The sequence below is a fragment of the Oryzibacillus soli genome (genome assembly GCF_051594765.1).
In the GTDB taxonomy this organism is placed as follows: Bacteria; Bacillota; Bacilli; order Paenibacillales; family NBRC-103111; genus Paenibacillus_AR.
The window spans coordinates 1-57,671 of record NZ_JBPPGJ010000011.1 but is presented as its reverse complement, the minus strand read 5'-3'; the positions used below and the strand labels follow the sequence as shown (position 1 = coordinate 57,671).

The 57,671-nt window shown below is 60.4% G+C and carries 38 protein-coding genes and 2 pseudogenes (1 of these 40 running past the window's edge); 27 read left to right on the top strand and 13 right to left on the bottom strand.

Annotation, left to right across the window (positions count from 1 at the left end; genetic code table 11):
* From ACSEXW_RS16120 to ACSEXW_RS16070, 11 genes are all read left to right on the top strand, one after another.
* Nucleotides 1–477 carry the final stretch of an ABC transporter ATP-binding protein gene (locus ACSEXW_RS16120; protein WP_438447195.1) on the top strand. The gene continues 1,431 nt to the left of window position 1, outside the view, so only the last 477 of its 1,908 coding nucleotides appear in the window; its start codon lies off the left edge, out of view; its stop codon occupies nt 475–477.
* Nucleotides 478–480: 3 nt separating this feature from the next.
* A complete protein-coding gene (locus tag ACSEXW_RS16115) occupies nt 481–1,368 on the top strand; it encodes a metal-dependent hydrolase (RefSeq protein WP_438447194.1) in 888 nt (295 codons plus the stop codon).
* A 195-nt stretch (nt 1,369–1,563) separates the two neighbouring features.
* On the top strand, nt 1,564–3,822 hold the full coding sequence (locus ACSEXW_RS16110; protein WP_438447193.1) for a helix-turn-helix domain-containing protein: 2,259 nt from the start codon (nt 1,564–1,566) through the stop codon (nt 3,820–3,822).
* A gap of 323 nt (nt 3,823–4,145) precedes the next feature.
* Complete coding sequence (locus tag ACSEXW_RS16105) at nt 4,146–5,012, top strand: ABC transporter permease (RefSeq protein ID WP_438447192.1); 867 nt, start codon at nt 4,146–4,148, stop codon at nt 5,010–5,012.
* A 24-nt stretch (nt 5,013–5,036) separates the two neighbouring features.
* The gene (locus ACSEXW_RS16100) at nt 5,037–5,921 is read left to right on the top strand and encodes a carbohydrate ABC transporter permease (protein ID WP_438447191.1); all 885 of its coding nucleotides are present in this window, start codon (nt 5,037–5,039) and stop codon (nt 5,919–5,921) included.
* A gap of 48 nt (nt 5,922–5,969) precedes the next feature.
* Nucleotides 5,970–7,574 carry an extracellular solute-binding protein gene (locus ACSEXW_RS16095; protein WP_438447190.1) on the top strand — a complete coding sequence of 535 codons (1,605 nt, stop codon included), beginning with the start codon at nt 5,970–5,972 and terminating at the stop codon, nt 7,572–7,574.
* Nucleotides 7,575–7,652: 78 nt separating this feature from the next.
* On the top strand, nt 7,653–8,741 hold the full coding sequence (locus tag ACSEXW_RS16090) for a peptidylprolyl isomerase (RefSeq protein WP_438447189.1): 1,089 nt from the start codon (nt 7,653–7,655) through the stop codon (nt 8,739–8,741).
* A 79-nt stretch (nt 8,742–8,820) separates the two neighbouring features.
* Nucleotides 8,821–13,761, top strand: coding sequence for an Ig-like domain-containing protein (locus ACSEXW_RS16085; protein ID WP_438447188.1), 4,941 nt, complete (start codon nt 8,821–8,823; stop codon nt 13,759–13,761).
* Between the two features lie 14 nt (nt 13,762–13,775).
* Complete coding sequence (locus ACSEXW_RS16080) at nt 13,776–15,431, top strand: glycoside hydrolase family 5 protein (protein WP_438447187.1); 1,656 nt, start codon at nt 13,776–13,778, stop codon at nt 15,429–15,431.
* A gap of 192 nt (nt 15,432–15,623) precedes the next feature.
* Nucleotides 15,624–15,851 (top strand): hypothetical protein, encoded by a 228-nt coding sequence (locus tag ACSEXW_RS16075; protein WP_438447186.1) that lies wholly within the window; start codon nt 15,624–15,626, stop codon nt 15,849–15,851.
* 134 nt (nt 15,852–15,985) lie between these two features.
* Nucleotides 15,986–17,326 (top strand): APC family permease, encoded by a 1,341-nt coding sequence (locus ACSEXW_RS16070; RefSeq protein WP_438447185.1) that lies wholly within the window; start codon nt 15,986–15,988, stop codon nt 17,324–17,326.
* A gap of 843 nt (nt 17,327–18,169) precedes the next feature.
* On the opposite strand, the gene ACSEXW_RS16065 is transcribed toward ACSEXW_RS16070, so the two are convergent.
* Nucleotides 18,170–20,455 carry an LTA synthase family protein gene (locus tag ACSEXW_RS16065; RefSeq protein WP_438447184.1) on the bottom strand — a complete coding sequence of 762 codons (2,286 nt, stop codon included), beginning with the start codon at nt 20,453–20,455 and terminating at the stop codon, nt 18,170–18,172.
* Between the two features lie 563 nt (nt 20,456–21,018).
* Nucleotides 21,019–23,376, bottom strand: a complete 2,358-nt coding sequence (locus ACSEXW_RS16060) for an ATP-binding response regulator (protein ID WP_438447183.1) — start codon at nt 23,374–23,376, stop codon at nt 21,019–21,021.
* Between the two features lie 144 nt (nt 23,377–23,520).
* Here ACSEXW_RS16060 and ACSEXW_RS16055 point away from each other — a divergent pair, with 144 nt between their 5' ends.
* From ACSEXW_RS16055 to ACSEXW_RS16040, 4 genes are all read left to right on the top strand, one after another.
* Complete coding sequence (locus tag ACSEXW_RS16055) at nt 23,521–27,363, top strand: RCC1 domain-containing protein (RefSeq protein ID WP_438447182.1); 3,843 nt, start codon at nt 23,521–23,523, stop codon at nt 27,361–27,363.
* A 168-nt stretch (nt 27,364–27,531) separates the two neighbouring features.
* On the top strand, nt 27,532–28,503 hold the full coding sequence (locus tag ACSEXW_RS16050) for an AAA family ATPase (protein WP_438447181.1): 972 nt from the start codon (nt 27,532–27,534) through the stop codon (nt 28,501–28,503).
* Nucleotides 28,504–28,508: 5 nt separating this feature from the next.
* The gene (locus ACSEXW_RS16045; protein ID WP_438447180.1) at nt 28,509–29,609 is read left to right on the top strand and encodes a DUF58 domain-containing protein; all 1,101 of its coding nucleotides are present in this window, start codon (nt 28,509–28,511) and stop codon (nt 29,607–29,609) included.
* Nucleotides 29,596–30,921, top strand: a complete 1,326-nt coding sequence (locus ACSEXW_RS16040) for a DUF4129 domain-containing protein (RefSeq protein ID WP_438447179.1) — start codon at nt 29,596–29,598, stop codon at nt 30,919–30,921. The genes ACSEXW_RS16045 and ACSEXW_RS16040 overlap by 14 nt, the downstream gene beginning before the upstream one ends.
* 76 nt (nt 30,922–30,997) lie before the next feature.
* Here ACSEXW_RS16040 and ACSEXW_RS16035 read toward each other — a convergent pair whose 3' ends face one another.
* Nucleotides 30,998–31,345, bottom strand: a complete 348-nt coding sequence (locus ACSEXW_RS16035) for a cupin domain-containing protein (RefSeq protein ID WP_438447178.1) — start codon at nt 31,343–31,345, stop codon at nt 30,998–31,000.
* A 182-nt stretch (nt 31,346–31,527) separates the two neighbouring features.
* Here ACSEXW_RS16035 and ACSEXW_RS16030 point away from each other — a divergent pair, with 182 nt between their 5' ends.
* The 6 genes from ACSEXW_RS16030 to ACSEXW_RS16005 all read left to right on the top strand — a co-directional run bounded on the left by ACSEXW_RS16030 (nt 31,528) and on the right by ACSEXW_RS16005 (nt 37,489).
* On the top strand, nt 31,528–32,904 hold the full coding sequence (locus ACSEXW_RS16030) for a sensor histidine kinase (protein ID WP_438447177.1): 1,377 nt from the start codon (nt 31,528–31,530) through the stop codon (nt 32,902–32,904).
* Nucleotides 32,876–33,547 carry a response regulator gene (locus tag ACSEXW_RS16025; RefSeq protein ID WP_438447176.1) on the top strand — a complete coding sequence of 224 codons (672 nt, stop codon included), beginning with the start codon at nt 32,876–32,878 and terminating at the stop codon, nt 33,545–33,547. The genes ACSEXW_RS16030 and ACSEXW_RS16025 overlap by 29 nt, the downstream gene beginning before the upstream one ends.
* A gap of 45 nt (nt 33,548–33,592) precedes the next feature.
* Nucleotides 33,593–34,042, top strand: a complete 450-nt coding sequence (locus tag ACSEXW_RS16020) for a GNAT family N-acetyltransferase (protein WP_438447175.1) — start codon at nt 33,593–33,595, stop codon at nt 34,040–34,042.
* Entirely contained in the window at nt 34,039–34,887 is an 849-nt protein-coding gene (locus ACSEXW_RS16015; RefSeq protein ID WP_438447174.1) for an HAD hydrolase family protein, read from the top strand. The genes ACSEXW_RS16020 and ACSEXW_RS16015 overlap by 4 nt, the downstream gene beginning before the upstream one ends.
* A gap of 184 nt (nt 34,888–35,071) precedes the next feature.
* A complete protein-coding gene (locus ACSEXW_RS16010; protein ID WP_438447173.1) occupies nt 35,072–36,739 on the top strand; it encodes a DUF2339 domain-containing protein in 1,668 nt (555 codons plus the stop codon).
* A gap of 171 nt (nt 36,740–36,910) precedes the next feature.
* A complete protein-coding gene (locus tag ACSEXW_RS16005; RefSeq protein ID WP_438447172.1) occupies nt 36,911–37,489 on the top strand; it encodes a GNAT family N-acetyltransferase in 579 nt (192 codons plus the stop codon).
* Here the strand turns inward: ACSEXW_RS16005 and ACSEXW_RS16000 are convergent.
* From ACSEXW_RS16000 to ACSEXW_RS15975, 6 genes are all read right to left on the bottom strand, one after another.
* Nucleotides 37,459–38,034, bottom strand: a complete 576-nt coding sequence (locus ACSEXW_RS16000; protein WP_438447171.1) for a DinB family protein — start codon at nt 38,032–38,034, stop codon at nt 37,459–37,461. The two genes, ACSEXW_RS16005 and ACSEXW_RS16000, sit on opposite strands and share 31 nt — an antisense overlap.
* 66 nt (nt 38,035–38,100) lie before the next feature.
* The gene (locus ACSEXW_RS15995; RefSeq protein WP_438447170.1) at nt 38,101–39,051 is read right to left on the bottom strand and encodes a helix-turn-helix transcriptional regulator; all 951 of its coding nucleotides are present in this window, start codon (nt 39,049–39,051) and stop codon (nt 38,101–38,103) included.
* A 76-nt stretch (nt 39,052–39,127) separates the two neighbouring features.
* Entirely contained in the window at nt 39,128–39,727 is a 600-nt protein-coding gene (locus ACSEXW_RS15990; RefSeq protein WP_438447169.1) for a DUF998 domain-containing protein, read from the bottom strand.
* A gap of 190 nt (nt 39,728–39,917) precedes the next feature.
* Nucleotides 39,918–40,151: a cysteine-rich CWC family protein gene (locus ACSEXW_RS15985; RefSeq protein WP_438447168.1), complete on the bottom strand. Its 234-nt coding sequence runs from the start codon at nt 40,149–40,151 to the stop codon at nt 39,918–39,920.
* Complete coding sequence (sigJ, locus tag ACSEXW_RS15980; protein WP_438447167.1) at nt 40,148–41,113, bottom strand: RNA polymerase sigma factor SigJ; 966 nt, start codon at nt 41,111–41,113, stop codon at nt 40,148–40,150. Before sigJ ends, ACSEXW_RS15985 begins: the two co-directional genes overlap by 4 nt.
* On the bottom strand, nt 41,080–42,273 hold the full coding sequence (locus ACSEXW_RS15975; RefSeq protein ID WP_438447166.1) for an NAD(P)/FAD-dependent oxidoreductase: 1,194 nt from the start codon (nt 42,271–42,273) through the stop codon (nt 41,080–41,082). Before ACSEXW_RS15975 ends, sigJ begins: the two co-directional genes overlap by 34 nt.
* A 149-nt stretch (nt 42,274–42,422) precedes the next feature.
* Here ACSEXW_RS15975 and tgl point away from each other — a divergent pair, with 149 nt between their 5' ends.
* The gene (tgl, locus tag ACSEXW_RS15970) at nt 42,423–43,286 is read left to right on the top strand and encodes a spore coat transglutaminase TGL (RefSeq protein ID WP_438447335.1); all 864 of its coding nucleotides are present in this window, start codon (nt 42,423–42,425) and stop codon (nt 43,284–43,286) included.
* A gap of 68 nt (nt 43,287–43,354) precedes the next feature.
* On the opposite strand, the gene ACSEXW_RS15965 is transcribed toward tgl, so the two are convergent.
* Nucleotides 43,355–46,867, bottom strand: a complete 3,513-nt coding sequence (locus ACSEXW_RS15965) for an S-layer homology domain-containing protein (protein WP_438447165.1) — start codon at nt 46,865–46,867, stop codon at nt 43,355–43,357.
* A 110-nt stretch (nt 46,868–46,977) separates the two neighbouring features.
* Entirely contained in the window at nt 46,978–47,469 is a 492-nt protein-coding gene (locus tag ACSEXW_RS15960) for a DnaJ family domain-containing protein (protein ID WP_438447164.1), read from the bottom strand.
* 164 nt (nt 47,470–47,633) lie between these two features.
* On the opposite strand from ACSEXW_RS15960, the gene ACSEXW_RS15955 reads away from it, so the two are divergent.
* The 5 genes and pseudogenes from ACSEXW_RS15955 (at nt 47,634) to ACSEXW_RS15935 (ending at nt 56,344) form a co-directional block, all read left to right on the top strand.
* Complete coding sequence (locus tag ACSEXW_RS15955) at nt 47,634–50,030, top strand: helix-turn-helix domain-containing protein (protein WP_438447163.1); 2,397 nt, start codon at nt 47,634–47,636, stop codon at nt 50,028–50,030.
* On the top strand, nt 50,002–51,573 hold the full coding sequence (locus tag ACSEXW_RS15950) for an extracellular solute-binding protein (RefSeq protein ID WP_438447162.1): 1,572 nt from the start codon (nt 50,002–50,004) through the stop codon (nt 51,571–51,573). The genes ACSEXW_RS15955 and ACSEXW_RS15950 overlap by 29 nt, the downstream gene beginning before the upstream one ends.
* A 151-nt stretch (nt 51,574–51,724) precedes the next feature.
* A pseudogene (locus ACSEXW_RS15945) lies at nt 51,725–54,421 on the top strand (pectinesterase family protein); the annotation flags it as partial.
* A 102-nt stretch (nt 54,422–54,523) separates the two neighbouring features.
* Nucleotides 54,524–55,999: pseudogene (locus ACSEXW_RS15940) on the top strand (pectate lyase family protein); the annotation flags it as partial.
* Nucleotides 55,982–56,344, top strand: coding sequence for a fibronectin type III domain-containing protein (locus ACSEXW_RS15935; RefSeq protein WP_438447334.1), 363 nt, complete (start codon nt 55,982–55,984; stop codon nt 56,342–56,344). The pseudogene ACSEXW_RS15940 and the gene ACSEXW_RS15935, both read left to right, overlap by 18 nt.
* Nucleotides 56,345–56,465: 121 nt before the next feature.
* Here the strand turns inward: ACSEXW_RS15935 and pflA are convergent, their stop codons facing one another.
* Nucleotides 56,466–57,239: a pyruvate formate-lyase-activating protein gene (pflA, locus tag ACSEXW_RS15930; protein WP_438447161.1), complete on the bottom strand. Its 774-nt coding sequence runs from the start codon at nt 57,237–57,239 to the stop codon at nt 56,466–56,468.
* Between the two features lie 95 nt (nt 57,240–57,334).
* Nucleotides 57,335–57,671, bottom strand: a 337-nt coding sequence (locus ACSEXW_RS15925; protein WP_438447160.1) for a glycine radical domain-containing protein, incomplete at its 5' end; no start/stop codon positions are given.

Here is a 57,671-nt window from a genome sequence, read left to right as displayed (position 1 = left end):
GACAATATCGCTTACGGACGCAAGGGGGCCACGGAGGAGGAGATTATCCGCGCCGCCCGGGCCGCTCACGCGGACCGGTTCATCCGGACCCTGCCGGACGGATACGACACCGTGCTGAACGAGGAGGCGTCCAACATCTCGCAGGGCCAGCGCCAGCTCCTGACCATCGCGCGGGCCATTCTGGCGGATCCGTCCATCCTGATCCTGGACGAAGCGACCAGCAGCGTCGACACCCGGACCGAGGTATACATCCAGAAGGCCATGCACAACCTGATGCAGGGACGGACCAGCTTCGTCATCGCCCACCGGCTGTCCACCATCCGGGACGCGGACCTGATCCTGGTCATGAACCACGGCAGCGTCATCGAGAAGGGCACACACCAAGAGCTGCTGGCAGCCGGCGGCTTCTACGCGGACCTGTACAACAGCCAATTTACCGCTTCCCAAGCGGTAGAGGCCGGGGGTCAAGCCGTATAACCTATGGATACGATCACCCATACTCTATTCGGCTTGACGCTGTACGGCTCGGTAGATAAGCGGGGCTGGGAGAAGCCGGCGAAGCGGGCGCTGCTGTTCACCGCCGTGCTGGGCTCCCAGGCGCCGGACATCGATGTGGTGTCCTCGCTGTGGGATACGGCGGGACGGTATCAGATGTGGCACCGAGGCTTCACCCATTCCGTGTTCCTGGTGCCGGTCTGGGCCGCGCTCCTCTTCCTCCTGGCCCGTCTGCTGTGGAAGCGCCAGGCAGGGGGGCGGCTCTTCGGCATGGGGCTCCTGGCCGTGTTCATCCATGACACGAGCGACCTCTTCAACGCATGGGGCACCGGATACTTCGAGCCCTGGTCCCCCATGCGGGTCACCTTCGGGACGATACCCATCGTCGACCCCCTCTTCTGGCTCATCATGCTGGCCGGTTGGCTGTGGGTCCGGTACCGGCTCCTGCCGAAGGGATGGCCGGGGCATCTCGCGTACCGGGCCGTCTGGGCGCTGATGGCGCTGCATGTGGGGCTGCAGTCCGCCCAAGGCTATCTGCTCTATCGGGAGGCTCATTCCCATTATGAGCAGGTGGCGCTGTCTGCGGATTTTGTCCCGGGGCAGTTCACGGTCATCGGCAAACAAGGCTCCGAGGTGGTGCTGGAGAAGGGAAATGTGTTCACCGGCCTGACGGAGCGGATCCGGCTGGAGTCCCGGGAGGATGCGGACCTGGAGCGGCTGTTCGCGGCCAACCCCAAGGCGAAGACGCTGATGGAATGGTCCCCCTTTGTCGTGGTGGTGGACGACGGCCAGCGGTTGGGCGTCTACGATCCCCGTTTCTACCGGAACGGGCAATCCTTCCTGTTCGAATATATCGAGAATAGCGCGCCATAGGCGCCTGGTCATAACGAAGGAGCGATGCGCGGCCTGTCCCCGCTTCGCTCCTTCGTTTTTGGCGTTCCTGGCGGCACCCGGTATTGCAACTTGCGGTCGTAGGCTTATAATCAAATGAAAAGGGACGATTTTACCATAGTACTACCAGGAATCCCAGAAAACCCGGGAAATTCAATGGATGGTCGGGGGGATCGAATGTACTTATTTGCGAAGAAATCGGATCAAACCTGGACGGCGAAGAGCTTCATGGTCATCACGCTACTGATCGTCATGACGATTTGCTTCTTGTCCTTCCTGCTGTATGTTCTGTTCGAGCGGATTATGCTGCAGCAGAATTATGACGTCACGATGGACGGACTGAAGCAGACTGGGCAGGAGGTTTCGGTCATGGCGGTAACGGCGTCCACCTTTGCCAAGCAGCTCTACATCGATCCTGAAATTCAGAACCTGCTGAGCAACGAGCTGGATATTCCCGAGAGGACAAAGGCGCTCAACCGGATGGATGCTTACCGGGCCACCTCCCCGTTTATCGATTCGATCTATGTCTACAAAGGCAGCACCTCGTCGTTCTATGTGAGCTCGGATGTCAGCGTCGGAAGCGAGATCCAGAGAGCGGAATCCTTCTACGACCGAGGCATCGTCGACATTGTCCGGAATGCGGCCCTCTATCACACCCTGGAGCCGATTCCGCGTCACTTGGAGATCAAGACCCCGGGAGGAGTGACGGAGCAGCTGTCACTCGATTATTACACGTTTCTGATCTATGACACCTTAGCCAAAAGTCAGGACCGGAACGTAATCGTGGTCAACATATCCGAAACCCAGCTGCACAAAACCATCGACAGCACGATGGCCAACGCGAGCACCAATACCTTCATCCTGAATCAAGAGGGGATCCTTGCATCCAACAGCTGGAAGTACCCGATGCTGAGCGATTTGCAGGAAAAGCCCTACGTCAGACGCATCCTGTCCGATTCGGAGCAATCCGGTTATTTCGTGGGCAGCGTGGATGGGGTCCGATCGTTCGTCTCCTATTCCGAGCCCGATTATCTCGGTTGGCGGTATGTCCGGGTGATGCCGTACCGGGAGCTGACCCGATCGATTGACCATATGCGGAAGGATACGGTCCTGATCGCCGCCGCCATCTTGGTGATGGGGGTCGCCATCTCCTTCATGCTGTCGAAGCGGTTGTTCTCTCCGGCCGACAAGATGCTCGCACGGTTAAGATCTCTCGAATCGGAAGGGCGGAATCTGCGCCCCAAGCGGAGACAGGATTTCCTGCGGAATCTGATGCTGGGTTGGGAGCGCTTTCACTCTCGGCAGATTCGGGACAAGTGCGCGGAATTCGAGGTAACGCTGGAACCGGAGAAGAATACAGGCCTGTTCCTGATGCAGATCGATGATTATGAGAGCTTCGTTGGGAGATACAGCAACTCGGACCGGGAGCTCCTGAAGTTCGGGATTGCCAATATCGCGGAGGAAATATGCGGTGCCTCTTACCGGGCTGCCGCTGCCGATCTGGGGGAGGATGGCGTAGCCGTATTGGTTCAGCCGCTGGATCGTGAGCTGCCGCCGGAGGAGCAGATCTCCGATTCGGCCAGGCTGACGGCGGAACGGATCCAGCAAGCGGTGCATGATTGCCTGCGCGTGTCCGTATCGGTGTTCCTGTGCAAGCCGCAGCTGCCCATGGCTGAGGCCCATCAGCTGTATGGCAAAGCGGTGGAAGCATCCTACCATCGGCTGTTTGCCGGAGCCGGATGTGTGCTGGATGCGGAGAAGCTGGAACAATCCAAGAGATCAACCACCTACCAATACCCCCTGCACAAGGAGAAGCAGCTGCTGGAGGAGCTGAAGCTCGGCCGGACCGACCAGGCCAAGCGCATCTTCGAAGAGATGCTCCGGGGAACGGAGCATTACCCGATGATGTCGTACCGGATGACGCTGTCGCACCTGTCCTTCGAAATTCACAATGCCATCCAGACCATTCAGGTACACAACGATATCGAATTGGAATCGTCCATGAACAGCTTGGCGGAAGCGGCGAACCGGGCACAGTCCCTGGATCGGGTGCTGGCGGAGTACTTCGCCTGGTTCGATGAGCTGGCCGTCCGCATGGAAGAGAAGAAGAGCGGGAAGCAGGAGGAAACCGTACAGCGGATTATGGATATGATCGATGCCCGGTATATGGACCAAGGGCTCTCGCTGGATTGCATCGCGGAGGAATTGGGGCTGTCCGCCGACCATATCGGCAGATTGTTCAAGAAGCAGACCCTTAGAACCATCCTGAGCTATATTACCGAGGTGAGAATGGGCAAGGCTCAGGAGCTGCTGCGGAAGACCGATCTGCCGGTCGGCGAGATTGCAGAACGATCGGGATTCTCCAACAGTCCGTACTTCTACAAGGCCTTCAAGAAATATCACGGCGTATCGCCGGCGGAATTCCGCAAGATATAGATGGACCCTAAGACCCTCTCCCTAAACCGGCTTGAGACCAGCTCTAGCCGGTTTTGTTGCGTATATGGGGCGGCACCAACCTTTTCCGACGGGACTCTCTTTTTCCGATATCATCGCCAAAAGTGAGAAATGCGGATTATTTGCCGTTGATCGGCCGCTTCCCGCAATCCTATGATGGACCTATCCACCGCAAGGAAACGGGAAGAGGAGGCGATATCGGGATGTCCGATATAGTGGCAGAGATCAGAGAACGGCCATCGTCCGCAGTACACCGAAAGAAGAGATTTTGGCACGATCTGATCAAACATAAAGTTTTGTTGCTTATGATTTTGCCGGTGTTGATATTTTTTACGCTCTTCAGTTATGTGCCCATGGTCGGCATTTATTATGCCTTTACCAAATTCGATTTTAACAAGGGCTTGCTCCACAGTCCGTTCGTGGGCTTCGAAAACTTCAAGTTCCTGTACAAATCCGGCATCCTGTTCAAAATGACGAAGAACACGATTCTATACAATGTGGCTTTTATCTTTATCGGTCATTTTCTGAAGATGACCATGGCGATTATGCTGTCGCAGGTTCCCGGCAAGCTGTTTCGCAAGACAAGCCAATCGATGATGTTTTTGCCACACTTTATCTCCTGGGTATTGGTGGGGGCCATGGTCTATCAATTGTTCAATACCGACCACGGCTTCTTGAATTCGATCCTGAAGGCATTCGGATTCGAGCCGTACAGCTTCTACAACCAGGTGGCGCCATGGAAATATATATTGGTCCTGGCGGATGTATGGAAGGGGGTCGGCTTCGGAACGGTGGTTTATCTGGCGGCTCTTCTCGGCATCAATGAAGAATATTACGAAGCGGCGCGCATCGACGGCGCCAGCATCTACCAGCAGATACGCTATATCACCATCCCGCTGCTTATGCCGACCTTCGTTCTTCTGATCCTGTTCTCGCTCGGCCATATCTTGAAAGGCCAGTTCGATATGTTCTTCCAGATCGTCGGGACCAACGGCATCTTATACGATTCCACGATTATCATCGATACCTACGTCTATCGCACCCTGACCGTCAATTTCGATATCGGCATGGGTACCGCAGCAGGATTGTACCAGTCGTTCTTCGGCTTCGTCCTGATCATGACGGTCAACTACATCATAAGGAAAACCTGTGATGATTACGCTTTGTTCTAATGACCTGGAAGGAGACCAAAACCGATGAGAAGAGATCCGGGGACCTTGTCCTTTAATGCGATCGGGTATACCGTCATTATTTCTTTCACGTTATTCTGTCTGATTCCGTTCTGGCTGATTCTGGCCGGTTCGTTCTCTCGGGAAACGGACGTTATCGCCAAGGGCTTTCAACTATTCCCGGTGCATCTGTCCTTGGATGCATACCGCTCCGTGTTTACCGACCCGGAACAAATCTACCGCGCTTACGGCGTGACCGTCGGGCTGACGGTAACCGCCACGCTGATCGGCCTATGGCTGACCTCCATGGGGGGATATGTTCTCTCCCGGCAGGACTTCAGGTTCCGCGGTTCGCTGGCCTTCTTCATCTACTTCACGACTCTGTTCGGCGGCGGACTGATTCCATGGTACATCCTGATGGTGAAGTACCTTCATCTGAAGGATACCTATACCGTCTTGGTGGTGGTGCACTTGATCAGCGCATGGAACTTGATTCTGATGAAAAACTTCATGCGATCCATACCCGATTCCCTGATCGAATCGGCCAAAATCGACGGGGCCGGAGATTTCAAGATTTATTGGAGAATCATGCTTCCGCTGTCTACGCCGGGACTGGCGACCATCGGCCTGTTTATCGCGCTCGGCTGCTGGAACGAATGGTTCGTCGCCAATCTGTTCATCAACGATCCGAACAAGTACCCGCTGCAATATTTGCTGTATAAGATCCTGTCCGATGCGAGTATTCTCCAAAGCACTATAGCGGCCCAAATCATGTCGGTGGGGATGACGCCGCCAACGGAGACGCTCAAGATGGCCATTGCGGTGGTCGCCACAGGTCCGGTTATTCTGTTGTATCCGTTCGTGCAGCGTTATTTTGTCAAAGGCCTGACGATCGGCGCGGTAAAAGGTTAGTCCCGGCTTAACCGGCTAACATAGAGAAGAATACAAGGAGGAGTCATCATGCAATCCAAGAAGCGTCTCATATCCGGTATGGCAGCCACTGCGCTTATGACGGCGGCGGTTCTGTCCGGCTGCGGAGGCGAGGATTCAAGCTCGGCAGGCAGCGAAGCGAGCAAAGCGCCGGTCCAATCGCCCGGGACATCTGCTGCAGCATCCGCTGCGGCGTCCAACACGCCGGATATCTCCAAGAAGGTGGAGCTGAACTGGTATTTGCTCGGAGCGGTGAGCCCCGATACCGAGAAAGTGATGGCCGAAGCAAACAAGATTTTGGAGAAGGAACTGAATGCCACCATCAAGCTGAACTTTACGACCTGGACCGACTGGCAGACGAAGTACAATCTGCTTCTGTCGTCAGGCGAGCCTGTGGATATGATATTCGCTTCCTCCTGGGCGGATTATTTCAAGTACGCCAAGCAGGGCGCGTTTATGGATTTGACGAATATGCTGCCCAAGTTCGCCCCCGAAACCTGGAAGACGGTGCCGAAGCAGGATTGGAGCGATGTGACGGTCGGCGGCAAAATCTACGCGGTCCCCAGCACCTTCGCGGAATACGCTCCGGACGGATGGGTATACCGCGAGGATTGGCGCAAGCAGTTCAATCTGCCGGAAATCAAGGATTTGGCCTCGCTTGAAGCCTATATAGCAGGCGTCAAGAAGAATGTGCCGAATGTGACGCCCATCGGCGGCAACACGAGCAATGAATTAAACGTGCTCTACAAGTACCTAAACGATTTTCAGCCCATCGGAGGGGACAGCAGCCTGATTGGGGCCTCGTCCTATGGCAAACCGCGTGATATCGTCATTTATCCGTTCACCAAGGAATATTCGGACTTTGTGCACATGACCAAGAGATGGGCAGACCAAGGCTTCTGGTCCAAAGACGCTTTAGCCTCCAAAGAAAACCCAGGCAATATGATCAAAGCGGGAACCGGCGCCATCCAATGGACCAATCTGGCCGGTGCGAGCACCTTCATCGCCGGCGTGCAGAAGGATACCAAGGGCGCCATCGAGCTCGGCTACTTCCCGTTCACGCGCTTCCACCATTATGCCATGCCGAACCTGTCGATCAATAACGGCATGGCGGTTCCGAGAAGCGCCAAAAACCCGGAGCGGTCCTTGATGGCTCTGGAGAAAATCCGCAATGACCAAAAGCTCTACCGCCTCATGACCTATGGTATCGAGGGGTACCATTACAGCTTCGCCGAAAATGGAAAGAATATCGTGAGCCCGGCCCAAGGCCAGGACCCGAATAAGGTCAAAGGCTACAGCATTGCCGATTGGGGCTGGCGCAACGAGAAGAATATGCTCTTCCCGCAAGGCGGCTGGGATCTGTATGACAAGCTGCTCGTGGAAATGAAAGGGTATTCGAAGCCGAATCTATTCGCACCGATAACCTTGGATTACGAGCCGGTCAAGAGCGAGCTCGCCGCAGTCAACGAAGTGAAGAAGCAGTATGAAGGGCAGCTGAGAGCCGGTCTTGTGAAGGATGTAGACGAAACCTTGAAGACATATCAGGATAAGCTGAAGACGGCCGGCATCGATAAAGTGGCGGATTACGTGAAGAAGCAGGCCAACGCCTACTTTGACGAGAAGGGCATCAAGTAATCGGCAGGTTAGGACAACAGGGAGCTGTACGAATGCGGCTCCCTTTATCATTTTGCTGGAGGAAGGCGGGGGAGGGTCTTGAAGCTGGTGCAGTTGGCAATTGCGGCTCTTGCGGGAATGGTCATTGCCGCCATATCCATCTGGTCCTCACGGGCCGGTGCCGTGCCGGAGGAGGAGCCGGTTGCAGTGGTGAACGACAGCCCGGTCACGGCGGTGGAATTCATGCGCGAGGCGGAACGGCAAAGGGCTTCCGTGATCGACTACTTCTACCGGACATATGGCGCGAAGATGGGGCATCATTTCTGGGAATCGGCATTCAACGGGGAAAATCCGGAAACCGCCTTGAAGGAGCGGACGCTGAAGGAAATTGTCAGAACGAAGGTGGAGCTGGAGCTCTTCCAGGAGCACGGGCTGATCCATGGGACCTCCGATGCTGATCTGATCCGGGAGCTGGAGAAGGAGAATGAGCGTAGACGTGCCGCAATCCGGGCGAATCAGCCGGTTTATGGCCCAGTTCACTTGGATGAAGCTGCGTTTCGGGATATTTTCATCAGCAAAACGAGGGGGGAGTTAAAGGAAAAGCTGTCCAGGAATGAGCTGGTGGCCAACGATGACACCTTAATGCGCCATTATGAAGCGATCAAGGATCCGATGCTGATCAGCGAAGGAACCGTCCGGTTCGATAAGCTGACTGTCTCCTATAAGGACACCGGCTCCGGGGATGGGGATGGCCGGTCGAAGGACCGGGTTAGAGCGGAGATGGCTGACGCCAAGCGGCTCGCGGACCAGGGAATGGAGCTGGCAGAGGCGGCGAAGGAGCTGTGGGTGGGAGTCGGAGCATCGGTGGCCGGATACACGGAGGAGGAGTTGAACAACAGGACGGCCGGGGCCTATTACAAATTTCAGCCGGCTCTATATGCCCTGCTCACCGGAGGTCTTCCCGACGGCCGAGTCAGTCCCGTTATCGATGAAGCGGCACAAGGGAGCTATGTTCTGGTCCGGATAACCGACAGAGAAGCGGGCGGGTACAGAAGCTTCGAGGAGAGCAGGAGCCAAGTAGAGAGCAGCTATAGGGACACGGCCTATTCCGCTTATCTGAACAGGCTTGTGGAGGCGGCGCGTGTCGATCTTCATCCCCAGGCTTGGAAGGCGCTAAGGCTGCTGTAATTCATGATCTCGAAAACGGTTACAACCTTTGGGCCGGGCCGTTTTTCGGATACAACATCAATACGGAGGGGGATTTGTTGTGGGAAGAGCAAGAAGGTACAGGTGGACCAGTATCCTGCTGGTTCTGGCTATCACGGTGTCATTCTTCATGCCTGTAACTGGGCAAGCCGTCGTTCATGCGGCGGGGAACGTGTATTACGTGGACGCGCTGGACGGGAACGACGGGAACTCCGGTACCGCACCGGGCTCCGCATGGCAAACCCTGGATAAAGTGAATGCCACCGTGTTCCAGCCGGGGGACACGCTTCTGTTCAAGGCAGGCGGCGTATGGACCGGTTCTCTCTCGCCCAAAGGCTCGGGGGCGGAGGGAAGCCCCATCAAGATCGACAGGTATGGGGAAGGCAGCAAGCCGTTGATCGCCGGAGCGGGTGCGGCGGCGGCCGTCTACTTTTACAATCAGGAGCAGTGGGAGGTCCGGAATCTGGAGATTACCAATGACGCTCCGAGCGCTGCGGTGCGAAGAGGGATTCATGTGGACGGCAGCAGCGGCACGTGGACGAATCCGAGAGTCTATAAGCACTTCGTGTTCGAGAATCTGGACATCCACCATGTGAAGGGCGCGGTTGCCACGGATTACGCCCATAACGGAGGCATTATCGTATGGGGCACAGCCTGGGATTACCATGTCTCGGATGTGGTCATCAACAATAATAAGATCTATACGGTCGACAGCGTAGGCATTTATCTGAACGGCGCCCAGACCCGCTATTCCAGCGGCCTGAAGGTGACGAACAATCTGATCTACGATGTGGCGGCGGACGGGGCATTCGTTCTGAATACGACGAACGGGCTGATAGAGAACAACGTCGTCCACGATACGCATGTGCGGGCCAGCGGCTATCATGTGCCGTTGTGGGTTTATGCGGGCAAGGACAATGTCATTCAGTTCAACGAGGTCTACAATACGGCTCCCGGCGGCGATGCGATGGCGTATGATGCGGATTATAACAGCGAGGGAACCGTCATCCAATATAATTACAGCCATAACAATGCCGGCGGCGGCTTCCTGGTGGTCAACGACGGCACGAACGCCGTGAACCCGAACAAACCCAACTTCAACCGCAATTCGGTCGTCCGCTATAACATCAGCCAGAATGACAGCGGTGCCGCTTTTACGATCAGCGGAACACCGGACACCACGTATATCTATAACAACACCGTTTATTTGCCCCGTTCCTCCAATGCCAAGGTTGTGGATTTCTTGAACTGGGGCGGTTATGCCCAGAACACGTATTTCTACAACAATCTGATCTACAATCTGGGAACGGGCGGGTATAACTTCGCGGGCAGCACGAACAATGTGTTCGAGAATAACGTATTCTTCGGGACTCACCCGAGCAGCGAGCCGGAAGACCCCTACAAGATCACGGCAGACCCGCAGCTGGCTTCTCCCGGGTCGGGGGGCATAGGCAAGGATACGCTTGCCGGCTATCAGCTGCTGAACACCTCCCCGGCCATCGGGGCGGGCAAGCCGATCACTGGCAACGGCGGCCGGGATTACTTCGGAAACCCGGTTCCCTCGAATGCCGCACCGAACATCGGCGCTTACCAGGGCCCGGGGCTGGATCCGAACAACCTTCCCCCGCTGCCGCAGCCTCCGTCGGAGGAAAACCTGCTGAAGAACCCCGGCTTTGAAGCGGGGGACTTCACCGATTGGCCGACTCATTACAACGGAGCAACGATTGAAGGCACGGATCCGCATACCGGCCTTTACGCCGCCAAGCTGACAGGAAGCTATGCAGGCGCGGAGCAAATCGTCGGCGGGCTCTACCCGAACACCATGTACAAATTGTATGCATGGGGCAAAAGCGTAAATGGCGGAGATGCGGTCTTCGGAGTGAAAAATTATGGCGGAGCCGCTAAGGACGTCCATGTGACGACAACCGGCTACACCCGGAAGGAGATTACCTTCACGACGGGAAGCACCAGCACAAGCGCCATCATCTACCTGTATAAGAACGGCGGCAGCGGGGATGTGATCTTCGACGATCTGGAGCTGGTCCAGTACGGCGCGGCCCCTCTCCCTACCGACCCGCCTGTGGTGTATCCGGAGGGCTCGAATGACGAGTTTGACTCGGCGTCCTTGAAGGATCAATGGCGTTGGGTCCGGGAAAACGCGGCCAATTGGTCTCTGAGTGCCAATCCGGGGTTCATGAGAATCGTCAGCGAGCATGGGGACATTGCAGGCGGTACGGGCGATGCGAAGAACATCCTGCTCACAGGCGCTCCTTCCGGAGACTGGGCCATCGAGACGAAGCTGGACGGGAAGCCGGTTTCCAGATGGTCGCAGGGCGGATTAATCCTATACGTGAACGACAATACGTATATCCGGATGACCCGGCTGTACGGGGAGGGGAACCAGTTCCAGTTCGACGTCAAGTATAACGGCGTCCGCACCCATTATGAGGTTCCCGACACGATAGCATCGGCAGTCGCTTATCTGCGGCTTGTGAAATACGGGTCGACCTATGCCGGGTACTATTCGGCGGACGGAGTCACGTATACCCAGGTCGGGTTCTCCCTATCCGCCAACCTTGCGGATCCGAAAATCGGCTTGATCGTTTGTGCGGGAACGGGACTTACGGCGAATTTCGATTCCTTCCATATCGTGAAGGACGGCATTGCGCCGCCTCCTTCACCGACCCCAACGCCGACCCCGACGCCCACTCCAACCCCGACTCCGGTGCCGGTCAGCGGGGTAACGCTCAATAAGACGGCGCTGAGCTTGAAGGCCGGCGAGACGTCAGAGCTCACAGCCTCCGTGCAGCCCGCCAATGCGGCCAATAAGAATGTCGCCTGGAGCTCGGACAATCCGGCGGTAGCGACAGTGGATGCCAGCGGAACCGTCACGGCGGTCAGCGCTGGAACGGCTGCGGTTACCGTCACGACGGCGGATGGAGGCAAGAAGGCGGTCTGTACCGTTCAGGTGATTTCGCCCGTCAATCTGTTGACCAATCCCGGCTTTGAGACGGGGGATTTCACCGGATGGCCGACGCACTTCACGCAGTCCGCCATTGTGAACGCCAACGCCTATTCGGGAATGTACGCGGCCCAATTGACGACCGCTTACGGAGGCATCGAGCAGAAGGTGAACGGGCTTTCCCCGAATACGACCTATACGCTGTCCGCTTGGTCCAAGGGGGAAAACGCACAATTCGGCGTCCGGAATTACGGCAGCTACCAGCGGCAGTTGACGGTGAACACGGCGGACTATACGAGGAAGGAAATCACCTTCACCACCGGAAGCAACAATACGAGCGTTACGGTATTCATGTACAAACTCGCGGTGGCCGGCGAGGCTTATTTCGACGACTTCGAGCTGGTTCAGACCGGACCGGCACCGTCGCCAACCCCGACGCCGACGCCAACAGTAACTCCAACGCCAACGCCAACGCCGACCCCGACAGGGGGGCCAACTCCTCCACCGACCTCCACCGTCCTCGTTGAGAACGACTTCGAAGACGGAGATGCCGCCGGCTGGACCGCCTTCAGCGGCACATGGAGCATCGCAGCGGACGGAAGCAAGGTCTACAGACAATCCTCGACCTCCGGGGAAGCGATCGCCTATGCGGGAGAGGACTCCTGGACCGATTATTCGTATGAGGCTCAGGTCAAGCTGGGCACGGTGAGCGGGAATGCAGGGCTAATATTCCGGTACGCGGATGCCTCCAACTTCTATATGTTCAGGCTGAACGACAGCAGCGATAAAGCGGAGCTGTACAAACGGGTGGACGGCACCTTTACAATGGTTGCAAGCAGCGCGCAGTCCATCGCGACGGGGCAGTGGTATACCCTGAAGATCATGGTTGGGGGCAATCATGTGACAGGGTACGTAGACGGTGTGGAGAAGATCAATTGGACGAATCCGGCGACGCAGCTGACCTCCGGCAAGATCGGGCTGCGAACCCATACGTCCTTCGCAAGCTTCGACCATATACGGGCTGCCGCTTCATCGCCGGCTCCGACCCCGACGCCTGCGGATACCACCCCGCCTGTGCTTACGGTTCCCGCCGACAAGACGGTGGAGGCTGCCGGGGTCAAGACGGCCGTGGCTATCGGGGATGCCGCCGCTGCCGATGAATCGCCGGTGACGATCACGAACGACGCCCCGCCGGATTACCCGCTCGGCACCACGGCTGTCACCTGGACGGCGACAGACAGGAGCGGAAACAAAAGCACGGCAGTGCAGCTCATCACAGTGGCGGATACCACCCCGCCCGTCCTTACGGTTCCCGCCAATGTAACCGTGAAGGCATCGGCGAGGCGGAGCCCCGTACCGCTGGAAGGAGCTGCCGCTATCGATCTGGTGGACGGAACGGTCGCCGTTACCAGCAACGCACTGCCGGATTATCCGGTTGGCAGTACCGTGGTGACGTTCCATGCGACGGACAGCAGCGGGAACGCTGCGACAGCCACGGTGACGGTAACCGTAAGCAATGCTTCTCCGGTACTGGGGCCGATCGAGGATCAGAGATCGATAGAAGGGAAGCTGCTGGAATTTGTTGCCGTGGCATCCGATCCGAATGAGGATCCTGTTGTGATCAGCATGGAGAATCTTCCTGCCGGAGCCGTATTCGACCGTGCAGCCGGAAGATTCTCCTGGACACCCGGGTACACCCAGTCCGGCTCGTATACCGTAGTGGTCCGCGCAAGCGACGGGCAAGGGACGGACAGCAAAAACGTGGTCATTACGATATCGAATGTAACGGCGGCGGATTTGATTAAGGAGTGTATCGGTTCCGTCCTCCAGACAGACCCGGATATCAAGGGGGCTCTGATCGTGAAGCTGGAGGAGGCAGCAGCCTCTTGGGCTCGAGGGAACGCCAACGCGGCGATCAATAAGCTCCATGCTTTTGTCAACAGTGTGGAGGCCCAGAGAGGGAAGAAGCTTACCCAAGAGAAGGCGGCTGCGCTGATTCGTGCCGCCGAAGCAATCGAATATGTAATCGGCTTGGATTAGGGATGGGGGAGAACATGCAGCAAACCTATGGAATCGAGCGGGAGCGGGAGGTTACCGAATTCGTCCGGGCGGACGGACGCAGGCTGGTGAACGGAGAGGGCCGTGAAATTCTGCTTCGGGGCGTCGGCTTCGGCAACTGGCTGCTGCCGGAGGGCTATATGTGGATGTTCCCGAAGGAGGGGGACCGCCCCCGGCGGATAGAGGCGATGATCGAAGGCTTGATCGGTTGGGAGAAGGCCGGAAGGTTCTGGGAGCTCTATTATGAGCGCTATATTTCGGAGGCGGACATCGAGCGGATTGCGGCGGAGGGCTTCAACTCCGTACGGGTTCCGATCAACGCGCGATTCCTGATGGAGGATATGGAGGAGCCCCTGAAGCTCATGGATCGCCATCTCGCTTATATCGACCGGATGATCGGCTGGTGCAGGGATCACCGCTTATATGTCATTCTGGATTTGCATGGTGCGCCGGGGGGCCAGACGGGGACCAACATCGACGATTCGGAACGGGATCATCCCGACCTGTACGCGGATGAGAAGTATGAGCGGCTGACGGTCCGGCTCTGGCGTGCGCTTGCCGAGCGGTACAGAGAGGAGTGGATCGTTGCGGGCTACGATCTGCTGAACGAGCCGCTGCCGGATTGGTTCGCAGCCTATAACGGCCGGCTGATGCCGTTGTACAAGGAGATCGTTGCAGCCATTCGGGAAGTGGATACCCGGCATATGATCATTCTGGAAGGCGCCCATTGGGCGACGGATTGGTCGGTGTTCACGGAGAGGATCGACGACAATCTGATGCTGCAATTCCACAAGTATTGGAGCAATCCGGATACGGAAAGCCTGCAGCCTTATCTGGAGAAGCGGGATGAATGGAACGTGCCGATCTTTATGGGCGAGGGCGGGGAAAACTGCAACGATTGGTATGCCGGGGCGTTCCAATTGTTCGAGGATCATAGGATCTCGTGGAATTTCTGGCCGTGGAAAAAACTTGATACCCGGAATTCCCCCTGCTCGATCCGCATGCCGGATGATTGGCAGAGGTTGGTCCGGTATCTGGAGGGCGGGGACCGTCCGGACCAAGCGGATGCTGAACGCATTCTGAAGCAATTCGTGAATGCCCTGCCCTTGGAACGCTGCGAGTATCATCCGGGGGTGGTCCGGTCGCTGTTCCGGAGGGTGCCGTTCCGGGTTCCGGCCATCTTCTACGGGTATAAGGGAGAAGGGATCAGCTATGTGCTTGGCGCCGCGGAGCCCAAGGAGAATCCCTGGGGGTTCCGCATCCGGGATGGCGCGGACATCCGAGCCGCAGAGGCAGGGGAGAAGAGACCGGCTGTCTGGCATGGACGCGGCGATTCCGACCGGATGCTGATCGTTCAGCTGGCGGAGGGAGCCTGGTTCGACTATGCGTTCACGCTGCCTACGAGCCGGTTGCCTCATAAGCTGATCCTCCGGATGCGGGCGTGTTCCGTCGAAGGGCCGGCTGAAGTCCGGGTTGTAGTGAACGGATGGGAAGCCGGGAGCGTGGAGCTATCCGGCGGTGCGGACCAGTGGCAGGAAGCGGAGCTTGTCCTTGCGGCTTCTTATGAAGCGGGACCGTTGAAGGTTCGGATCGGGACGAAACGGCAGGCCGTCCGTTTGGAATGGGTGGAAGTCGTCTTCTCAGACGTGTAGTACAAATCGCGCAAGGATCACCCCTCGCATGGAGGTATTCGGCCGGATTATGGATCCGGTCGGGTGCCTCTTTGCGGTTCGGGCGGGGCATAGACGTTAGGGCTATCGGTCCCCTATGGATGGGAAATTGGCACGGGAATTGCATAAATATTCCGCTCAGGCGCATGGTAAAACCATATGAAGGAGTGGATCGTGTTGGTCACGTTGGTGTACCTGCTGCTTAGTCTCCTGCTGATCCTAATGATCGCCGGTCTGGATGTGTTCGCCGGCAAGACGACTTTTGTGGAAGCCCTGAAAGTCTTCTACACCAGCACGGAGCATTACCATTCGCCGATCTATCTGGTTATCTGGGTCTTCGCCCTCTTGTGGTCGCTGGCGACGGATATCCGGCACCGCCGGCACCGGGTCAACGGGGAATAGAACACAAAATGTCCATAATTGTCCAGGTGGTTAATTACTAGATTTGTCACGAATGGCCCGTTAGGAGTGGCGGGTTGTCCATTATAATGGAGGACGAATGTACACCACGAGGAGACAATGAGGGGGCATAGATTATGGAAGGACAATTAAAAAAGGAGCTTGGCATCTCGGTTGCCATGTCATTGGTCATCGGAACGGTCATCGGTTCCGGAATCTTCATGAAGCCGGGGCGGGTCATTCTGGCTGCAGGCGATTCGAACATGGCCATGCTGGCCTGGATCCTGGGCGGAATTCTGACGATCGCCGGCGGCCTGACCATCGCGGAGATCAGCGTGCAGTTTCCCAAGACCGGCGGTCTGGTGGTCTATCTGGAGGAAGTGTTCGGCAGGGTATGGGGCTACCTGGCCGGATGGGTGCAGACCATCATCTACGGGCCAGCTATTATCGGAGCCCTGGGCTTGTATTTCGGTTCCTTGCTGACCAGCTTCTTCGGACTGGATGAGGGGCTGAAGCTGTGGTTCGGTATTGGGACGGTGCTGTTCCTGTTCACGGTCAATAGTCTTGGCACCAAGTACGGCGGCTCGGTACAGACCGTATCCACGGTGGCCAAGTTCGTGCCCATCGTGCTGATCGCCGTGCTGGGTCTGGCCAAGGGCGATTCGCAGATCTGGAACGTCAGCAGCGGGGTGGCCGAGCATGCGGGCATGGGCGCCGCCATTCTGGCCACGCTGTGGGCGTATGACGGCTGGATGCTTGTCGGCAATGTAGCGGGGGAGATGAAGAACCCGGGCAAGCACCTGCCGCTGGCCATTATCGGAGGCCTGTCCGTCGTGACGGCGGCTTATCTTCTGGTCAACCTGGCGCTGTTCCATGTGCTGCCTGCGGACCGGATCGCCGCCCTGGGGACGGATACCGCCAGCACGGCCGCCAAGATCCTGATGGGCGCTGCCGGCGGCAAGGTCATCAGCATCGGCATTCTGATCTCGATCTTCGGCTGCTTGAACGGCAAGATTCTGGCATTCCCGCGGGTGACCTACGCCATGGCGGAACGGGGGCAGCTGCCGTTCTCGAAGTTCCTCGTCAAGGTCCATCCGAGGTTCGGCACCCCGGTGGCCGCCACCGGCATGCAGGTGGCGCTGGCTCTCGTTATGATGGCGCTGAGCAACCCGGACTACCTGTCCGACATGGCCATCTTCGCCGTGTATATCTTCTATGTGCTGGCGTTCGTCGCTGTCTTCCTCCTGCGGCGCCGCAATCCCGGAGCCAAGCGGATCTACAGCGTTCCGCTGTACCCGGTGGTTCCGCTGATCGCCATCGCCGGCTCTCTGTTTGTTCTGGTGAGCACGCTGATGGACCAGACGCGGGATTGCCTTCTGGCCATCCTGGTCACACTGCTGGGCCTGCCGCTGTATCTGTACCTGAACCGCCGCAAGGCGTCTGCGGCCAAGATGTCCGCTTCAGGAGAAGCCGTATAACGATGAACCCCCTTTTCCCGGTTATCGGGAGAAGGGTTTTTTTTGGTTTGCGCGAGAGTGCGAGGGCGGGAGAGAGTGTGAGCGGGAGGGGGTGTGCGGGGGACGGGCGAGGGAGAGAACGCGGGAGGGGGCAGGTGTACCAACGGCAAAAATGCCGCAGAATCCCGCGGCATCCCGCCCCAGTACAAACCAGCGGCAGAAGTGCCGTTGGTTTTAGGAGGAGTGCGGGCGAGGGGCGGATGCAGACGCATCAGCGGCAAAAATGCCGCAGAATCCCGCGGCGTCCCGCCCCCCGGCGCAACCAGCGGCAGAAGTGCCGTTGGTTTTCGGAGGAGTGCGGGCGAGGGGCAGATGCAGACGCATCAGCGGCAAAAAAGCCGCAGATTCCGGCCGCGTCCCGCCCCCCGGCGCAACCAGCGGCAGAGGTGCCGTTGGTTTGCGGGAAAGTGCAAGCAGGGGCGGATGAAGGCGCACCAACGGCAAAAATGCCGCAGAATCCTAGGACGTCCCGCCCCCCAGCGCAACCAGCGGCAGAAGTGCTGTTGGTTTTCGGAGGAGTGCGGGCGAGGGGCAGATGCAGACGCATCAGCGGCAAAAAAGCCGCAGAATCCCGCAGAATCCCGCGGCGTCCTGCCCCCCGGCGCAACCAGCGGCAGAGGTGCCGTTGGTTTTCGGAGGAGTGCGGGCGCGGAGCCGGATGCAGGCGCACCAGCGGCAAAAATGCTGCAGATTCAGGCCGCCTCCCGCCCCCAGCACAAACCAGCGGCAGAAAAGCCGTCGGTTGCTAACGCAGAACGGAGCCTAATCGCTTAGGCTCCGTTCTCTTTACCGCATCCCGGCCGGTTACGGCGTTTTTGCCGCGGCCGGCGGCGGGATCTCGTCCAGGACCAGCTTGGCGGACTGGACGATGGCCGTGCCCTTCAGGTCCATGGTGCGGACCTGGAGGGTCCACGGCAGAGCGGGCTGCGCCGCGCCGTCCGGCAGCCAGGCGGTGAGCTTGCCAGCCTCCCAGGAGGTGGTCTGAAGCTTGCGGCCGTTCAACCAGACCGTGCTCTCAGAGCTGAACGGCCCGCCGTAGACGTCGATCCGGCCCTTGGGTCCGCTCTCCGCTCGGGTCAACTCCGGGTTACCGTAGCCCAAGGTGTACCGGTCAGCGGCGATGCGGTGGGCGATGCCTGCTTCCTGGTAGCCGGTCTGATTGCCGAACAGGATGTCATACTGGAACCGCTTATAGTCGGCCAAGAGCGACTCATCCATCGGGTGCTGCTTGCGGAAGGGACGGATGGGGATAATCGGCTGCTTCTGATACAGGCCGTACAGATAGTCGGTGTAATAAGTGCCCGGCTTACCGGTGTAGTGCAGCAGATAAGGACCCAGGAAGCTGGCATTCATCCGAAGCTCTTCCCGCGGGCGCCCCGTGGTGTTATCCCAGAGCACAAATGGGGTGTAGTGCATCTTCTCCATAAACTGTGGATCATCATTGCCCGTAATGTATCCGGCGTCCTTGAAGCCGTAGTAATTGCTGCCGAAGGCGGGCAGATGGTCCCCGAAGCAGAGGATCACCGTCGGCTCGCCGCTTCGCTCGTAATGCTCCACCAGCGTCTGGAAGGCCTTGTCGAAGGCCAGCTCCCCAGTGGCGTAATTCTCCAGCATGTTCTTCGTCTTGGCTGAGACGGAACCGCTGACGGTAATAGGGTGGTCATAGAACTTATCCTCATAGCTGCCGTGGTTCTCCATCGTGTTGGCGAAGATGAAGTCCGGTCCCGGAGTACCGTCGGCGGACTCGATGATCTTGGACATCACCTGGGCGTCCTCATAGTTGGGGCCGTGGAACTTAGGCTCGAAGAACTCGCTGCTGATGAAGCGCGAGAAGCCCATGTTCCGGTAGGCGTTCCGGCTGTTGAAGAACCAGTTGAAGAACGGGTTGATGGCCGTTGTGGCGTAGCCTTGGCGGGCGAAGATGGAGGCCAGGGAATCCACGTTCCGGTTCAGGTAGTTGATGTACGCAATGGAATTGTTCGGTATAAAACGCACCGAGTTGCCCGTCAGCACCTCGAACTCCACATTAGCCGTCGTCCCGCCGAATTGGGGCGTGAGCATCCAGCCGCCGGTGGTCCGCTGCATCAGGGAGCGGAAGAAGGGCAGGGGATCCGAGCTGAAGCTGACGTTCTTCATGAGTGTCGGATCCCAAAAGGTCTCGGACAGCAGCACGATGACGTTGGGCTGATCCTTGGTACCACCCCTTGCACCTGTGGTTTGGCTGTTGCCCGGGCTTCCTCCGGCCGCGGCTTTGTCCGTTGCTGCCGGCGCTACACTCCCGGACGCCTGATTCGTGAAGGAGGCCGGCGTCACGGCAGATCCGAACGCCTCCCCGCCCGTCGCCTGTTGCTGCCCCTCCAGCTCCCGTACCAGCTTGCGGATGCCGATGCTGCCGCTGCCGGCGGGCTTCTCCGGAAGGACGAAGTCCAGCGCGTCGAAGGCGGCGACCAGGATGCCGTTGCGGTTGCAATTGTACACCTGCTCGTAGCGGACCGGGGTGATCCGGAAGTCGTCCCAGAAGGCGATGGGACTGTTCAGGTAGACGGAGCCGAGCAGGAATAGTCCGGCTCCCGCATAGACCAGGCGCTCCCTCCACCCAAGCCGGACGGATGGAAGGAGCACGGCTCCGGCCACGGTGCCGGCCGCCGCCGCGGCCACCCACAGCAGGTTGCGGGTTAGGGGGGAATTCAGGGAGCGGACCGTATCTGTTCCAGTCTGGGGAAGGAAGAGGTCCCAGATATAGAGCGGCGCCCCGGTCAGATTGGCCTTCATTCCGCTTAGGAAGCCGAGCGCGCCGAACAGGCCGAACAGAACGGCATAAGACCGGCGGGTTCTTCCGGCGAACCCGGTGACGACCAGGGTCAGGAACAGCGCGATCCAGTAATTGAGCCAGAATTCATTGGGGTAATCGATCATCCATTGATAGGTTTCCGCGAAGGAGGTCCTGCTCAAGGCCTCCAGCATGAGAACCAGCACGAGGGGGGCTGCCGGCAGGTGGATGCGCTTCCAAAGGAAGCGTACCAGCTGGGTGGCACCGCCTGGGCGTGGAACGGAAACGGGTGTATTCGAACGCATTATCGTACGCAGCATGGGGTTGTCTCCATCGCTCAAGATTGATAAAGAGTAAGGTAGGTCCAGCCCCCATTATACCGCGTTCGGAGCGGGTTGGCACCCGAGTCTTTGGCGCTGGTGCCATTTTCCGAGCCGCGAGAGGGCTGAAGGCCACCAGTGGCCTATAATCGCGCCCGGCGCGCCGTGAGCGCCGCTTCAGGCAGCCTGAAGGCCACCCATGGCCTTCAATTCCGGGAAAGCGAGCCGCGAGAGGGCTGAAGGCCACCAGTGGCCTAAAATCGCGCCCGGCGCGCCGTGAGCGCCGCTTCAGGCATCCTGAAGGCCACCCATGGCCTTCATCGCCGGGAAAGCGCGTCGCGAGAGGGCTGAAGGCCACCAGTGGCCTATAATCGCGCCCAGCGCACCGCGAGCGCAGCATCATCCAGCCTGAAGGCCACCAGTGGCCTATAATCGTTATCGCGTCGCATCCAGTGCGACGCGAGCATCGCATCGGGCGGCCTGAAGACCGCCAGCGGCCTATAATCGCGCCCGACGCATTCCCGCTCTGCCTAGCCCATGTGCTCCACCCGCCTGTACGTCCCTTATTCCTCCTGCTCCCCCTTCAGCCGGATCCGGCTGAACTCTTCTCCGCGGTCGATCTCGCCGATCTCCAAGCCCTGCTGATGGAGCAGCTCGATAATGGCCCTCTCGTCGTAGGAGGGAACCAGAAGATGGCTGCGGCGGGATTCCTCCCGGAGCTCCTCCACCAGCTTCAACAGATGGCTCACCGTGTAAGGCTTGCGCAGATAGAGCTCGTTGCCGTCCGGTGTGTAATCGGCGGGCTTGGACGAGACAGTGGTGATGACCAGGGAGGTGTCCCGGTAATGCGGGTGGCTCTTCAGCTTCCGGATGAAGGCCCACCCGTCCAGCCGTCCCTCCAGCTGCAGGTCCACCAGCCACAGCCAAGGCTGCTCCCCTGTCCGCTCGAGTACGAACAGAGCCTCTTCGGCGCTGGTGAAGCGGACGAGCTCGCCGTGCTGGTCGCAGAGCGCCTCCGACAGGAGCTTGCTCTGTCCCTCGTCATCCTCGAGGGCGGCCAGCTTGCCGGCCAGAACGGGCAGCCGGTACAGGGGCAGGCGCAGTACGAACGCCGTTCCCTCGCCGGGCTTGGATTCCACGTGGATCGCGCCCTTATGCGCGTCCATGATCTCCTTGACGATGGTCAGGCCGAGGCCCGTGCCTTTGATCTTGCGGTGGACTGCGCCGTCCACCCGGTAGAATTTCTTGAACAGATGGGGCAGACTGGCCTCCGGAATCCCGAGACCGTAGTCCCGGATGCGGATGACCGCCTTGCCGTCCTCCTCGAGGACGGAGAGATCCACATGCTTGGCCCCGGGGGAGTACTTGATGGCGTTGCTGACCAGGTTGTGCAGCACCTGCATCAGGCGGTCCGGGTCCGCGACGGCATATACCGGCTGCCCCGGCAGCTCCAGCCGGAGGACGTGACCCTCCTTGCCCTGCCACTGCTCGGTAATGGTCTCCAGCTGGGCGCCCAGGTCCGCCGGCTGAAACGCGTATTCCTGCTTGCCCGACTCGATCCGCTGGATGTCGAGGAAGTCGTTTATGAGGTTGGACAGCCGATTGGCTTCGTTGTAGACGGTCTGCAGGTACTTGGTCCGCTTGTCCGGCGCGACCTCGCGCATCATCATGATCTCGGTAAAGCCCAGGATGGAGGCCATGGGGGTCCGCAGCTCATGGGACACGATGCTGATGAAATCGTTCTTCATCTGGCTCAAGCGTTCTTCCTCCGTACGGTTCCGGAAGACGAACAGGTAGCCCAAGGGAGACTTGTCCCTCCCGTCCGTCACGTGTCCGGCGTACAGCTCATAGTAGAGGGCGCCGGCTCCGCTTCCGGAGGGAGCGATCTCCACATATTCGTCGATCTGCTCCAGGCGGCCCGCGAGCAGCTCCTCCACCAGCTGAAGCACCGGCTTGCCCTTCCGGGACGCCGGCTTCAGCTTCAGCGCGAGCAGGAAATCGGCGATCTCCTGCCCCTTCGCCAGCCGACCCGGGAAGAACACGTCGCTCTGCCGGTTCGTGAAGATGACCCGTCCCTTCAGGTCCGTCATGATGATGCCTTCGTGGCTGGTATGAAGAATCCGGTTCAAGACGGGGTAAAGCAGCGTTTCTTCATAGACGTTGCCGAGGGATTCCGCCCCGCCGCCGGGGCGCACGACAGCGAACCCCAGCACGACGAAGGCGGCGGCGGAGACGGCATGGGCGAACCACCACATGGCGTTCCAAGGAGAGCTCAAGATGAAGGCCAGCGACGTCTCGGCGAAGAACACCTGCGCGATGAGATGATAGCGCCACAGAGGGGAGCGCTGCCGCAGCAGCGCCAGGCGGGTGATGCCCAGAATCGAGACGGCCAGGGAGAGGCCCTCGATAAGCTTGATGCGGAACACACTCAAGTACCCGCCGTCAAAAGCGAGCCCCGCCAGCACCGCGGCGGCTGCAAAAAGGCACAGGTGCCTCGTCCACCACCAGGGGCCGGCGGGACGCGCCTCGGGAGCGGCGCGGCTCAAGAGCTGCTGCAGGCCGATATAGACATAGAGATACATGACGAGGCGGGAAACCGGCCCGTAGATGACGAACAGCAGCAGGTGGTCGTGGGCCATTCCCGTGAAGAAGCCGTGGAAGGCGTAGAGGAAGGCGAAGCCCAGATAGCCGAGCGAGATGTACCGGAGGGACCGGTCCAGCTCCCGGCGGTAGGAGCGGTAGGCGGCATAGCCCAGCAGGGCGGACAGCCCCACGGCAGTCAGGATCAAGCCCCCGTGGGTGCCGGTGTACGGGAAGGTCCGGGCAGAGTCCGTCACCAGCTCCAAAAAACCGATGCCCAAGGCCGGGAGAAGCAGAAGCAAGAGTCCGGCCGTTCTTTTGTACGCGATTGAGAAATCCATCGCCGTCTCACCTCCATCGGCAGCTAGTAAAGTGTGGTGTATGTTACACATTATACAAAACAGATGACCCCTTATGTAGAATTTAGTAGAATAAAAGAATAATAGTCAATAGATACAAAGTCCAAATAAGAACGGGGGATAGGGATGGGGAAATGGTTTCAAAAGGCGGCGGCCGGGCTTATGACCGCGGCCGTGGCCGCGGTGCTGTGGTACGCCGTACCGGCCCGGGCGGCGGATATCCTGGACCCGGCCAACGGCACGGGGACGGATTACTACAAGCTGGTAGCGGCGCCGGAGCATACGGCGGCCATCAAGACGGACGGAACGGTCTGGACCTGGGGGGACAATACCAACGGAAAGCTGGGTTATCCCTACAGCGGACGGGTACCCCGGCAGGTTCAGCTGCCGGCCGGCGTGGCGGCCCAGGACATTGCAGCCGGCTGGTATCATACGGTCATCGCCTCGCAGGACGGCGATGTGTGGGTCTGGGGGCCGCCGGGAGAGCCCGGAACGGATGAAGCCCCGGCTATGGGAACCCCCTACCGGATCAAGACGGGAGCCGGCAGCTACCTGAGCCGGATCGTGAGTGTGGCCTCCGGCTCCTACCATTCCTTGGCTCTGGACGAGGATGGGAACGTATGGGCCTGGGGGCGCAACAATCATGGGGAGCTGGGAGTAGGCGACAACATCTACCCGCAGTTTGCGGTGCAGGTGCTGAAGCCGGACCAGACCCCTCTGACGAACATCAAGGAAATTCAGGCCGGGGCACACTACTCCTTGGCGTTGGGCTATGACGGCCTCGTCTACACCTGGGGAGCGCCGGGGGACGGTCAGCTGGGCCGCCCGGCGGCCGATACCTCTTACGCCGTCGCCGTCCCCGGGCTGGAAGGCATCAGCCGGCTGTACGCCGGAGGCCCTGACGCCGAAGCCAGCTTCGCCGTCGCCTCCTCGGTGACGGATACGGTCTATGCCTGGGGCTATAACAGCAACGGACAGCTGGGGACGGGAGGAACCGGAACGGTCTACACCCCTGCCGTGGTGCCGATGCCCGAGGATGCCCAGGTCGTGGCGCTGTCCGTAGGCATGTATCATACGACGGCTCTGGTCCGGACCTCCGTCTACGGGACCAGCCTATATGGAACCGGGGACATCTCCTACGGGCAGCTCGGCTGCTTTTACGACGACCATAAGGACTGGTGCCCCTCCAATTTGTACAGCTTCACGCGGAATCCCGAGCTGACAGGGCTTGTGGGACTAAGCGGAGGCAGCTATCAGACCTTCGCGCTCCGGGAGGACGGGAAGGTTTACGGCTCCGGCAGAAACTACAGCTACCAATTGGGAACGGGCAAATCCGAATACCGGGTATACCAGCCAACACCGGTGCTGCCGCTCTCGTCCACGGAAGGGCGGGGTTATCTGTCGGGAGTCATCCGGGATATCCGAACCGGCCTGCCGCTGGAGGGCGTTCAAGTGACCGTCCGAGTCTTCGGCAGCGAAAACGGCAGTCCGTTTACGGCAGTAACGGGACCGGACGGAAGCTACGGCTTCACCGGGCTCTATCCCGGTGTTCATACGATCGATGTCCGGTATGACGGCTACGAGGACCGCAACGAAGGCATGCTCTTCTCCGGACGAACCGTGGACACCGCCAAAATCCATACCCGCGACTATTACCTGACTCCGCAGTCCGATCCTCGGCCCGTCTTCTCCGACACCGATCTGGAAGCCGGCATGATCTCGGGGCAGGTAACCTGGAGCTATGCAGGGAGGAGCTTCGAGATCTGGTACGTGAGACCGGACGGAACCCCGGTGGAGAAGCTGACAACGACAGATGCTTCACAGACGGAGCTCGAAATCATCGGAACCATTCCGGACGAGGCAACGGGTATCCGGTTCTTCGCCGACGGGACCGGTACGGGCGGGTGGATTCCCTTCATCGACGCATCCATTCCCGGATTAGCCGGTAATTATGCCCGGGCTGTCGATCTGGCGCCGGACCCGGAGACGATCCGGCCGCTCCTGACCTGGTATCCGGCGTCCGAGGAGCGGCAGATCGCCGGCTACCGCATCTTCGGCTATTACAATGAAGACGTGGGGACCCTTCTGCCGAATGACCCAAGGAGCTTTTTCGGCAGCGCTTCGAACGGTTTGACGGAGGGTCTCTCCTTCCTCTTCAATCAGATTGGCGAAGTGCCCGTCCATTCTGGCGGCGGGTATACGTTCACGGGGCCGGAGCTCGGCAAAAGCGATTACGCGGTGCTGTTCGTGATCCCGGTGGATGCCTACGGGCGGTATGACCCCCACTTTGCCAGGGATTGGCGTATTGTGTACGCATCGAACAATACGTCGGCTTCGTCAGGCACGCCGGGTGCGCCCGTCAACACGGACTTAGCGTCTCCCGTTGATGTAGTGTTTGCGGATATCGATCCTGCGGGCACGGTGGGAGGCACGGTATTGTGGGAGGCAGGCGGAAGCAATGACTACGAGTATGCCGTCTATGCCGTTGCCGGCACGGAGAGGCTCCGGAAGCTGGGGCAGATCTACAACGGGCACCTCTTCGATCTGCCGGAGGGCACCGGGCTTCCGTACGGAACGACCGGCATCAGCGTCGTAGCCGTGTATGACGGAGTGGAATCCCCCATCGGCAGTCTGAATACCGCTCCGCTGCTGCAAGCGGATTCGCAGCTGTCTGCCCCCGCTTCCGTTACGTTCTCGGATACCCACCCGGAGGCAGGCAAAATCAGCGGCCTCCTCGGCTGGAGCCCTTCGGGAAGCGTTGGCGTCACCGGCTACGAGCTCTATCTGCTGGATGCCTGGCGGCAGCCCTTGGCGAGGCTGGCGGTGGTTCCTGCAACAGATGCCCAATACGCCTTGACGGAGCTGACACTGCCTGCCGGAACCAAGTATCTGGGCGTGTCCCCCGTATCGGGCTCCGGACGCGGACAAATGGGCTTGCTGATCCTTCAGGACCATACGGGCGATACCCACGAGTCGTATCTGGACTTCTGGGATTCGGATCCGGATGCGGGTGAAATCGGAGGGTACGCCGAATGGAACAGCCCGGTGGTAACAGGAGCCGCGGGTTACGGCCTGTTCTTCCTGGACCGGACCGGTGTAATTCTCGGCGATGCAGTGGCGGCGGTTGGGACGCCGGGGGAAATCTTCGAGATCCCCGATGACACCGCCGTTCCGGAGGGAGCCCTTCAGCTTGGGGTCGCCGCCATGGGCGATTTCGGCAAGAGGCTCTTGGTATCCGCCGTCCTGAAGGACCGGTTGAACTTCCATTTCGCGGACCAGGATCTGCGCCGGGGCTGGGTGAGCGGCCAGGTGGCCTGGTCTGCCGTTGAGACGCCTTATGCGCCGGACGGATACGTCCTGTTCTTCCTGGATGCGAATCAGAAAGTGCTCGGGAACGTGCTGTCCGCGGTTGCGGAGATGGGGAAAGCCTTCTCGCTCCCCCGGGATACGAAGGTTCCCGAAGGAGCGGTGGAGCTGGGTATCGCCGCCAACAATCGCGGGGCTTACAGCCTATTCCTGCACAGGATCTTCCGGGATGAGCACGCCGGCCTCTATGTGCTGGATGCGGATTACGGACAGGGAACCCTCGGAGGCAGGGCCGTCTGGTATACGACCCAGACGGCGGTCCCGGCGGGAGGCTACGGCCTGTATGCCTTGGACGGGGCCGGCAATCCGGCGGGAGCGGCCTTGGCCCATACCGATGTGCTCGGTGGAGAGCTGAACGTTCCCTCGGGCACCCCGGTCTCCGGAACCCTCCGCCTCGGTGTTGCGGCTGAGCATACCGGAGGACCGGCGGTTCTGGCATCCGCAGAAGCAGCGGATCTGTGGTTGTCCCATGATCCCGACCCGACGCAGTTGGATGTGGAGGATCTGATGGCCATGGCTGCCGGCGGGAGCTTGTCCGACCCGGCTCTGATCCGTCTGATCCTGAACCATGTTACCCCCCGATGGATTCCTGCCGTTCCTTGACGGCAGGCGTGAAACGTCCCGGCCCTGGAAGGGCCCGGGGCGTTTTTTTGCTGGATTACCGGGGATGGCGGATGTGGTATGATGGGGACATGGGTTGGAAAAAACATACATCGGCGGTTGTCTCCGGGTCCGAAGCGGATGCGGGGAGCGCCGGGGGAGGCGTGCGGCTTGGAGCTGTCGGAGATTTATGACTTGGGGCGCAGGGTGCGGGAGAACGTCAAGAAGGTGATTGTAGGGAAGGATGAGGTCATAGACCAGCTGCTGACGGCGATGCTGGCTTCCGGTCATGTCCTCTTGGAGGATGTGCCCGGTACGGGCAAAACGCTGCTGGCCAAAGCCTTGGCTCGTTCGCTCAACACGGAGTTCGCCAGGGTGCAGTTCACCCCGGATCTGCTTCCTACGGATGTTAGCGGGGTGAATATCTATGACATGAAGCGGTCGGAGTTCGAATTCCGTCCGGGGCCGGTGTTTACCCACGTGCTGCTGGCCGATGAGATCAACCGGGCTACTCCGCGGACCCAATCGGTGCTGCTGGAATGTATGGAGGAGCGCCAGGTGACCATCGACGGGGTGACCCGGAGGCTGGAGCAGCCCTTCCTCGTCATCGCGACGCAGAACCCGCTGGAGAACCAGGGAACGTTCCCGCTGCCGGAGGCACAGCTGGACCGGTTTATGCTGAAGGTGGCCATGGGCTACCCGGATAGCGCCGAGAGTGTGGAGATTCTGAAGCGCTTCCGGGCAGAGGACCCGCTGGAGACGCTGCGCCCGGTCGCGGAGGCGGCGGAGATTCGGGCCGCCCAGGCTTCCTATACGAAGGTGACCGTGGATGATGACCTGTACGCCTATATCGTAGCCTTGGCGGAGGAGACCCGGCGGGATCCGGAGCTGCTGGGCGGGGTGAGCCCGAGAGGCTGCCTGTCCATGCTTCGGGCGGCCCAAGCCCGGGCGGTGCTGGCGGGGCGCGGGTACGTATCGCCGGATGACATCAAGGCGCTGGCCGTGCCAGTATGGGCCCACCGCGTGCTGCCGGCCCGCAGAGGCGGAGCCTTCGAGCGGGTGGCTGAGAAGGCGGTGCTCCGCATCGTGAACGCCGTTCCCGTGCCGACGGAAGCGCCGGCAGCCCTGCAGGGCCGGGGGTAAGCGGCATGAGCCTATCCTTATTGGTCCTTGCCGCTCTGGCGGCATTGTATCTTCAAGGCCAATGGTACAAGAGGCGGGGATTGGCCCGGCTGTCCTACGAGCGCCGGTTCGACCGGGCGTTCTGCTATGAGGGCGACGAGGTGGAGATGCTGGAGCGGATCGCCAATGACAAGGCCACGCCTCTGCCGTGGCTCCGTCTGGAGGCGCTTCTGTCGTCGGGCCTCCAGTTTGTCCGGCAGGACAATCTGAGCATCGCCTCGGGGGACCGGCTGCAGAACCACCGGAGTCTTTTTGCGCTGCGGGGGTATACGGAGATCGTGCGCCGCCACAAGGTCCACTGCGTCCGCCGGGGATGCTACGATCTGGACACGGTCACCATGAGCTGCGGCGATTTGTTCGGCATCGCCCAATCCGTCCGGACGCAGCGTGTGGAATCGCGGCTTCTGGTCTACCCCCGGGCGGCCGCGATTCAGGAGCTGCCCCTGCCTTGGCGGGGCTGGCAGGGGGAGTATGCGGTCCGGCGGTGGACCGTGGAGGACCCGTTCTTGACCCAAGGCATCCGGGAGTACCGGGCGGGGGACCCGCTGCGCTCCATCCATTGGAAGGCCGTCTCCCGCACCCGGGAGCTTCAGGTCCGGGAGATGGGGTATACGGCGGACCGGAGGATCATGGTGCTCCTGAATGTTGCCGTGCGAGAGGATATGTGGGGGGATGTAACCGATGAGCCTCTCGTCGAATGGGGAATCCGCTGTGTGCTGACCCTCTTGGACCGGGGGCTGGCGGACGGGATGCCCATGGGCTTCGGCAGCAACGCCTATTCCGTGGATGAGCCCGGCCGCCGTGTCCGCATTCCTCCGGCATCGGGCAATCTGCAGATGAAGGTGCTGCTGGACACGCTGGCTAAGCTCCAGCTGGTTCAAGCGGTGAACTTCTACGAGGTGCTGCGTCTGGAGGAGGAAGAGCAGGGGGATCCGGCCGATTATGTGATCATCACCGCCTTCGTCAATGAGAAGCTGCGGGAGCGGGTCCGGGCCCTGGAGGAGCGGGGGCACCGGGTGGAGCTGCTGCCGCTGGAGCAGGAGGTGGCGCGCCATGAAGCCGTATGAGGGTCCCGGATGGAAGGCTCGTTGGAGACGGGGAGCGATTGCCGTAACCAATGGGTGGCTGGAGCTGTTCACCGCCTCTCCCATTCTGGTCCTCGTCGTCGGCTTCTGGATGGGGGACGATCCTACGGGTTGGCTGTGGATCGCAGGTCTTGCGGGCTATACACTCTGGTCGGCTGCCATCGCCTCGGCCCGGTACCTGCGGTGGACCGGGGTGCTGGTGGTCTGCAATACGGCCGCCATCCTGGGATGGGCCTGGCTGCTGCACGGACTCAGCGTCAAAGCGCTGCTCTCGGCGCTGTTCGGCATTGCGGCGGCGGTAAGGGCCACCCAGGTAGCGAGGTACGGAGATGCGGTCCGGATGCCGCCGTTCGTGCTGTGGATGGGACTGGGCGCTTGTGCGCCGTCCATCTTCCTGGTCCACCGTTCCCTGCAGCTGGACGGCTTCGGAGACGGGCTTCAATGGATCGGGATCGGCTTGTTCCTGGCCGCCGTGTTCCTCTCCAACGGATCGGCTCTGAAGGACGCCACCTACGGAGGGCGCCACGTGTCCGCTTACGGCGCCAAGATGCGCCGGTTCAACCGGCTCCTGGTCACAGGCTTCGCACTGACGGTGGCTGCCGTATCGTTCTGGGGGCTTATCGATGCCGCCGCACGGTGGGTGGGCCGGCAGCTGGCCCGGCTCCTGGGGGCGCTGCTGCCCGATGAGGGGCCGCCGCCGGAGGTCAAGCCGTCGGCCACTCCCCAGCCCCAGGGACAGGAGCAGATGCTGCCGCCCGGCGGCAAGCCTGCGTGGATCTGGGTGGTGCTGGAGCGGATTCTGATGGTGGCCTTCATCCTGGCGGCGGCGGTCTTGGCGGTGTACCTGCTCCGTCTCGTGATCCGCCGGCTGCCGGGCTGGCTGCGGGCCGCCGGGGCGTGGCTCGCCAAGTACCGGAGAGGGCAGCCGGAACCGGAGGACGCGGGCTACGTGGACGAGGTCTCCTCCACCCGGGACGGGCGGCGGGATATCGGCCCCTGGGCGCGGCTGAAGCGGATCCTGCGGCCGGAGCCCGGGATCCGCTGGGAGGACCTGCGGACCAACGGGGAGCGGATCCGCTACCTGTACGCCCAGGCCGTGCGCCGCTCTGTGAAGGCCGGGCTCCGCTGGCGGGCCCAGTGGACGCCGTCGGAGACGGCGGCGGAGGCGGCCAAGGCCCAGGCAGGGTCGCCCTTGGCTGCCGGCCTGAGCGAAGCCTATGAGCGGGCCCGCTATGGAGCTGCCGAGCCCGACGATGCCGAGACCGCCCGCTGGAAGCGGCAGGTGGAGGGCTAGCGGCAGACAGCACGAAGACGCCTGTATACCCGCGTTGCTGCGGGCATGCAGGCGTCTCTTTGCGTCCGGATCCGCTCTACAGATCCGCTTCGTACACCAGCACCTTGACCACCTCGTCCGAGCGGTTCTCCAGCCCGTGGCTCCAGCCCGGCTTGTTCAAGAGCACATCCCCCGGCTTGACCGGGCGTTCCTCGCCGTTAACCGTCATGACGCCGTGGCCCTCGACGATGACGTAGACCTCCTCGTTCTCCTTGTGGGTATGGTAGCCGATGGAGGTTCCCGGCGGCAGCTCCATGTAGTAGAAGAATTTCAGCTTGCTGGCGTAATCCTCCTCGCTGAACAGCTTCACGGACCGGACCTCCCCCTTGCCCTTGTGGCTGCTTGCCGTATGGAGCGGTGCTTCCAGATAGTTGCGCACGATCATCGGTCCTTCTCCTCCTGGATTTCCTTAATGGCTGACACGTCGTCAGCACGGATTCCCCCCCATTATAACGGAATAGCCACATTTGTTCCTTCCGGCCCCTAGCCTAGAGAGACAATATGTTCCAAAGGCACCCGGCCCAATGCTATAATTGGCCTACAAACAACCGGGGAGTGTACCTAACCATGATCGCGGTGCTCGTCATTTTATGGACGGTGGGACTGATCCTGCTCGTCTTCGATCCACGCAAGCCATCCGTCCGGTGGCTGTCGGGGCTGGTCTTCTGCGGAGGCTCGGGAGCTCTGTCCGCCGTCATCAGCGACTACATCATCCCCTACGGCGAGCGGACCGGCTACTCGGAGGCCGCCTTCATGTGGCTGGACCGGGCCCAGGCCGCCACCTCGCTGATCCAATATTACGGGCTGCCCTTCACGTTCGTCATGTTCGCATCCCAGTACCATCCGGGCGCCCTCGCACCTTCACTCCGGAGAGCGCTGCCATTCGCCGTCATGGCCCCTGCGGTCTTCATCCTGCTGACCGTCCGTCCGGTGCATCCGCTGCCCTTCCGGGGCGTTGTGTTCTGGGCCGTTCCCGTCATCGCGCTGGGGACCTACATCGTGCTGAGCCGCCGCGAGACCCTGTATCCCCTGCGGCGCAACCACCGCTACACGGTCATGGCCATCGTGCCGGCCGTCGTGTTCTGCTCCGTGATGAACTACCTGCTGCCCGCTCTGGGCTTCACCGAGATGTGGCGCTACAATACATGGGCCATCCTGCTGGCCTTCGCCATCTTCGTCATCGCCATTACGAAGTATGGTTTTCTCGACATGCAATTCCTCATCACCCGGAAGAAACTGGACATCTCCCTGCGGGCCGTCACCTCCGGAACGGCCATCCTGAACCATGCCATTAAGAACGATGTGGGCAAGATGAAGCTTTTCTCCGACAAGATCAAAGCCTACGCCATGGAAACGGATCAGCCCGGACTCCTGGAGGATATCCGGGTCATCGAATCGGCTGCCGCCCATATCCAGGACATGATCATGAGGGTTAAGGACCAGACCCAGGAGCTGACGCTCCGGCCGGAGCCTCTGGATCTGACCGATCTGCTGCTGGAGCTGTCCCATCAGGTCAGCCTGGGGCTGTCGCATGGCGTGGAGGCCCGCTGGGAGCTGGACGGCCCTCTGCCGGTCACGGCGGACCGGGCCCAGCTGGTGGAGACGGTGCAGAATCTGATCCATAACGCGCTGGAGGCTATGCCCGGCGGAGGCGTGCTGACCGTCAAAGCCTACGAGACCCCCAAGTGGACGGTCATCGAGGTGAAGGACACGGGAACCGGCATGAGCCGGCAGGAGCTGAAGCGGGTGTTGGAGCCCTTCTACACCACGAAGACCGCATCCCACCGGAATTTCGGATTGGGGCTGTCCTATTGCTACCACGTGATGAAGATGCACAAGGGCAGCCTCTTCCTGGAGAGCGAGCCTGGCCGGGGGACCTCGGCAACGATTCATTTTCCCAAGAGGAGGGAGAAGCATGGAGCCCATACGTCTGTTAATAATTGAGGATGACCGCGATTGGCTCCGGGGCCTGGAAGCCTATCTGAGCCGGCAGCCGGACTTTCGAATTACGGCCACGGCAAGTACGCGCGAGGAGGCCGAGCGGGTTATCGGGGAGGCGGAGTTCGACGTGGCTCTCCTGGACATCATGCTGCATGGCACGGCGGAGGGGATCGATCTGGCCCAGCGGATCTGCTCCACGACTCCGGCCCGGGTCATCATGCTCACCTCGCTCCAGGAGAAGGAGATGATCTTCGGCGCTTACAAGGTCGGGGCCATCGACTACCTGGTCAAGACCGACTTCGAGCAGATCCCTGCTGCGGTCCGGGCGGCTTATGCCAAGCTGTCCCCGATGAACGCTTATGTCGCCGAGCAGATGCGCGAGGAGTTCCGGCGGCTGAAGCAGCTGGAGCAGCACTACCGGGTCAAGGAGCTGAAGGACCGGATCACGCCTTCCGAGCTTCAAGTCCTGAAGATGATCGACGAGGGGCATACCCAGACGGATATTGCCGACAAGCTGTTTCTCTCGCTGCGTACGATCAAGGTTCACGTTGGGAACGTGCTGAAGAAGCTGGGGGGAAGCACCAGCAAGGAGGCGGCCCGTCAGGCCAGGGAAATGGGCCTCTTCGAGGAAGAGTCGAAGCCGTGATGGGTCCGAACCATCCGGCGTCAACCATCGGAAGGGAGTTGGAGTATGGAAATCCGTAGGATAGAGGAGCAGGATGTAACGGCCTTAGGCGAGTTGTACCGGGAGCTGACGGGAGAAGCTTCGGATCCGCACCGGATGCGGGACGTCTACGAGGTGATCCGGAAGGATCCCCAGTATTACCTGATTGGCGCCTTCGACAGCCGGGACGGGCTGGTGGGCTCGGTGATGGGCATCGTCTGCTATGATCTGGTGAAGGCCTGCCGACCGTTCATGGTGGTGGAAAATGTGGTGGTCGCCGCCTCCTGCAGAGGGCGCGGCATCGGGAAGGCACTCATGCTGGAGCTGGAGCGGATTGCCGCCAGCCGGGGCTGCAGCTACGCTATGCTCGTCTCAGGGATCCATAGGCAGGAAGCCCACCGGTTCTACGATGCGTTGGGCTACGGTCCCGACCGGGCGAAGGGCTTCAAGAAGGAGCTGCGGGAGGTTCCTTTATGACCTTGTACGTTCTGACCGATCTGGACGGAACCCTGCTCCGTTCGGATGCCCAGGCCTCCGAGTGGACCAGGCGGACCATCGCCGATGCCCTGCACCGTGGGGCCGTCATCAGCTATGCCACCGCCCGTGGCTATACGAGCTCCAGCATTGCCGCAGCCGGCATCCCCTGGAAGTACCCGCTGGTTCTCTATAATGGTGCCATGCTCCTGGACCCGGCGAGTCTGCAGGTGTTGGACGGAGCGTGGCTGGATCGGCATATAGCCAACGCAATCATCGGAATGGGCCGGGATCACGGGCTGATCCCCTATCTGTTCACGCTGGACCGGAAGGACCGGGAACGGGTCTTTCATGAGAAACTGCTCCGGACGGGAGAGCTTCATTTCTACAACAGCCGGCCGGGGGATCCGCGGTTCAGGGAAGTGAAGCGTTTGGAATGCCCCGGGGATTGCAGAGCGCTGACCATCACCTACATCGGCCTGCGCGAAGAGCTGGAGCCGCTGCGGAAGCAGGCGGCGGACACCTTCGGAGGCCGGATCCATCTCCACATGATGAAGGACAACTACATTCCGGACCATTACTTCCTGGAGATGAGCGACCCGAAGGCCAACAAGAGGGACGGCCTGCTCCTGTGGGCACGCCACGTGGGCTGCAAGCCCTCGGAAGTTACCGTTTTCGGGGACAATCTGAACGATATCGGACTGTTCGAGGCGGGCGGAACGCGGGTGGCGGTGGCCAATGCCCATCCGGACCTGATCCGCATGGCGGACCATGTGACCGGAAGCCACAACGAGGACGGGGTGGCCCGGTATGTCCTGGAGCGAATGGAGGCTGAGGGAACTCCATGATGAGCCGGAGCTGATCCAGGACATTCCGCCCTTTGAGCTGTAGGTCCGATCTGGTTTTTATTGCACCCTTTAATAGAACATACGTTCCGGTACTAGAGGAAGTTAGTACTTATGGCAGACGCAATGATACGGCACAATAGGGATAAGACCTGGTCCTAAAACCACGTGAAAGGGGCTTATCCCGATGCCTGTATGGTTCCGGAAGCATTGGACTTCCCTGTTGGGCTCGCTGTTCGTCATCTGCTCCATCATTTATCTGTTCAAGTTCACAATCGATCAAGGCTGGATCACCAATTCCATGAAGACAGGCGCCGGATTGGCTGCCGGAGCCGGAGCTATGCTCCTGGGGGTGAAGCTGATTCTAGGCAAACGCCTCTTCATCGGCGAGATCGTAAGCGGCATGGGGGCGTCGATATTGTATACGACCTTCGCTTTTTCGGGGGTGTATTACGCTCTGTGGGATTCCATGACGGTCTTCCTCTCCATGATGGTCATGACCGTCGGCTTGACGGTCCTGTCTTATCGCCATGGGCTGCGGATCCTGATGAACCTGGCGCTGCTGGGAGCATTCGCCGCACCTCTGGTCATGCGCCCGGAGAACGATCAGGTGTTCACCTTGTTCTTGTATCTGCTCGTGCTGAATGCCGCTTACTTCACGCTCAGTATCCGCAAACGGTGGGCAGAGTTTCGGCTGCTGGCTTTCGCAGGAACCTGGCTGACTTATATGGTGTATTACATCCACTTCGACCCGGCAACGGATTCGCTCTGGAGCATGCCCTTCCGGTATGCGGTCTGCGCCTTCGTCTTCTATGTTGTCGGCTTCTTCATCTCCTCCTGGAAGACGGACCGCTGCTTCGACGGCATGAACCTGTACCTGGGCTTCGTCAATGCCGTGCTGTTCGGGCTGTGGAGCAGCATTGTGCTGGACGGGATTCTGCGTATGGCCTATCCGCTGGCAGCCATGGGCCTGCTGTACGCCGGTTTGGCGCTGGTCGCTTACCGGGTGTCCGGCTCGTCGGCATCGACGGCCATTACGGTACAAGCGGTCTGGGGCGCGATTCTGCTGCTGCTGTCCCTATCCCAGCTGGGAGACGGGCTAGACATGAGGCCGATCATCAGCGTATATGTCTGGGGCATACTGGCTGCGCTTCTGATGGCGGCGGCCCTTCGGCTGAAGGCCGAATGGCTGCAGGCCGTCTCCATGGCGGTCTGGACCGGGGTGACGCTGTATTGGTTCGCCGTTACCTGGGACGCTCCCCGTGGAGAATGGTTCGGCGTCTATATGCCCTTCTTGAACAGTGCGGCCGTCGCTTGGATGCTGTTGGCGGCTACGGGCTTCTGGTACTCGCTCAAGGCATCGTTCTCCGCCGTCAAGGATGGGGGGCAGGTCTTCATGTCCCGGTTCTTCTCGGTGGTCAGCCATCTGATCGTCGGAGGGCTCTTGATGCTCCAGATCGATAATATGTTCGAGGAATACCGGCTTAGCGGCTTCTGGGACCGGGATCTGACCCTCTCCGTAGTCTGGGGCGTGTATGCGCTGCTCCTGTTCCTGTGGGGGGCCTCCAGCAAGCAGAGGCTGTTCCGGGGATTCGGCTCCGTGGTGCTCGGCATGGTCTCCATCAAGGTGCTCTTCTATGATCTGTCCGGAGAGGACACGGTGTATAAGGTACTGGTGCTGCTGGTTATGGCAGCCATCTCCTTCGCCATCTCCTACATCAATCACCGCTGGCAGGAGGAACCCGCTGTGGAGCCCGTCAGCCCGGCCGCACCGGCGGCATCCGTCAGGGGGATGGAGGAGGGCCAGACACAGCAGCCGCATCGTTCCGGCCACACGTCTACGATCATCGAATAGACGCTAGGGTGGCCTTGTAGGGGGCATAAGCCGAGTAAGCGCCCAACAGAGGCCACCGGTGGCCTATCTTTCGTCCGAATGCTGGTGTGGGGGGGCAGACGTCCTTGAAGCGGCGTGGTAAAATATGGTTCAACCCGCAGCACCGTTCCAAAAAAAAGGAGGAACCAAGTCATGCAGTCCCCCCGACCGATACTATTGAATTTTCCAGACAGCTTCGAATCTCCCCGTCTGTTGATCCGCGCCCCGCGGGAAGGAGACGGACGGCAGGTGAATGCCGCCGTGCTGGAGAGCAGGGCGGAGCTGCTCCCCTGGATGCCATGGGCGGAGCATATCCCCACTGTGGAGGATTCCGAGGCCAATATCCGCCGATCGGTGGCGGAGTTCATCCAGCGCTCGGATCTTCGTCTGCTGCTGTTCTCGAAAGAGACGGGAGATTTGGTCGGCAGCAGCGGTCTGCACCGCATCGACTGGGAGGCCCGCAAGTTCGAGATCGGTTATTGGCTCCGGACCTCCTGCGGCGGCAAAGGCTATATGCTGGAGGCGGTGGAGGCCATAACAGCGTTCGCCATCCGGGAGCTTCAAGCCAACCGGATAGAGATCCGCTGCGACGCCCGCAACCTCCGGAGCTCCCGGGTCGCCGAACGGTCCGGATTCACCCTGGAGGGCATCCTGCGCAGGGAGACTTGCGGGGTCGACGGGGCGCTGCGAGACAGCATGGTTTATGCCAAGGTCCGCGGAACGGAGTTCTGAACAGAGGCCAGGAACTGCTCCAGCCGCTCCTGCTGCAGCAGGTGATGGCGGTAGTGCATACCGGCCAGCGCAAACCATTCGACGGCGTTCAAGCCCCCAAGCCGGGGATGCTCCACCGTATATTCGGGAGGGATACCGGCCAGGGCGGGCTCTACTTCGCAGAGCAGCTCCAAGGCAGCCTGCAGGGCGTTCCGGATCTCTTCCTTGCTCTCGGGCTGCGGGGGCGTGTACTGCGGGGAGGCCGGCACCCGGATCCGCACGGGTGGGAAGCCGTCCTGCGAGAAGGTGGCTTCGCCGGGCTCGGTTTTGCCGCGGCCGGTGACGGCGGGGTTCGCTGATCCCTCGCGGCATGCCACAATATTGCGGACCTGCATGAACTGTGTGGTGCGCGCCAGGTGAAGATACATCTGCCCGAGTGACCAGTCCTCGTCGCTGGGCGTAAGCTGCAGCTGCTCGATGCTGTAGGACTCCATCGTGCGGATATAATCCGAGGTCAGAGTCTCCACTTGCTTCAAAATCGCTTGGGTATCGTAAGTCCGGTTCATGCTTCATCCAACCTTTCGTTTCATGGGATACCCCCACTATACAGGAACGCTACTGACAAGAGTATGTCAGTAGCGTTCTGTCATTTGCAGAATTTCTTCGCGGACCAGCCTGCGCAGTTCCTCCGGCTCCAGCACCCAGGCGCCGGCTCCCCAGCCCATCACCGTATGCAGAAGATCCGTCGGCTTCCGGATCCGGAAGACCAGATGGGGGAAGCCGTCCTCCTGCTCCTGGATCCCCTCCAGGAAGAAGTTCCCGGATTCCCGGACCCGATCGGCAATCAGATCCGTGACCCTCACCCGGGCGTATAGCTTCCGGTCATCGGGCGGGGTATACCGGGTCAGGTCAAAATCAGGCGGCCGCCGGAAGGTCTCCTCCAGAAGCTCCGGCTCCGACATCCGGGACAGCCGGAAATGCCGGATCTCCTTGCGCAGCCCGCAGTCGGCCACCAGAATCCAAGCCCCGTTGACGAGAACGAGGCCGTAAGGGGATACGGTCCGCCTAAGCTCGGGAGCTTCTTCCTCGTCCGGGTATCTCTTGCGGTAGTTGAAGGCCACCTTCCGGCTGTCCAGAATAGCTCTGCGGAGCAGCTTCATGGTGTCTCCCGCAGAGCCTGAGCCCGCCGGCGTTCCCTCCGTGCGAAGCTTCATGGCGGAGCGGACCCGCTCGGCTTCTTCCCGGACAGCGGGAGGGAGGACCGCGGTGATCTTGTCCCGGGCTCGGCCGGCATGGACGGCATAGTCCGAGTCGAAGCGCTGCTCGATGAACTCCGTGCCGATGACGAGGGCGACGGATTCTCCGGGCGTGAAGCTGACCGGCGGCAAAAAATAGCCCTCCATCAGCGAATATCCCTTGCCGGGGGAGCCGACGACGGGCACGCCGGCCTCGCTGAGCGCCTGCATGTCCCGGTAGATGGTGCGGACGCTGGTCTCGAAGGTGGCGGCCAGATCCTCCGCCCTCCGGTTATTCCTCTTCTGGAGCTCGAGGACGATGGCGAGCATCCGGTCGGTTTTGTTCATGGGCCGCCTCCTTGATGGGGGAATCCCCTTTTGGATCCAGCATACGACGCCTCGCTGCGGACCGCAAGCCTATCACCTAGGAACGGAGCTGCCCAAGCCGGCTTCCCGAATAGACGATGAGCCAGAGGATGAAGCCGAGGATGGTGAAGCGCTCATACAGACCCATATAGGGGCTGTCGATGTGCAGCGCCGTATAGCCCCCCGTCAGGAGAATGAACAGGCAGGACCCGTAGGAATAGAAGCGCATCGCCCGGGGACGCCGAACTCCCAAGCCCAGGAACAGCACGGCCAGGATGGTGAGCGGGGAGAGGATCCCGGCGAGAATCAGGTGGACGGTTCCGGCCAAGGTGGCCTCCGTATGGCGGGGATCCTGGGGGAAGAAGTACATCAGCAGCCCGAAAAAAGCGGTTGCCGTCAGCACCCAGCCGCCAAGCCGCGTCCAGCTGAGCTCTATGGGTCCGGAGCGGGCCAGGCCCAGGCCGAAGCCCAGCAAGCTCAGGTTGTATAGGGTGAAGAGCAGGTCCATCCATTCCTTGTAATCGGCGCCGGTCAAGGTCAGCTCGCTGATGCTGTTGGCCAGGGCATTGTAATCGTCCCGAAGAAGGTCGCCGGTGACGACCGCGGCCAGGTAGAAGAGTCCCGACAGGATCCCCAGGACCGTAAGCATTCGTTTCATCGTGCATACCTCCGATCTTGCGGCGGCATATAGACCGCCATCCCTCCCATTTTATACCGCCGTTAATGCGGGAAAAGAGGCGGATTTGCGACAAATTCGGCACAACGCCGAAAAAGCCGAAGCCCCCCTCCTGCCAATGGCTTGGGGAGGGAAGGGTTTCGGCCTGGGTCTGGAGCCGCAGCTCCGAGAATCAGCGCTCCTCCGGATGCTCCTCTCGGTAACGCTCCAGACAGCTGCGGCAGATGCAGGCTTGCCGGCGGAGCTCCGGCGGAACGCGCTCCAGCAGGCCGGGAGGAAACCCGGCCTTCATGCACCAGCAGCTTCGCGGATCCAGTCCCGCCTGAGCGGCACAGGCATTGTCGCCGCCGCACAGGGGGCAGATCGAGGGATGGCTTGCAGGGGATGGGGAAGATGCTGCCGTCATGCTTGCCGACCTCCGGTATGGAATGGTGAAGCTTCAGGGCTGTCGGGATACGAAGCCATCTTATCGGGATTGCGCTGAAGGAACAGCTCCGTAATATGTCCGTCCCGAAATCCGAAGGCCAAGAGACCCGTAAGAAAGGGTCCGGTCCGAAGCTCAAGGCCGATCTGCGCGTTGAACCGGACGGGGCGGAGGGTGATGGTCTGCCCCGACTCCTCGGCTTTGCGCTGCAGACCGGCCAGGAATGCCAGGATCCGGCTGCTGCCGAAGATCGGCCGGATGGCGGCGCGGACCTTGCCGCCGCCGTCGGAGTAGAGGACGGCCTCCTCCGCCAGCAGCCGGACGAAGCCATCCATCCGTCCGGTTGAGGAGGCGTCGAGAAAGGCTTCGGTCAGGGCTGCGGCTTGGCTGCCGGCTTCGAGGACATCTGTGGAGGCGGCCTCCGGCTCCTGCAGCATCGGCGCCAGCTTGGGCTTCACCCGGCTCAGCAGCTTGCGGCAGTTGGCTTCGGACTTGCCCAGAATGGCCGCGATGTCCGCATACTCGAAGCCGAAGGCCTCGCGCAGCACGAAGACGGCCCGCTCCACGGGATTCAGCTTCTCCAGGAGCGTAAGCACGGCGAAGGCCACCGTCTCCTTGCGGGCCACCTCCTCCCAGGGGTCCGCCTCCCAGCTGCCGGTCAGCGGTTCGGGAAGCCACGGGCCCACATAATCCTCCCTGCGGCGGCGGGAGGACTTCATCAGGTCCAGCGCCCGGTTGGTGACCGACCGGCACAGATAAGCCTTCATGTGCCGGATGGTGCCGGGCGGCACATCCCGAAGCTGCAGGAAGACATCCTGCACCAGATCCTCCGCGTCCGCCACGGAGCCCGTCATCCGGTATCCGATGCCGAAGAGCAGTCCTCTGTACTGGCGGTACGGCTCCCTCCAGCTTATTTCAACAGACTGGCTATGTTCCAGGTCCATTCTCTCACCCTCCATCCAAGCGATCCCGTCAGCACCAGGTCCAAGCCCCACTTCCGCATCCAGACGAAGCCCTCACCCTCGCCGAGACCGATGCAGAAGGCGGGTGCCATCCCTGCATGGGGGGCTGGTCCTCCGGCCGTACCCGGCGCTGCTCCGGCGGCTTGGGCCTGCAGGACGGCGGCCAATCTCTTAGCTTGGGGGGCGGCCTCCTTGCAGGTCATGCCGTCTGCCGTCCCGGTCGACGGGTCGGTTATTCGTGCGTTGTCGCCTATGGCATATATCGTATCATACCCTTCCACCCTGTACCACGGATCCGTCAGCAGGCGGCCGTCCCGGTGGAGAGGCAAGCCCAGTCTTGCGAGGAGAGGGGCCGGCTCCACGCCCAGGGTCCAGACGCAGACCGGAGCCGGCATCCGCTGCCCGTCCGCCAATTGCAGGGCTCCGTCCGCGTAACGTTCCGCCCGGCTGCCGAGCACCGTCTCCACACCCAGTCTGCGGAGCTTCCGCGTCAGCCGATGGCTGATCCGTGCGGGGGCCTCCGGCAGCAGACGGCTGCCGGCGTGGATCAGGTGGACGCAGCACGAGCCTGTGCCGGCGAGCCCCAGAGCGGCCCGTACCCGGCCCAGCCGGGCGGCCAGCTCCGCTGCGGTCTCGATGCCGCTGATGCCGCCGCCGACCACCACGGCCTGCAGCAGCTTGTCGGCTTCCTCGGCCTGCGCACTGCGAGCCTGCAGCTCCAGCTGCTCCAGCCGCGTTCGGATGGCCGCAGCCTCCTGCAGCGTGTGTCCGCCGAGCCCGGGAGCTGCTTCCTTCGGCACGCTGCCCAGCGCCAGCACCAGGCGGTCGTAGGCGAGTGTCTGCTCCGTGCCGTCCGGCAGGGTGCAGGTTATGCTCCGCTCCGTCGGCCGTACGGCCTCCAGCCGGGCCTGGAGCAGCTCCACGTGCTTCCAGCCGTAGGACGCCAGCGGCACGGCCAGCTCCTGGCTGCGAACGGGCGACTGCACGAGCCGGACCTTGCGGAAGTGCCGGCCTTCTGCGTCGATGAGCACGATACGGGAGGGGCAGGCTCTCTTTTCCACCGCTTGGTTCAGAGCGTCTGCCAGATGAATGCCGGCGTATCCGCCTCCGACGATAAGGACCGTTTCTTGGTTCTTGTTCATGGATGGACCACTCCTTCTATTTGGTTGCAGCTTAGACGAGGGAGGGCCGGGGTTTGTGACATAACCGCAGGCGGGTCCCCATAGAATGGAAGCAGGCTTGGACGAAGAGGACGGACAACGGACAGGAAGGAAGTGGCGGTGTGATCGTCATGAACGGGGAGATCCAGCAGTCGCCGCCGGTTGGGGCGGGAGAGAAGGAAGTGGAGCTGTTTCGGACCATGCGGGACGGCAGCATCACGTATGCTTACCGGTCGGCGGGGGAGCTGCTGTTCGAGCTGCAGACGCGGGTTCGGCTGACAGAAGCGGCGAAGGCCTTAAATGAAAGCGGCGTCCAATTCGCCGTATACCGGGACAGCCGCTGCAACGAGAAGCTGTGGCGCCGCACGGAGCAAGGAGGCTTCCTGCTGCTGCCGGGGACGGAGCCTGCACAGGGGATCCGCAATATTTTCGAGGAGGGGTCTCTCTACGCGTTCGAATGTGCGACGGCTATGGTCATCGTGCTGTATAAGGGCATGCTGGACGTGCTGGGGGATGCGCTGTTCAACCTGTGGTTCGGAGGCATCCTGCTCTACGACTGGCATTACGACAAGGATCTGCGGCTGGTGGATTCCAAGCGGCCGGAGGAGGCTCTGCCGGGGGACGTGCAGTACTTCAAGAACCCGGACGTGGCGGAGGACTTCCCCGAGTGGCAGGGGGAGAACGTGCTGCGGCTGGAGCCGGACCTGTTCTACGGGCACGGGCTGGGCATCAAGCCGGCGGAGCGGATCATCGAGTCCCTGAACCGCAAGCGCAAGCCGGGCTCCCAGGTATCCGCCTATCTGACGGACGTGGTGGTCCATCCGGATTACCCGGTGCTGTACCGCACGCTGATCGGAGCGGGAGCCGCGCCCGGGGTCAACCCGGTGCCGCCTGGAGCAGGCACGAGGACGGCGGGGGAACGGGAGGGTTGGGAGAGTGGGGAGATCGTCTGTTACGCCCGCATTGGTGCAAAGTACACGAGGATGTGGGCTTAGAAGCTAAAGAAAAGAAGAGAGCATCCCCGTACGGCGCAAGCCTTAGAGGATGCTCTCTTATGATTGGTTTAGTTGTTGGTGAGCACAAGCATGAAGGGGGCGACAATATACTGCTTCCCATTAACCGTATACATTAGGCCGGTCACGCTGATCTGAATATAAGGCCGCACTTGGGCTCCGGTAATCTGGATTTTTAGGTAGTCCTGTCCGTTGATGTTGATCTTCTCTGAAGACAGAAGCTGATAGGAAGGGAAGGACTCCACCTTGACATGGTCGTAAGAGATTGTTCCTCTCATCTGCTGGCCCGGTGTGCCACCGGTGTCTCCGAGCTTCACCAGCACGCTGTCCTGGGAGGGGGAAGCATCCGCCCAGAGAAACCGATTAATGCCTGCAGTCCGGGTGAAATCTCCGTATACCGTGCCGGTAACGGACGAATAGGGGGCAGCAGAGAGTACAGAGAGCTCCGATGAAGCGGTGTAGGTCACACTTGCCGGGTCAGAGCAGCCTGCCGCATTACATGCGATAACGGTGAACGTATAGGTCGTCTCCGGCCGCAAGTTAGGGATCTCGGCGAACGGAACAGAGGCTTCACGTACAAGCTGGCCATCCTGGTACAGCTTATAGGTAACGCCGGTATACGTATTCGAGGACCACATGAGATAAGCCGCGTTGTTCGGTGACCAAGTTGCAGTTAGCGATGTGACCGCAGAGGGGGTTCTCTCCATAAATAGTGGTGCCAATAGACGCACTTCACCGGAAGCGATCGTAACCTCGGACAGGGTGGAAGCCTCCGAATGGAGATCTTTCGAAGCCTTCAGCGTAAAGGCCACACCGGGTTCAATTCCGGTGAAGGTATACCATCCGCTGGAATCGGTTCGGGTCGACTTGATGGCCGAGCTTCCCTGATAAAGGGTGACCAAGGCGTCGTGAACGGGCTCGGAAGTTCCCGAGACCCAGAGCTGCCCTGTGATGCCTCCAGGTACCGGAACGCCCGGAATGGGGATCTGCCTTCCACCCGGAAGCACGCAGGTCTGATTGTTGGTGCAGAGGTTATTGCTGCTGCCGGTGAATTGGACCTCGGTCGTTACACCCTTGTAGCTTAAATGGTAGACCGCTTCCGGCTGCTGGCCGGTGACGTTCAATAAGGCAACGTTCTGGAATTGCGGGTAATGGGTAACTCCCGTGACCTTCAAGCCTCGGTCGAATACGAATTCGGATACTGCCGGATTCGCGATGGCTTCATCGAATGCGACCAGTAGAAGGTCGGGACGAAGGGTCAAAGCTTCCACAGGGTGGGCGACCTTCTGCTTAACGACAAGAGTAAACGTTTTGCTGGCAGACATTGGTCCGGTGAATATAGTGGCAGTCAGGGTGATCTTAGCGTCACCCGCACCTGCTGCCGGGCGATAAACTTGACCGTTGAACGCGACAAGCTCCATTCCACTGCTGCTCCAAACAGTGTTGCCATTCGGCAGCGTCGGATTGAGCAGGTTCACATTCCGAGTGACGGATTCTGCGGTATCCTCACCTTGAAATTGGATGGAAACCGCTTGAAGGGCTCGGGTCAGGTCGGTGATATAGCCCTTATATTGGGTATACCAGCTGTATTGCAGCAGATCCGGCTCAATCGCTCCGTGACGGAAGGCGATGGCAATCATTTGATTCACCCGTTCTGTCTTGGCGGCCAAATCGGAAGTATATTGGTTGTGACTTAATACCTCTGCGATCCCTTCGTTCGCACTACGGATCGCTTGAGCCTTGACCTCAGGCTCAACCGAAGGATCGAGCAGCACGCTGCCGCTTCCTGTGGTATATACACCGGCGATGGATGCAGGGTTGCCGTCCAGTGAAACTTGAGCATCGGCCTGCAGCTGCTGAACCGCAGCGGAAGCTCCCAGCGTAATCCGAGTACCGGTGCTGCTGCCCGGAACCTTCAAGGCTTGGACCACACCTGGCCCCGTAATCGACAAGGCTGTATTCGGCGAGGTTATCGCCATCTCATCCAAGGTGGTTCCAACCGCTGTTTCCAGACTTGCATTGGCGCCGGCTTGAATGCTCCGAACGGTAGTAACCAAGGGATTACCTGTCGTAGGAGTGCCTATCGAGATCAGTGCTCCGGCAGCCAGTACGTTGACAGGGGAATCAATGCGGCCCTTCAACGTGATCTTCTTGCCTGCGGTGCCCTCCAGCAATCGAATGCTTCCCAAGGTTGCTTGGGGGGAGGAACCCTCCAAGATGGCCTGGGATTGCACCTGTGTTTCTTCCACAGTGGTGGTACCCTTCACTTCAATGCGCAGATCTCTTCCGCCGTTGTTCACGGCATTGACCTTGAGCTGCTTGATCACGGCGTTCTCCAGCTTGATGGAGTTCACATCGCCCGACAGTACCTCAAGAACCTCCGGATTCACGTTGCGCAGGGTCACTTCACCGCTGGAGCCCGGGTCAAGGGTGAGCTTCTTCACTGTAGTCGGGGTACCGCTGGCAGGGCCATAGATGCCGGAGGCCGTGACGGTAATCGTGTCCTGTGCACGTCCGCTTGCCAGCTTGTCGGCAACCGTACTGCCGGCTCCGATCCCGCCACCGCCGCCACCACCAAAGCCGCCGCCACCGCCGCCGCCCCCAAATGCGCCGACTCCCACAGTCTTCAGCTTGGACGCGCTTCCCCTGAAGGTAAGGGTGTACTCGCTGCCTGCCACCTGGGAGCTTGTCTTAAGGACGACGACGGTTTTGCTTCCCGACTTCAAGGCAGCCGAGGCAACCGTCAAATTGTGGTCAAAAGCAAAGTCCGACAAGCGTACGTCGGTCAACTCCGAGCCAAAGGTTACCTCAATCGTCGTATTGTCGGTCGCTTTGACCGCGATGATGTCCAAGCTGTGGGGTACCCCTCCGGACTGTTCCTTCTCCAGAGCTTCGGCTTTCGTTTTGTAAGAAGAAGCGTGGAGCTTGACTTCATAGGCAAGCTTGGCCATGGCTTGGCGGTCGGCATAGCCATGAGGGTTGAAGGAAACCGTTCCGTCGGCCCCTTGAATTCCGTTCACCAGACCGATACGGCAGGCCAGTGACACGGCAGGCTGTGCCCAATCCGCCGCTTTCGTAAGGTCGGACAGCTTGTCCGTGAGCGGGACTGTTTTGGAGATATTGCCCAGTCCGAGAGCGCGGATGAAGAAGACGACCAGCTCCTGCCGCGTTACCTTGTCTTCAGGGGAAAACGTTGTTGAAGACGTTCCCTGGGTAACGCCTGAAGCGACAAGCGCCCCGACATAACCGGCAAACCAGCTGTCCGATGGTACGTCGGTAAAAATTCCGGCTTTCTCCGGGGCTGCCGTCAGCCCTGCGGAAAGCGAGATGATTTTGGCTAACTCGGACCGGGTCATGTCCTGATCCGGTCGGAAAGTGCCGTCGGGATAACCGGATAAGAGCCCTAAATCGCTTAGCTCCATAATTTCTTTCTGGGCATACGAGTAATGAAGGTCTTGATAAGAATGTGGTGCGGCTCCGATTGCCGCAGGTGCGAGAAGCGTCGAGATGACCAGCGCTCCTATCGTCATGCAGTTCAACATGCGGCGTAATGATATGCCCATAACAAACAGCTCCTCCAATATATATCGTTGCCTGAATATTATATTGGAAAATAGAGTCAATGAGTAGATTAATAGGATTTGTTTGAAAAAAAAACAATAGTTCCCCCGTCCTATCTCCACTTCTCGATCTGTTCCCGGATGGTGTCGCGGGTGACCTTGCGGCGGTGGAGGGTCAGGCTGGGGGCTTCGACGTTCATCTGCACGATTCTGCGGTTGATGTCGGCGAGCTGCCGGTCAATCTCTGCATCGTCCGGCTTCCGGTCCATGAGGCGGACCGTGTCCTCCATCGCTTCCAGGATGGTCTGCCGCAGCAGCACCCACGGGTGGGGGATACCGGCGTTCTTCAGGATGGTGTTCATCACATCACCGGTGGGGATCACGAGAGGCTTGCCATACCCGGGAAGGGATTGGGGTCCTCCACGTTTCTCGAATTCCTCGTAGGCTTCGTCCAGCCAATGCTTCAGCTGGGCTTGGCCCGCCACCGCCGCATCGTGATCCACGAACAGATCGGCGGGAAGGGGGATGTGGGCCCGGGGCTCGGGCCCCGGCTCCAGACGCTCGGACGGGTCGGGGCGTCCGGCGGTTTTGTTGCGTTTGAACACGGCGGGTCCTCCTCGCTGCGGCCGTCTTGTCTTCGTATACCGGAGAGATGATAGTCAAGGATATAGCTTTTCCAACCGGATATTCCGCTATTTATGTGCCGCAATTATATATTTTTATAGTAGAATAAGAAAGGTAAGGCACAGCATGATCGGAGGGAAGGCTCTTGAGAAGCCGTTCCGGCTCGTATTACGTGAAATTGGTGGTCTTCTGCTTCATCATAACATCCCTGCCCGTCGTCCTGCTCGGGATTCTATCGTATGGACATGCCTCCAAGGTGGTCCAGAGCAATGCGAATGCGCAGAAGCGGCTGAATCTGGCCCAGATGGAAACCAACGTGGAGCAGCTGCTGAAGACGGTGGACCAGTCGGCCACCCACTTCCTGAGCTCGTATATGGTGCAGACCGCTCTGGGGGAGCCCTTGAACCCGCGGCAGTTCGCCCTGGTGAACCAGCTGAAAACGGAGCTTGGCTTCCTGCAGCGGCTGGACTCGGGGATCAGCGACATCACGCTCTTAAGCCGCACCGGCAATTGGCTGATGAACAACAACGGCATCTACCGCCTGGACCAGGTGAAGGGCATGAACTACCAGGCCTTGATGGAAGCGACGGCAGCATCGTTCTGGACCGTGGAGTCCGACAGGGAAAAAGCTTCTGCTCCGAAGGACGGCACCGCCCCTTCTGCAAACGATTGCAGCCAGCAGCTACGGCTGGTGAAGAAGCTCCCGCTGACCGCCTTCACTCCTACCGGCTTGGCGGTTCTGACGATTCCGGCCTGCACGTTCAGCGATCAGATCTCTCTGGACTCGGCGAAGGAGTCGTTCCTCATCCTGGATGAGCACCGGAATCCGGTCTGGAGCGAGGGCTTGCCCGTACGCCATCCGGAGCCTCTCTTGCTAGCCCTTACGGAGGCTTCCGCAGAGGGGCAGATGGAGCTTACCCTGGACGGACAGCCGGCCGCTCTGATGTACCGGGTGTCGGATTATACGGGGTGGACGTATGTCTCAGCGGCTCCCATCGCTCAGCTGACCAAGCAAAGCAGGGGCATCGGCTGGTTCACCTTCTGGATCTGCCTCATGCTGCTGATGTTCTTCATCCTCTTGTCGCTGGTGCTGTCGAGGCGCATGTACCGGCCGATCGTCGCGCTCTACAGGGAGGTGACCGGGGGCAAGACGGGGTCAGAGCAGGGCAGGCGGGTGGACGAGCTTCGGGTCATCGGAGAGCATATGCATACCATGTCCCGGACCCAGCTGGAGCTGAAGGACCGCCTCCAGGGACAGATGGAGCAGCTGAAAACCTTCTTCATGCTCAAGCTGGTTCTGGGCGGGCTGAAGGAGGAGGAAATCGCCGCCGGCCTGGACCGGTTCGACCTGAAGACCGGATTCCGGAGATTGGCCGTCGTCGCTGCCGAGATCGATCTGGAGCCGACCCGGTTCGAGTCGAAGGATCATGACCTGCTGCTCTTCGCCGTCCACAACATGGTGGAGGAGCTGCTGCCGGAGGGAGCCCGGCTGGCTCCCATACTCATGGGGCGGTATCAGATTACGGTCATGATCTCGGAGCACGATGATGAAGTGCAGTTCCGGGAGGAGCTGTTCGCCCGTGTCAAGGGGATCCAGGATTCTGTAGCGGGCGTGCTGGGGCTGCCCGTCTATGCGGGGATCAGCCCGACCTATGTAAGACTTGGAGACATTCCCCGGGCCTACGAGGAAGCGGCGGCGGCTCTGGGCTCCCGGAAGCGCCTCGGCGGCAAGTCCGTCGTGGATTACGACGAGCTGGGGGAGAGCCGGGCCATGCTGTATTCATACCCGGCGGAGATGGAGAAGGAGCTGTTCGAGGCGGTGAAGCTGGCGGAGCGCGAGCGCACGGAGGAGCTGCTCGGGCGTATGATCGGCGAGATCTGCAGCAGCAGCCCGGCTCTTCACGACCGGCAGCTCCATGTCCTCCGCCTGCTCATGAACCTGCTGAATCTGGCCCGCAGCATGGATGTGCAGGCATTGGTTCCCGCCGACCAGCAGGCGCTGTTCGACGGGCTGTTCCGGCTGGACCTTCCCCAAGAGGGGGAAGCCTGGCTGCTGGAGAAGGTGGTCGGTCCGATCCTTGCGGGCGCCTCGGAGCGGACGGAGCTAAGGCACCTTCACTTGTCCAGGGAGCTGGTGAGGATCATCCAGGAAGAGTTCGAGACGGATCTGTCCATCGAGCTCTGCGCGGAGCGGCTCCATTATAACGCCAGCTACCTGAGCACCGTCTTCCGCAAAAGCATGGATGTCCCCTTCAGCGTCTACCTGGCCCAGCACCGGCACCGGATGGCTCAGAAATGGCTGGTGGAGACGGGCATGTCGGTGAAGGAAATCTCGGAGCGGCTCCGGTACAACAATCCGCAGAACTTCATCCGCTCCTTCCGCAAGCAGGAGGGGGTGCCTCCCGGCAAGTACCGGGAGCTGAACAGCGGTGGAACCGGCACGGAACCGGCAGCGGAGGCGGACCTTCCGACCGAAAGGTCCGGAGATCATCCGGAGAAAGGGGAGGATGCTTATGAGCGGATGGCAGTCGGCAAACATTAGAAGGACCGTTCAGGTGCTCGCTCTCGGAAGCCTGCTGCTGTCGGGCTGCCGGGGAACGGTGACAGGGACGGCTCCCGTGAAGCCGGAGGCATCCCCCGGGGAGGGAGGGCCTGCGGACATCTCCATGATGCTGGTGCTCTACACCAAGGAGACGCCTTCGGAGCTTCTGCAGCTCGAGCTGGAGCGGATGACAGACACCCGGCTCGCCTTAAGCTGGGTGCCCGACACCGTCTATACGGACAAGCTGATGTCCGGTTTTGCGGCGGGAACGCTGCCCAAGGTCGTGCAGGTGAAGGCGGTGGATCTGAAGAAGCCGACGGTGGTGAACGGCATCCGGTCGGGCTTGTTTTGGGAGATCGGCCCTTATCTGGAGAGCTATCCGAACCTGTCCAAGCGGATGAACAAGACGATTATGGATAACGGCGCTTACTTCGGACGCTACTATGGTCTCTATTGGGAGCTTCCCATGTCCCGTCAGGGCATCCAGTTCCGCAAGGATTGGCTGGCCAGGCTGAAGCTCGCCGAGCCCCGTACGGTCGATGACCTGTATGAGGTGCTGAAGGCGTTCACCTACGGGGACCCGGACGGCAACGGGAAGCAGGACACCTACGGGCTGGTGGACCGGAACGACCTGGTGTACGGCGCCTTCAAGAATATAGCCGCTTATATGGGGGCTCCCAACAACTGGGGCTGGTCGGAGGGGCGGCTGACCCCTGACTTTATGACGCCGGCCTACCGGAGCGCCATGGATTTCATGAAGAAGCTCTACGACGAGAAGCTGATGAATCCGGACTTCACGATCACGAGCAAGGTGCAGCAGGAGGAACGGTTCGCCGCCGGGGAGGCGGGGATGATGATCACGAACCTGCTGGCCTCCAATGCCAACGATAAGCTGAGGAAGGGGAATCCTGAAGCCGAGGTGGATATTCTGAACCGCATCAAGGGCCCGAACGGGGAGCATGTCTGGGGAGGAACCGGCTTGGGCGGACTTTACCTGTTCCCCAAGTCAGCGGTGAAGACGGAGGAGGAGCTCAAGAGGGTGCTCCGTTTCTTCGATCAGCTGCTGGAGGAGGATGTGAACAATCTGATCACCTATGGCCTGGAAGGACGCCACTACGTGAAGGCGGAGGGCAATGCGGCCAAGGTGAAGCCGGAGACCAAGGAGCTGCGGGAACGGGAGGTCCAGGATTACAATACGGCTCTCCGCACCTTCAACATCCGCTACTTGTCCCAAGGCAGCGTCAACAGTCTCCAGAGGAAGATCAACACCATGATCGAGGATAACCAGACCATCGCCGTTGCCGATCCTGCGGCGGGGTTGATCTCTGCCACCCAAGCGGAGAAGGGCGACGAGCTGCGTTCCATCATCACCGATGCCACCTACAACTACATGCTGGGTGTTCTGGACGGCAGAGGCTTCGACCGGGAGCTGGCCCGTTGGCGGGCCGTTGGAGGGGACCGGATTATCCAGGAGATCAATCAAGCTTATGCCGAGGACCATACGATAGAAGGGAAGCCTGCTGATACCGCCCATAATCCTTAGCTCGAATCCGGCTCCTGCGCCTTGCGGGGCCGGTTTTTTTTGACGGCGGCAGGACTTGTCATGTCATATGGGTTCCAAAGAGATGATTATGGCGGCGGGGTCAGGCGGGCTCCATAATGGCTAACATAAGGCCGCCTGTCCGGGCGGGCTTATGAACGTAATCATTCCCATAGGAGGGTTCAGCTGCATGAAAAAAGGGTTACGCACATTCCTGTGCCTGCTGCTTCTTACAGCCTACGTCCCGCTGGCGGGTCAAGCGCCGGCGCAGGCTGCGGATGCGGCGGCTGCCGTTACCGTGCTCTTTGAGGATCATTTTGAGAGCAGCGCGCTGGGGGCTGCGCCGGAGGGCTATACCGCGCCGTTCAGCAGCGGCGTCATCAGCGGCTTCAGCGCAACGAACAATACGACCGTCATCCAGAATGACAATCTGAAGAACAGCTACGGCAACACCTCCGCCAAGGTGGCGGGCAACGACACCAACGTACTCTGGATCAACGACGGCCCCAGCAGGGGAGGCTTCAATAAAGCCTTCGCTCCGGTTACGGCCGACAGCGGCAAGGGAGTGACCGCCGAGCTTCGCTTCATGCAGCCGGTGAAGGTCGGGGACTCGTACGTCCTGGAGCTCTTGGACAGCAGTAAGAAGCTGGCGCTCTCCTTCAATGTGAACGCCTCGCCCGTGCCGGTAACGACGAACACCTGGTTCACCGTCAAGTACGTGGCGGACGTGAAGGCCAATACGGCGGATCTCTACGTGAACGGGGCCTACTACGGCAACGTGAAGTTCTCGACGCCGGTGACGGATCTGGCTTCCGTCAACTTCCGGATGGCCGGCTCTTCCACCGGCAGCGCCTATGTGGATGACATCCTGGTGAAGCGCCAGGAGGTGGCCACGCCCCAGAATCTGGCCGGTGAAGGCGCCAACAAGCGGGTGGAGCTGGTCTGGAATGCAGCCAGCGGTGCCGATTCCTACAAGGTGTACCGCAGTGCGGCTGCGGAAGGACCGTATGTGCAGATCGCCGAGGGCGTATCCGCCAACGCGTATTCGGACACCGCCGGACTCGAGAACAACAAGTATTATTATTACCAGGTCAGCGCAGTGAATATGAACGGGGAGAGCGAGCTCTCCAACGCGGCGCAGGCTTACCCGAACGACATTCCGGCTCCTTCTGCCGAGATCACCGGCCTCCGGAGCATCGTCCGCGACGGTCAGCTGACAGTGGTATGGGATGCGGTGCCGGGGGCGACCTTCTATACCCTGGAGCGGAGCACGACGCCTGACGGGCCCTTCTACTCCCTGCTCCAGAACGGCAAGCCTAAGATTACCGGCACCTCTTATCTGGATGCCAATCTGACTGCCGGCGTGAGCTATTATTATCGGCTGACGGCCGGCAACGTTGGCGGCTTGGGCCAGCCGAAGCTGCTCTCGCAGGCCGTACCGGCTGCACCGTTGGCTGCGCCGGCTCTGGTCTCCGCCGCATCGGGCTCGAACCGGGTGGAGCTGGCATGGACCGCCGTGCCGGGGGCGAGCGGGTACCAGGTGAAGCGCACAGCGTCCAGCGGCGGCCCTTATACCGCCGTCGGAACTGCGAAGGGGGCAAGCTTCACAGATACGTCTGCCGAGAACGGCAAGGTGTACTATTACGTGGTGTCCGCTGTGAGCGGCGCCCAAGAGAGCATGATCTCCAACCAGCTGAAGGCCAAGCCGTTTGCACCGGTCAGCGGCGCTCCGGCCCGGCCGGCCGGTCTTGCAGCCAAGGCGGACGAAGGCAGCGTCACCCTCACCTGGACCGCCGTGCCGGGCGCTGCGTCCTATAAGGTGAAGCGGGCCGCCGGAACCGGCAGCGTGAGCTTCACCGAATTGGCGGCCACAGGGGCAGGGGAAACGTCCTATACGGACCTCCAGGTCGTCAACGGAATCGCCTACACCTATACGGTGACGGCCGTCAATGCCGCCGGGGAAGGTCCCGAGGCCGAAGAAGCCGCAGCCATGCCGGCCAAGGTGCTGACCGTCGACCCGAAGGCTCCGGCTGACGGGGTCAAGGTGTTCCATACGATCCAGCAGGCGGTGGATCAGGTTCCGGCCGCTAATGCCCAACGGATCGTCATCTCCATCGCGCCTGGCGTATACACCGAGAAGCTGAAGGTTCCCAGCCCGTACGTGAGCCTGGTAGGAGCCGGCATCGACTCCACCGTCATCGTCTACGGCGATTACGCAGGGACTTCGGCCACTACAGGCAAGCCCGGACACACGGGCAATACCTTCCTGAGCCAGACCGTGGAGGTGACGGGCGATTATTTTACCGCGTCGAACCTGACCATCGAGAACAGCTCCGGCCCCCGGAACGAAGTCGCGCAGGCGGTGGCTCTGTCGCTGAAGAGTGATATGGCGGTTCTGGATACCGTGAAGCTGGTCGGCTATCAGGATACGCTCTATAACGGCCTGAATGCCAAGAAGCAGGCTCGCCAGTATATCCGCAACAGCGTGATCCAGGGCGATGTGGACTTTATCTTCGGGGAAGCGAACGCCGTGGTGCTGGACAACGTCAAGATGGTGCTGGCAAGCAATGTTCCGGCCAACGCGACGGCCGGCGGACACGTAACGGCAGGCGCACAGGCCAACGTCACCGACAAGGGGTACGTCTTCCTGAACTCCCAAGTAGTGGACGGACCGACCGCCAAGGGCGTCTACGATCTGGGCCGGCCCTGGAAGGACTACGCCCGGGTCAGCTTCATCAATACCCTGATCGATTCCCAAAACTTCCTGAATGCCGGTTGGATCGCCGGCTGCGCAGGCACCTGCAAAATCAGCTATTTCTCTGAATACAACAGCTACGGCCCGGGAGCCAACCCGTCCGCCCGGCAGATCTCCACCCAGCTGACCGGACCGGAAGCCAGTATTACCGTGGCCCAGGTCTTCGATTACAAATGGGATCCGTCGGCTGCCGTTGCCATGCCGCGGCATGCGTCTGCGCCTTCGGTCACCACGATGACCACTGCCTTCGATAAGAATCCGTCGGCCCAAGCGGATCTCCACGCTGTATGGAGCGGCAGTGCCAAAGGGCCGGAGGCCGTTGCCTATGCCGGTAAGGACCTGGCGGCTTCAGATTATGCCGTTCAAGGCCATGTCCTGACCATCAGCCGCAAGTTCCTGGCCGGATTGCCGGCCGGCAACTCGGTGCTGAAGCTTCGCTTCGCGGAGGGAGAGGCTGCGGTGATCGTCACCGTCAAGGACTCCTCCGTCACCGAGCTGGGACGGGAGGTGCTTGACGTCAACGACGGATGGGGCTCCTACCCCAACGGCATACGAGGCGGCGCCGATGCCTCGACCTCCCAGGTGTTTACCGTTTCCAAGCGCAGCGAGCTGATGAAGGCGCTGGCTAATGCGTCCGCTACGCCGAAGATCATCTACGTGAAGGGTACCATCGATATGAACGTGGACGATCAGGATCAGCCGGTCGGCATGGATTTCTATAAGGATCCGGGCTATGACTTCCAGGCTTATCTGAAAGCCTACGATCCTGCGGTATGGGGCCGGACCGATGTTCCGGCAGGGCCTCTGGAAACCGCACGTGCGGCCTCTGAGACCAATCAAGGCAACCGAATCAAGCTGCTGGTGGGCTCCAACACCACACTAGTTGGCCTTCCGGGCTCCAACGCCAAGATCAAAGGGGGCAACCTGACCCTTCAGAATGTGGACAACGTCATCGTCCGCAACATCGCGTTCGAGGATACCTTCGACTACTTCCCGCAATGGGATCCGACGGACGGAAGCTCGGGCAACTGGAACTCCGCCTTCGACAGCGTGACGGTCAAGGGCTCTACCCACGTCTGGGTCGATCACAACAGCTTCAGCGACGGAGACAACCGCGACGACTACAACAAGGTGTACTTCGGGCGGCAGTACCAGCAGCATGACGGATCGCTCGACATTACCAACGCCTCCGACCTGGTGACGGTCTCGTACAATTGGTTCCATGATCATGACAAAAACACGCTGGTCGGCGGAAGCGACAGCTACACAGCCGATGCCGGCAAGGAGCGCATCACGTTCCATCATAACTACTATGAGAACGTGACCCAGCGCGCGCCGCGGGTGCGCTTCGGCCAAGTACATCTGTACAACAATTATTACGAGGGCACCTACAAGAATGACAGCTATCCGTACCTGTACTCCATCGGAGTCGGCTACCAGTCTCAGATCTATGCGGAGAACAATTTCTTCGCCATGGATGCGGGAACGCCGCCTACGGCTCTCTTCCAGGTGAACGGTGGCAAACAGTTTACGGATACGGGCTCCATGCTGAACGGCCAGCCGGTCCGGCTGACGGCGGGCTCCAGCCTGACGCCGGTGAGCTGGAAGCCGACCCTCGTCCCGCATCTGGATAAGACGGCCGATGTTCCGGCTGTCGTGAAAGCGAAGGCAGGGCCCTTCGACCGGGAAGCGCCCGTATGGCCGGCCGGAACCGTGTTGTCCGCTTCGGAGGTGACCAAGACCTCGGTCACCCTGACATGGATGCCGGCCGCCGACAATACACGGGTATCCGGCTACAAGGTCTACCTGGTCCAGGGCGCCGCTTATCAAGAGGTGGCGGTGTTGGGCAACGTGACCCGCTTCAAGGTGGATACGGGGCTCTCGAAGGATACGGCGTACACCTTCACCGTGCAGGCGTTGGATGCCGCAGGCAATGCCAGCGGCTATGCACCGGTGCTTAAGGTGACGACCGATCATGACAACCGGGATAACAATCCCGCCGCAGCCAAAGGCAAATAATTCATAGAGAAGGACCTGCAGGGACGGGCGCTTCGGCGCCCATGCGCAGGTCCTTCGGCAAGGGAAAAACCCCGTTCCGGCCAGATGCGCCAGAACGGGGTTTTTGGGATGGTGGTGTATATCAAGCGGAGCGGGATTCCCCGGCGCCTGCCGAAGCTACGGCCTCCGGCTTGGCCTCCAGGATGGCCTTGGCGATCTCGACGGCCTCCGCAGAGGGGGATTCCACATCCTCCAGCAAATATTTGTAGCCCAGGTTCTGCCACTTGTAGACGCCAAGCTTGTGGTAGGGCAGGACCTCGATCTTGCGGACGTTCTGCAGGCTGTGGATGAAGGAGGAGAGCTTGCGGAGATCCTCCTCGGCATCCGTCCAGCCCGGCACCAGGACGTGCCGGATCCAGGCCGGTACCTTGTGATCGGACAGGTAGCGGGCAAAGGCTAGGATGTTCTCGTTGCTGCGCCCGGTCAGCCGCTTGTGAGCCTTCTCCTCGATATGCTTCAGATCCAGGAGGACCAGGTCGATGTAAGGCAGAAGCTCTGCCAGCTTCTGCTGGAAGCTTTCCTCGGTGCTGTAGCAGCCGCCGGAGGTATCGAGTGTGGTATGAATGCCGCGGGCCTTGCATTTCTTGAACAGGTCGATCAGGAAGTCCAGCTGGAGCAGCGGCTCGCCGCCGCTGACAGTGATGCCTCCGCCGGAAGCTTCGATGAAGGGTAGGTAGCTCTCGAAATCGGCCATGATCTCGTCCGTTGACATGATCTTGCCCTTGCCTGTTTCCCAGGTGTCCGCGTTATGGCAGTATAAGCAGCGCAAGAGGCAGCCTTGGGTGAACACGACATACCGGATGCCGGGTCCGTCCACAGTGCCGAAGGTTTCGATGGAGTGTACGTTGCCTTTCATAGAAGGTTCCTCCTAAACAGCTCCCACCAAAGGGTCGTTAAGCTCTGAAGCTTAGGGCGATTCCTTTGGTGGGGGCCTTTTATTTGATATACAGGTTACAGCGAGCTGTGGAACGTCCGGTTTATGACGTCGATCTGCTGCTCGCGGGTCAGCTTGATGAAGTTAACCGCGTAGCCGGATACCCGGATGGTCAGCTGCGGGTACAGCTCCGGATGCTCCATGGCGTCCATCAGCGTCTCGCGCTTGAACACGTTGATGTTCAGGTGATGGCCCTGCTTCACGGCGTAGCCATCCAGGATGGCCACCAGGTTGCGTACCTGGGATGCATCGTCCTTGCCCAGTGCCTGCGGCACGATGGAGAAGGTGTTGGAGATGCCGTCGACGGAAGCATGGTACGGCAGCTTGGAGACCGAGGTCAGGGAAGCCAGGGCG

Bases quoted from the DNA above. Each gene is read 5' to 3' on its own strand.
- ACSEXW_RS16010 (WP_438447173.1), top strand. From the start codon at position 35,072: ATGCCTGTATGGTTCCGGAAGCATTGGACTTCCCTGTTGGGCTCGCTG.
- pflA (WP_438447161.1), bottom strand. From the start codon at position 57,239: ATGAAAGGCAACGTACACTCCATCGAAACCTTCGGCACTGTGGACGGA.
- ACSEXW_RS16035 (WP_438447178.1), bottom strand. From the start codon at position 31,345: ATGATCGTGCGCAACTATCTGGAAGCACCGCTCCATACGGCAAGCAGC.
- ACSEXW_RS16110 (WP_438447193.1), top strand. From the start codon at position 1,564: ATGTACTTATTTGCGAAGAAATCGGATCAAACCTGGACGGCGAAGAGC.
- ACSEXW_RS16025 (WP_438447176.1), top strand. From the start codon at position 32,876: ATGGAGCCCATACGTCTGTTAATAATTGAGGATGACCGCGATTGGCTC.
- ACSEXW_RS15975 (WP_438447166.1), bottom strand. From the start codon at position 42,273: ATGAACAAGAACCAAGAAACGGTCCTTATCGTCGGAGGCGGATACGCC.
- ACSEXW_RS16095 (WP_438447190.1), top strand. From the start codon at position 5,970: ATGCAATCCAAGAAGCGTCTCATATCCGGTATGGCAGCCACTGCGCTT.
- ACSEXW_RS16005 (WP_438447172.1), top strand. From the start codon at position 36,911: ATGCAGTCCCCCCGACCGATACTATTGAATTTTCCAGACAGCTTCGAA.
- ACSEXW_RS16020 (WP_438447175.1), top strand. From the start codon at position 33,593: ATGGAAATCCGTAGGATAGAGGAGCAGGATGTAACGGCCTTAGGCGAG.
- ACSEXW_RS16080 (WP_438447187.1), top strand. From the start codon at position 13,776: ATGCAGCAAACCTATGGAATCGAGCGGGAGCGGGAGGTTACCGAATTC.
- sigJ (WP_438447167.1), bottom strand. From the start codon at position 41,113: ATGGACCTGGAACATAGCCAGTCTGTTGAAATAAGCTGGAGGGAGCCG.
- ACSEXW_RS16060 (WP_438447183.1), bottom strand. From the start codon at position 23,376: ATGGATTTCTCAATCGCGTACAAAAGAACGGCCGGACTCTTGCTTCTG.
- ACSEXW_RS16000 (WP_438447171.1), bottom strand. From the start codon at position 38,034: ATGAACCGGACTTACGATACCCAAGCGATTTTGAAGCAAGTGGAGACT.
- ACSEXW_RS16045 (WP_438447180.1), top strand. From the start codon at position 28,509: ATGAGCCTATCCTTATTGGTCCTTGCCGCTCTGGCGGCATTGTATCTT.
- ACSEXW_RS15995 (WP_438447170.1), bottom strand. From the start codon at position 39,051: ATGAACAAAACCGACCGGATGCTCGCCATCGTCCTCGAGCTCCAGAAG.
- ACSEXW_RS16070 (WP_438447185.1), top strand. From the start codon at position 15,986: ATGGAAGGACAATTAAAAAAGGAGCTTGGCATCTCGGTTGCCATGTCA.
- ACSEXW_RS15965 (WP_438447165.1), bottom strand. From the start codon at position 46,867: ATGGGCATATCATTACGCCGCATGTTGAACTGCATGACGATAGGAGCG.
- ACSEXW_RS15985 (WP_438447168.1), bottom strand. From the start codon at position 40,151: ATGACGGCAGCATCTTCCCCATCCCCTGCAAGCCATCCCTCGATCTGC.
- ACSEXW_RS16105 (WP_438447192.1), top strand. From the start codon at position 4,146: ATGATTTTGCCGGTGTTGATATTTTTTACGCTCTTCAGTTATGTGCCC.
- ACSEXW_RS16040 (WP_438447179.1), top strand. From the start codon at position 29,596: ATGAAGCCGTATGAGGGTCCCGGATGGAAGGCTCGTTGGAGACGGGGA.
- ACSEXW_RS16100 (WP_438447191.1), top strand. From the start codon at position 5,037: ATGAGAAGAGATCCGGGGACCTTGTCCTTTAATGCGATCGGGTATACC.
- ACSEXW_RS16055 (WP_438447182.1), top strand. From the start codon at position 23,521: ATGGGGAAATGGTTTCAAAAGGCGGCGGCCGGGCTTATGACCGCGGCC.
- ACSEXW_RS16115 (WP_438447194.1), top strand. From the start codon at position 481: ATGGATACGATCACCCATACTCTATTCGGCTTGACGCTGTACGGCTCG.
- ACSEXW_RS16015 (WP_438447174.1), top strand. From the start codon at position 34,039: ATGACCTTGTACGTTCTGACCGATCTGGACGGAACCCTGCTCCGTTCG.
- ACSEXW_RS15950 (WP_438447162.1), top strand. From the start codon at position 50,002: ATGAGCGGATGGCAGTCGGCAAACATTAGAAGGACCGTTCAGGTGCTC.
- tgl (WP_438447335.1), top strand. From the start codon at position 42,423: ATGAACGGGGAGATCCAGCAGTCGCCGCCGGTTGGGGCGGGAGAGAAG.
- ACSEXW_RS16065 (WP_438447184.1), bottom strand. From the start codon at position 20,455: ATGCTGCGTACGATAATGCGTTCGAATACACCCGTTTCCGTTCCACGC.
- ACSEXW_RS15990 (WP_438447169.1), bottom strand. From the start codon at position 39,727: ATGAAACGAATGCTTACGGTCCTGGGGATCCTGTCGGGACTCTTCTAC.
- ACSEXW_RS16030 (WP_438447177.1), top strand. From the start codon at position 31,528: ATGATCGCGGTGCTCGTCATTTTATGGACGGTGGGACTGATCCTGCTC.